This window comes from Butyrivibrio sp. TB (genome assembly GCF_900110805.1).
GTDB lineage: Bacteria > Bacillota > Clostridia > Lachnospirales > Lachnospiraceae > Butyrivibrio > Butyrivibrio fibrisolvens_C.
Genome location: NZ_FOER01000032.1, coordinates 1 through 46938, shown reverse-complemented (window position 1 = coordinate 46938; position 46938 = coordinate 1). Strand labels below are relative to the sequence as shown.

Annotated in this window: 45 protein-coding genes; 27 read left to right on the top strand and 18 right to left on the bottom strand. The window is 36.9% G+C overall.

Annotated elements, in window-relative coordinates:
- From BMX21_RS17130 to BMX21_RS17075, 13 genes are all read left to right on the top strand, one after another.
- Positions 1 to 1014 (top strand): C40 family peptidase (locus tag BMX21_RS17130; RefSeq protein ID WP_143057284.1); only part of this gene is annotated, 1014 nt, incomplete at its 5' end.
- Positions 1015 to 1023: 9 nt separating this feature from the next.
- Positions 1024 to 1293, top strand: a complete 270-nt coding sequence (locus BMX21_RS17125) for a hypothetical protein (RefSeq protein ID WP_092046229.1) — start codon at positions 1024 to 1026, stop codon at positions 1291 to 1293.
- Positions 1290 to 2768 carry a CD1107 family mobile element protein gene (locus BMX21_RS17120; protein WP_092046226.1) on the top strand — a complete coding sequence of 493 codons (1479 nt, stop codon included), beginning with the start codon at positions 1290 to 1292 and terminating at the stop codon, positions 2766 to 2768. Before BMX21_RS17125 ends, BMX21_RS17120 begins: the two co-directional genes overlap by 4 nt.
- 230 nt (positions 2769 to 2998) lie before the next feature.
- Complete coding sequence (locus tag BMX21_RS17115; protein ID WP_092046223.1) at positions 2999 to 3211, top strand: Maff2 family mobile element protein; 213 nt, start codon at positions 2999 to 3001, stop codon at positions 3209 to 3211.
- 64 nt (positions 3212 to 3275) lie between these two features.
- On the top strand, positions 3276 to 3836 hold the full coding sequence (locus BMX21_RS17110) for a DUF3801 domain-containing protein (RefSeq protein ID WP_092046220.1): 561 nt from the start codon (positions 3276 to 3278) through the stop codon (positions 3834 to 3836).
- A gap of 9 nt (positions 3837 to 3845) precedes the next feature.
- Positions 3846 to 5855 (top strand): VirD4-like conjugal transfer protein, CD1115 family, encoded by a 2010-nt coding sequence (locus BMX21_RS17105; protein ID WP_242952953.1) that lies wholly within the window; start codon positions 3846 to 3848, stop codon positions 5853 to 5855.
- A 33-nt stretch (positions 5856 to 5888) separates the two neighbouring features.
- Positions 5889 to 6020: a hypothetical protein gene (locus tag BMX21_RS19880; RefSeq protein ID WP_278305260.1), complete on the top strand. Its 132-nt coding sequence runs from the start codon at positions 5889 to 5891 to the stop codon at positions 6018 to 6020.
- A gap of 28 nt (positions 6021 to 6048) precedes the next feature.
- Positions 6049 to 7140 carry a DUF5688 family protein gene (locus tag BMX21_RS17100; RefSeq protein WP_092046218.1) on the top strand — a complete coding sequence of 364 codons (1092 nt, stop codon included), beginning with the start codon at positions 6049 to 6051 and terminating at the stop codon, positions 7138 to 7140.
- 96 nt (positions 7141 to 7236) lie between these two features.
- The gene (locus tag BMX21_RS17095; protein WP_092046216.1) at positions 7237 to 8025 is read left to right on the top strand and encodes an AAA family ATPase; all 789 of its coding nucleotides are present in this window, start codon (positions 7237 to 7239) and stop codon (positions 8023 to 8025) included.
- 11 nt (positions 8026 to 8036) lie between these two features.
- Positions 8037 to 8393 (top strand): hypothetical protein, encoded by a 357-nt coding sequence (locus BMX21_RS17090; RefSeq protein ID WP_092046214.1) that lies wholly within the window; start codon positions 8037 to 8039, stop codon positions 8391 to 8393.
- 17 nt (positions 8394 to 8410) lie between these two features.
- Positions 8411 to 10522, top strand: a complete 2112-nt coding sequence (locus tag BMX21_RS17085) for a DNA topoisomerase (RefSeq protein ID WP_092046212.1) — start codon at positions 8411 to 8413, stop codon at positions 10520 to 10522.
- 90 nt (positions 10523 to 10612) lie between these two features.
- Positions 10613 to 11080 carry a hypothetical protein gene (locus tag BMX21_RS17080; RefSeq protein ID WP_092046210.1) on the top strand — a complete coding sequence of 156 codons (468 nt, stop codon included), beginning with the start codon at positions 10613 to 10615 and terminating at the stop codon, positions 11078 to 11080.
- Positions 11081 to 11086: 6 nt separating this feature from the next.
- Positions 11087 to 11605 (top strand): hypothetical protein, encoded by a 519-nt coding sequence (locus BMX21_RS17075; protein ID WP_092046208.1) that lies wholly within the window; start codon positions 11087 to 11089, stop codon positions 11603 to 11605.
- Positions 11606 to 11609: 4 nt separating this feature from the next.
- Here the strand turns inward: BMX21_RS17075 and BMX21_RS17070 are convergent, their stop codons facing one another.
- The gene (locus tag BMX21_RS17070; RefSeq protein WP_092046206.1) at positions 11610 to 11822 is read right to left on the bottom strand and encodes a hypothetical protein; all 213 of its coding nucleotides are present in this window, start codon (positions 11820 to 11822) and stop codon (positions 11610 to 11612) included.
- Positions 11823 to 12029: 207 nt separating this feature from the next.
- On the opposite strand from BMX21_RS17070, the gene BMX21_RS17065 reads away from it, so the two are divergent.
- Entirely contained in the window at positions 12030 to 12452 is a 423-nt protein-coding gene (locus BMX21_RS17065) for a hypothetical protein (protein WP_092046204.1), read from the top strand.
- A 548-nt stretch (positions 12453 to 13000) separates the two neighbouring features.
- On the opposite strand, the gene nrdD is transcribed toward BMX21_RS17065, so the two are convergent.
- Positions 13001 to 14674 (bottom strand): anaerobic ribonucleoside-triphosphate reductase, encoded by a 1674-nt coding sequence (gene nrdD, locus BMX21_RS17055; RefSeq protein WP_092046199.1) that lies wholly within the window; start codon positions 14672 to 14674, stop codon positions 13001 to 13003.
- Positions 14671 to 15180: a 4Fe-4S cluster-binding domain-containing protein gene (locus tag BMX21_RS17050; protein WP_092046196.1), complete on the bottom strand. Its 510-nt coding sequence runs from the start codon at positions 15178 to 15180 to the stop codon at positions 14671 to 14673. Before BMX21_RS17050 ends, nrdD begins: the two co-directional genes overlap by 4 nt.
- Positions 15181 to 15702: 522 nt before the next feature.
- On the opposite strand from BMX21_RS17050, the gene BMX21_RS17045 reads away from it, so the two are divergent.
- Entirely contained in the window at positions 15703 to 16026 is a 324-nt protein-coding gene (locus BMX21_RS17045; protein ID WP_092046194.1) for a hypothetical protein, read from the top strand.
- A gap of 106 nt (positions 16027 to 16132) precedes the next feature.
- The gene (locus tag BMX21_RS17040) at positions 16133 to 16354 is read left to right on the top strand and encodes a hypothetical protein (RefSeq protein ID WP_092046192.1); all 222 of its coding nucleotides are present in this window, start codon (positions 16133 to 16135) and stop codon (positions 16352 to 16354) included.
- Positions 16355 to 16553: 199 nt separating this feature from the next.
- Here BMX21_RS17040 and BMX21_RS17035 read toward each other — a convergent pair whose 3' ends face one another.
- Positions 16554 to 17456, bottom strand: coding sequence for a recombinase family protein (locus BMX21_RS17035; RefSeq protein ID WP_092046190.1), 903 nt, complete (start codon positions 17454 to 17456; stop codon positions 16554 to 16556).
- A 385-nt stretch (positions 17457 to 17841) separates the two neighbouring features.
- Here BMX21_RS17035 and BMX21_RS17030 point away from each other — a divergent pair, with 385 nt between their 5' ends.
- The gene (locus BMX21_RS17030; RefSeq protein WP_022754706.1) at positions 17842 to 18045 is read left to right on the top strand and encodes a hypothetical protein; all 204 of its coding nucleotides are present in this window, start codon (positions 17842 to 17844) and stop codon (positions 18043 to 18045) included.
- Positions 18046 to 18071: 26 nt separating this feature from the next.
- The gene (locus BMX21_RS17025; RefSeq protein ID WP_092046188.1) at positions 18072 to 19457 is read left to right on the top strand and encodes a hypothetical protein; all 1386 of its coding nucleotides are present in this window, start codon (positions 18072 to 18074) and stop codon (positions 19455 to 19457) included.
- A gap of 213 nt (positions 19458 to 19670) precedes the next feature.
- Here BMX21_RS17025 and BMX21_RS17020 read toward each other — a convergent pair whose 3' ends face one another.
- The 14 genes from BMX21_RS17020 to BMX21_RS16955 form a co-directional block, all read right to left on the bottom strand.
- Positions 19671 to 21005 carry a DUF4236 domain-containing protein gene (locus tag BMX21_RS17020; protein ID WP_022754708.1) on the bottom strand — a complete coding sequence of 445 codons (1335 nt, stop codon included), beginning with the start codon at positions 21003 to 21005 and terminating at the stop codon, positions 19671 to 19673.
- A 20-nt stretch (positions 21006 to 21025) separates the two neighbouring features.
- Positions 21026 to 22084 carry a TFIIB-type zinc ribbon-containing protein gene (locus BMX21_RS17015; protein WP_092046186.1) on the bottom strand — a complete coding sequence of 353 codons (1059 nt, stop codon included), beginning with the start codon at positions 22082 to 22084 and terminating at the stop codon, positions 21026 to 21028.
- Between the two features lie 116 nt (positions 22085 to 22200).
- Positions 22201 to 23385 (bottom strand): SAP domain-containing protein, encoded by a 1185-nt coding sequence (locus BMX21_RS17010; RefSeq protein ID WP_092046184.1) that lies wholly within the window; start codon positions 23383 to 23385, stop codon positions 22201 to 22203.
- 21 nt (positions 23386 to 23406) lie between these two features.
- On the bottom strand, positions 23407 to 23865 hold the full coding sequence (locus BMX21_RS17005) for a very short patch repair endonuclease (RefSeq protein ID WP_092046182.1): 459 nt from the start codon (positions 23863 to 23865) through the stop codon (positions 23407 to 23409).
- Between the two features lie 22 nt (positions 23866 to 23887).
- On the bottom strand, positions 23888 to 25399 hold the full coding sequence (locus tag BMX21_RS17000) for an LlaJI family restriction endonuclease (protein WP_092046180.1): 1512 nt from the start codon (positions 25397 to 25399) through the stop codon (positions 23888 to 23890).
- Positions 25396 to 27522, bottom strand: coding sequence for an McrB family protein (locus BMX21_RS16995; protein ID WP_092046178.1), 2127 nt, complete (start codon positions 27520 to 27522; stop codon positions 25396 to 25398). The genes BMX21_RS17000 and BMX21_RS16995 overlap by 4 nt, the downstream gene beginning before the upstream one ends.
- A 15-nt stretch (positions 27523 to 27537) precedes the next feature.
- The gene (locus tag BMX21_RS16990) at positions 27538 to 28950 is read right to left on the bottom strand and encodes a DNA cytosine methyltransferase (protein ID WP_092046176.1); all 1413 of its coding nucleotides are present in this window, start codon (positions 28948 to 28950) and stop codon (positions 27538 to 27540) included.
- Between the two features lie 5 nt (positions 28951 to 28955).
- Positions 28956 to 29888 carry a DNA cytosine methyltransferase gene (locus BMX21_RS16985; protein WP_092046174.1) on the bottom strand — a complete coding sequence of 311 codons (933 nt, stop codon included), beginning with the start codon at positions 29886 to 29888 and terminating at the stop codon, positions 28956 to 28958.
- Between the two features lie 17 nt (positions 29889 to 29905).
- A complete protein-coding gene (locus tag BMX21_RS16980; protein ID WP_092046172.1) occupies positions 29906 to 30112 on the bottom strand; it encodes a helix-turn-helix domain-containing protein in 207 nt (68 codons plus the stop codon).
- A gap of 466 nt (positions 30113 to 30578) precedes the next feature.
- A complete protein-coding gene (locus BMX21_RS16975) occupies positions 30579 to 31751 on the bottom strand; it encodes a replication initiation protein (RefSeq protein ID WP_092046169.1) in 1173 nt (390 codons plus the stop codon).
- A gap of 879 nt (positions 31752 to 32630) precedes the next feature.
- The gene (locus tag BMX21_RS16970; RefSeq protein WP_092046166.1) at positions 32631 to 34154 is read right to left on the bottom strand and encodes a relaxase/mobilization nuclease domain-containing protein; all 1524 of its coding nucleotides are present in this window, start codon (positions 34152 to 34154) and stop codon (positions 32631 to 32633) included.
- Positions 34141 to 34593 (bottom strand): plasmid mobilization protein, encoded by a 453-nt coding sequence (locus BMX21_RS16965; RefSeq protein ID WP_177174095.1) that lies wholly within the window; start codon positions 34591 to 34593, stop codon positions 34141 to 34143. The genes BMX21_RS16970 and BMX21_RS16965 overlap by 14 nt, the downstream gene beginning before the upstream one ends.
- Positions 34594 to 34930: 337 nt before the next feature.
- Positions 34931 to 35170 carry a hypothetical protein gene (locus tag BMX21_RS16960; protein ID WP_092046161.1) on the bottom strand — a complete coding sequence of 80 codons (240 nt, stop codon included), beginning with the start codon at positions 35168 to 35170 and terminating at the stop codon, positions 34931 to 34933.
- 179 nt (positions 35171 to 35349) lie between these two features.
- Positions 35350 to 35739: a helix-turn-helix domain-containing protein gene (locus BMX21_RS16955; RefSeq protein ID WP_177174094.1), complete on the bottom strand. Its 390-nt coding sequence runs from the start codon at positions 35737 to 35739 to the stop codon at positions 35350 to 35352.
- Positions 35740 to 36770: 1031 nt separating this feature from the next.
- Between BMX21_RS16955 and BMX21_RS16950 the strand changes: the two genes are divergently transcribed.
- The 9 genes from BMX21_RS16950 to BMX21_RS16910 all read left to right on the top strand — a co-directional run.
- A complete protein-coding gene (locus tag BMX21_RS16950; RefSeq protein ID WP_092046156.1) occupies positions 36771 to 37559 on the top strand; it encodes a ParA family protein in 789 nt (262 codons plus the stop codon).
- A complete protein-coding gene (locus tag BMX21_RS16945) occupies positions 37552 to 38484 on the top strand; it encodes a ParB/RepB/Spo0J family partition protein (protein ID WP_177174093.1) in 933 nt (310 codons plus the stop codon). The genes BMX21_RS16950 and BMX21_RS16945 overlap by 8 nt, the downstream gene beginning before the upstream one ends.
- A gap of 74 nt (positions 38485 to 38558) precedes the next feature.
- Positions 38559 to 39593 carry a DUF6017 domain-containing protein gene (locus BMX21_RS16940; protein ID WP_092046152.1) on the top strand — a complete coding sequence of 345 codons (1035 nt, stop codon included), beginning with the start codon at positions 38559 to 38561 and terminating at the stop codon, positions 39591 to 39593.
- Positions 39594 to 39937: 344 nt separating this feature from the next.
- Positions 39938 to 40390 (top strand): single-stranded DNA-binding protein, encoded by a 453-nt coding sequence (locus BMX21_RS16935; RefSeq protein WP_092046149.1) that lies wholly within the window; start codon positions 39938 to 39940, stop codon positions 40388 to 40390.
- Positions 40391 to 40640: 250 nt separating this feature from the next.
- A complete protein-coding gene (locus tag BMX21_RS16930) occupies positions 40641 to 41525 on the top strand; it encodes a hypothetical protein (RefSeq protein ID WP_092046147.1) in 885 nt (294 codons plus the stop codon).
- A 55-nt stretch (positions 41526 to 41580) separates the two neighbouring features.
- On the top strand, positions 41581 to 42498 hold the full coding sequence (locus BMX21_RS16925) for a VirB6/TrbL-like conjugal transfer protein, CD1112 family (protein WP_143057283.1): 918 nt from the start codon (positions 41581 to 41583) through the stop codon (positions 42496 to 42498).
- A 43-nt stretch (positions 42499 to 42541) separates the two neighbouring features.
- Complete coding sequence (locus BMX21_RS16920) at positions 42542 to 42961, top strand: PrgI family protein (protein ID WP_092046138.1); 420 nt, start codon at positions 42542 to 42544, stop codon at positions 42959 to 42961.
- Positions 42894 to 45731: a VirB4-like conjugal transfer ATPase, CD1110 family gene (locus BMX21_RS16915; protein ID WP_092046136.1), complete on the top strand. Its 2838-nt coding sequence runs from the start codon at positions 42894 to 42896 to the stop codon at positions 45729 to 45731. The genes BMX21_RS16920 and BMX21_RS16915 overlap by 68 nt, the downstream gene beginning before the upstream one ends.
- 47 nt (positions 45732 to 45778) lie before the next feature.
- A partial coding sequence (locus tag BMX21_RS16910; RefSeq protein ID WP_143057281.1) for a hypothetical protein occupies positions 45779 to 46938 on the top strand: 1160 nt, incomplete at its 3' end.

The following is a 46938-nucleotide window of genomic DNA, read 5'->3' as shown; positions in this document are numbered from 1 at the left end:
ACGCTTCTTCTTAGCAATAAGGTTGTCGTAGAAGAAGAGAAGGCAGATAAAAAAGCCATAAATGATACGGAGATTAATCACCCAACAGCATCAGATGGTGGCGGATTTAATGAGTACCAGTACAGCCTTGATGGAGAATTAAAGACCAAGGATGCTCTGACTGCGAAGATAAAGCATGACGGAAATCTGATAGCATCTTACCTTACTGCAAAATATGGAGATTATGAGCTGACAGATGCCATAAAGACAGAGCTTAAAAATATCTATGAGGAAGCGTTTACATTAAGCCAATACGAGACAATAGAGCAGAGGACCAGTACATACTACGATTCAGAAGCAAAGATTACTTACTACTGGAATGGAAGTAGTTGGCAGTCCACGGCATGTACATATCGCTATGCAATATTTCACACAGACCTTAATACAAAGCCCTTGGATGACGTTTTAAAGGCCCATTTAGCCACAGAAGAACAGAAAAGGTTCTATGACCTGTATAAAAGCACATCGGGCCAAAAAGACTATCTTTTCGGTGGAAATGAAGCTAGAGATGACATCTACAAATACCAGTATGAACCGGAAGAGTATGTAGCTATCTATGGAGAAGCGGATTTATCCTTTTCTGATGCAGAAGCGCAGCTAATCTATGATGTGGCTTCAACACAGTTGGGAAGGGCATATCACTGGGGAGGTTCTACCGTAGCAAGCGGATTTGACTGCAGTGGATTTGTTTATTGGGTCATGAATACATCAGGAGTTGCAACTTTTCCCAGGACTTCTGCAAATGTAATGCTGAAAACATTCTGTGATCCTGTTACTGCAGGAGAGGCAAAACCAGGAGATCTTATATTTTTCCAGGGTACATATGACACAATAGGAGCTTCTCATGTGGGAATCTACCTTGGAAATAATCAGATGATCCACTGTGGAGATCCAATCAAAATCACAAATATTACAACAAATTACTGGACATCACATTTTTACACGTTTGCCAGAATCAAAGACACTTACAGATAAGGAGGGGTTATGAGCGAAGAAGAAAAGATTCTAAGCATGATGAGTGAAATAGACGACCTTGACAAAAAAATAGAGGAAGTCAGCAAAAAGAAAGATGTGTTGCAAAAGAAGCTTAGTAAGGCAAAGGAAGCATATGACAAGAAGAACAGTCAGTTAAGGGACCTTCAGATAAAGAAGGATGCTGCTACAGCAGGTATTTTATTAAAAGCAGCAAAAGAAAGGGATATGTCCCTAGATGATGTTCTGGGACTAATCAAGAAGGAGGAGACAGTCAAATGAAAAAAGCAGTATCAAAAGCAGTTCTGTTAGCTGTAACAATTGCATTATGTGGCGTGTTTTCTTTTGGCAGCCATATCACAGTACATGCAAATGTTCCACCAGAGGCAGACACAGAAGGAAGTTCAACCCTTCCAGAATCACCCTCGGATAATGCTGATAATAATGGAACAGCCAAAGGAAACGGGACAGGAGATCCGCTTACTCCTGATGGAAATGGAACAGAAGTAGACAGTGTAGATGACAATGGCAAGTATTTCTATACCTTTGTTACTGATGCCGGCAATTATTTCTACGTGGTTGTAGATGAGACCAGAGAAGATAAAAACGTATATGTTCTGTCTACAGTAGATGAAGAAGATCTTTTATCCCTGTGTGAGAAAGAAGGAGACGAAGCTGATGTACAGGGAGCTACAAGAGAGACAGCACAAACGACAACAGATTCTTCTACAGATCTATTTGGAACACCGGGAGGTACAACTCCGGGGGATGGGGCAGATACCGATGGTGATGGTGTGCCAGACCAGTGGGACACAGATGGAGACGGTATAACAGATGCCTGGGATACTGATGGCGATGGGAAGGCTGATTCTTTTGATACCGATGGTGATGGAGAGCCTGACAAGACGCTGTTAGGACCGGGAGTTGTAGGATACGACACTAATGGCGATGGAATAATTGATGCCTGGGATACTGACGGAGACGGAATCATAGATGCATACGATAAAGATGGCGATGGTATTCCGGATTCATTTGGGGCAGAAGCCAGTCAGACAGCTTCTACTCCGGCTGAAGTAAAAGGTGTGCAGAGAGAAGAGGAAGGCGGTATTTTTTCTGATGTCTTTAAAGGTATAAAAAATAATCTCATTGTAATACTCGTCTTCATAGCTGTACTCGGTGCAGGCTTTTATATCAAATTTTACAAGCCGCGATACGGATCCATAGGAAGCGGTGGAACCATGGATTTTGAAGATGATCCTGACTATCAGGACGAGGATGAAGGATTTGAAGACTGGGGCAATGAAAATGAGGAAGACAGCTACACGGAGGAAGAGGAGATAGCAGGAGCAGATGGTGAGAATGTTCCGGATGACTCTGATAAAGAACCGGCCAATGAAGACGAGGAAGATGATAATTCCTCAGAAGAGGTAGAAGGCTCTGAAGACAATGCAACTGAAGAAAACGGTAGTAATGGTACTGAAAAAACAAGGAGCATTGACGAAAAGAAGGAAGAAGCTGAAAGAATTGCTGCGGAGCTAAAAAAAGAACTGCAGGGGCAGAAAAAAGCTTCTGAAGCAGAAATTATCAGAAAGGATGAAAAGATAAAGACGCTGGAGAGTAAAGTAGCTGATTATGAGGAAACAGTTACAAGAACAAATGGAATACTTACTGGTTCTGCTGTACCTGATGAAGAAGAGGACGAGGAAGATCCTGACAGCGACTCCATATATGAGGAGAGAGCATCTCCTGAAATCTGATAGATGATGAAAAAGGTAATACATAGCACATGCTAAACGAGTTATTAAAGGAGGATGAATATGCGCACATTAGTAGTAATTGCTGTAATAGCCATTGTATGTGTGGTGAAATGGAAGTTCTTTAGAGGTGGAAAGGATCCTTTTAACAAGGGATGAATCATGGTACAAACTTTTGCTCATTATGAGCAGAAGCTAAAAAATAGCAAAAACCAAATAGGAGGAATAAAAAAATGAGTAGCGTGTTCACAGAAGGAATCAAACAGCTTACAACAATCGTTGAGGTAATTGGTGGAGGAGTAGCAGCATGGGGATGCATGAACCTGCTTGAAGGCTATGGTGGAGATAACCCGGGAAGTAAGAGCCAGGGAATTAAGCAGGTAATCGCGGGAGGTGGAATCTACCTCATAGGTGCAAAGGTTATTTCGGCAATTAAGTTTGCTTAAGAATTGGCGGTTTCATAATACGTCCATGAGAGTTCATCTCTCATGGATGTAATTGGAGGAAGATATGGGAAATATTGGAGTACAGGAAGCAATGCAGGGAGACCTAGCAAAACTTGCAGAAACAGCGGTAGAAGCACCTTTCAAAATTGCCCAGATTCTTATTAGTATCAACAAGGATCTTGCAGAGGGTGATAGAAACCGCACAATCTCAAAGATGCAGAAATTTAAGCTTAATCAGCTTAAAGAAGATATGGAAGGTGGAAATGTATCACTAAAGAGCTTGAACCGCTCTAAGGATGATATTTCAAAGCTTTCAGATATGGATAAGACCTGCTACAAGATTCTAAAAAAGAATTTGGAAGAGACCGGTATTAAATATCATGTTGACTCATTTAAGGATGCAAATGGAAAGACGACATTTTCAGTAATGTTTGAAGACAGAAATGCTCCTAAAGTGCAGCAAGCTGTTGAAAAAAGCCTAAAACAGATGCAGAATCCCAAATTCATGAAAAAGATGCAGGAAAAGCCATCTGTTCTTAATCAGCTGAAAAAAGCAAAAGAAAAGGCTGCTGAGATCAACAGGAATAATCCTGAAAAGCATAAGCATCAGGAGCAGACTAGATAGGAGGTGCATATGCTGGAAGAGCTAAATACTACCAGAAACAAGATATATCTGGGAGTTCTCATGGTCATATGGTATCTGGCGGATAAGGGCTCATGGCTCTATCACCAGATGAATCCTAATGTAGACAGCCTTACAAGATTTCTTGGCGTTTTCAGCTATTATTCCAGGGCTTTTAAGAATCCGTTTCCGTCATTTTCTTTGGATGATATAAAAACAGGGTTTATAGCTGCATTTATTGCAGTACTTATCTATCTTGCTAAAAACTCAGACAAAAAAATGTACAGAAAAGGTGAAGAATATGGCTCTGCGAGATGGGGCACAAAGAAGGATATACAGCCATATTTTGATCATGAAAATGAGGACAATAATATTCTCCTTACCCAAACAGAAAAACTTCGCTTAAATGGGCGTTTTCCTCTGCCAAAATATGAACGTAACAAAAATGTTCTTATAGTCGGAGGTTCAGGTTCAGGTAAGACAAGGTTTTATATAAAACCACAGCTTATGCAAATGCATTCAAGTTATGTCGTAACTGATCCCAAAGGAACCATCATTCTTGAATGTGGAAAAATGTTACAGCGAGGTCCTGTCAAGTATGCGCCTGTAGAAACTGGTCAGTATGTGACAAAGAAAAACGGGAAACCCAAGCTTGATAAATTTGGAAATAAGATACCTATCTACAAGAAAGATGCGAAGGGGAAAGTAGTCCTTGCACCAGTCATGAAAGATGGAAAGTATGTCCATGAGCCATATGATATTAAGGTCTTTAATACCATCAATTTTGACAAATCAATGCATTATAACCCTTTCGCATATCTGAGGAAAGAAAAGGACATCATGACTCTTGTTACTACCCTTGTTGAAAATACAAAGGGTGAAGGAGATAAGTCAGGTGAGGATTTCTGGGTCAAAGCGGAAAAGCTGCTCTATATGGCTTATATTGGTTATCTTTTCTATGAGGCACCACCTGAGGAACAGAATTTTGAAACACTTTTGGAACTTATAAATGCATCGGAATGTAGGGAAGATGATGAGAACTATAAAAATGCTGTTGATCTGCTATTTGAAGATCTTGAAAAGCAGAATCCAAAGCACTTTGCTGTAAGGATGTACAAGAAATATAAATTAGCCGCCGGGAAGACAGCTAAGTCCATTCTTATTTCATGCGGAGCCCGTCTTGGAGCATTTGATATCGAGGAAATCAGAGAAATCACAAGATATGATGAACTGGCACTTGATACACTTGGAGATCACAAGTCAGCACTGTTTGTAATCATCTCAGATACAGATGATACGTTCAATTTCCTTGTGAGCATCATGTACACACAGTTATTTAACACTCTATGTCAGAAGGCTGATGATGTATATGGTGGAAGACTTCCCGTTCATGTAAGGTGTCTCTGTGACGAATTTGCCAACATTGGTCTTATTCCCAAATTCGAAAAGCTTATCGCAACAATAAGATCAAGAGAAATATCTGCAAGTATAGTCTTACAGGCAAAATCCCAATTAAAAAGCTTATATAAAGACAATTCCGGAACGATCATAGGTAACTGTGATTCAAGGATTTTCCTGGGAGGATCTGAAGAAGAGACGTTAAAGAGCCTGTCGGAAGAACTTGGAAAACAGACCATCGATATGAGAACAACATCTCTTACAAAAGGTTCACAGCAGTCGTCCGGTGTAAATGATCAGAAGGTTGGTCGTGAATTAAAGACCAGAGATGAGTTATCAGTACTTGATGGTGGACAGTGCATCCTGCAGGTAAGGGGCGTTAGACCGTTCCTTTCGCAAAAATATGACATTACAAAGCATAAGAGGTACAAGCTCTTGAAGGATGCAGATCCAAGAAATGATTTTGATATAAAGAAGTTCCTCATCAAAAAGCGCAAAGAGCATAGCCTTGATGTAGAAAAGATCCTTAGGAAGAATCCAGACATAAAAGTAAAAACATATGCATCATATGAAGTCTCACCAACAGGAAAGCCTAAAAAGCACCTTACAAAGAAGGTTGCATAGGGAATAAAAAACAAATCAGTAGGAGGAGAAAAGATGAACGAGAAAAATGTACTTAGGTTCAATGTGGTAACAGACATGGAGAAAGAGCGCATAAACAAGCGTATAGCTGCATATGCGCAGGCTGTCTGTGACAAGGTAAAGAAAGAACAGGAAAAGAAAAACTAATACCAACGTAAAGGAGGAGTAAATACTCATGAATGAAGAATTTGAGAAGTTTTGTAACGAGATAAAGGAACGTATTTTTGAGAATAGTGCAGATCGTGACAACCTTGAAATAGACCTTCATCATGTTCAGAAGGTCAATCAGCAGGATCTTGTAAATCTCACAGTAAAGCCAAAGGATAGTAATATTGCTCCATCCATACAGCTTAATGCAGCATTTGAGGCATTTAAAGATGGAAGTTCAATAGAGAATATCATAAACTCCCTCGAAAATACCATTTCATCCCATGCAGTCACAGAAAACCTTGATGTGTCCTACATGACTAAGTTTGACAGTTGTAAGGACCAGGTATTTCCTAAACTTATCAACAAAGATATGAATAAGGAACTCCTTCAGAATGTTCCTCATTATGACTATGGAGATCTTGCGGTACTGTTCTACGTGAAAGTTGAGGATCCGCAGATTGGTGAAGGCTCAGTAACTGTAAATAATCAGATATTTGAGCAGTGGGGAGTAGGTGATAAGGCCATCATGGATGCAGCCATGGATAATCTTAAGGCAAATACCCAGTGCAAGGACCTTTTTGGGTTTATTCAGGAACTCAACCCCGGGCTTGCAGAAGGCCTTGATACGGATGTTCCGCCGGATAAGTCCCCTATCATCATATCTACTGATTCCCAGACATTTGGAGCTGCCGCGATCCTTAATGAGGACATCATGAAGGCACTGTGTGAAAGAGTAGGAGGCGATATTGTAATCCTTCCAAGCAGTATCCATGAGTGCCTTGTACTTGGGGATGATAATACCCCTGATCAGGAAATTGCCCTTAATGACATGGTTAAGTCGGTAAATGAGACTACCGTTGCACAGGAAGATCTTCTTTCTGATCACATCTATCACTTTAATGGTGAAGAGCTCATGATGAGAGAACTTCCAAAGTATGCAGACATTGAAGATGTCAGAAATACGGTATTTACCAACATGGATCTTGTTAGCGCCCAGACAGGAGAAATATATCGTCAAGGGAAAGAGCAGGCGCCAAAGGAACAGGATAAAAGCAAAGAAGTAGTAAATATTGAGGATAAAAAGACAGCGCCAAAACGCGATGATCTTGCAATCTGATGATATAAACACTCATCGGTATGTGAAATGGAGAGCAAGGCAGAATAAAGCTGCCTTGCAGCTCCACTTATAAGCCACATTTTATGAGGAAAAGTCATGGAAAATACTTTTATTGAAGACAATGAAAACCTATTTTTACAGATAACACCAAAAAGGAAGCTGGATTCCGTATATTTAAGTGATTCGGTATACAGACCTTGTTTTGAACTTTTAGATGAAATAGAACATAGAGACGTGCTCAGGGAAAACGGGATAGAGCCACGAAATAAGTTACTTATGTTGGGAACTCCCGGTAATGGAAAGACAACACTTGCGGAAGCTCTTGCAGGAGAGCTTGATTATCCGCTTTATATAGTCAGATATGACAATATTATGAGTGATGATATTGGAAAATCAGCAGATAAACTTGGAAAAGTATTTGATGCTGTTAAAGATTTAAGATGTGCACTCTTTTTTGATGAATTTGACACCATTGGAAAATCTAGAAATGACCAGCATGATAACTCAGAGTTTAAACGACTTGTATCATCACTTTTGGTTCAGATAGACCATCTGCCAACAGATGTGCTTGTAATGGCAGCTACAAACTTAGAATCAGCCCTTGATAATGCGGCATGGCGCAGATTTCAGATAAAAGTGGTACTGGAAAGACCACAGAGAGAAGATCTAACCAGATGGTTTACCGATTATGAAAAACGACATGGATTCTCTTTCGGGGTAGATCCTGAGGAACTTGGAGAGTCCGTATATGGAAAATCATATTCGGACGCAGAAGAATTAGCCAGATCCATATACCGCCAGATGATAATACATCCGGAAGAAGAAGCAGAAGAGATAACAAGGAGACAGATGAGGTTTCATAAACACCAGAAGAGTATTTTTTAAGGGGGATAAGAATGCAGATAGTAAAGGCTCTTTCCGAAACACAGTTCTATGGTTCAAGTCTTGGAATTACCATTTTTACTTATGTTTTTATACTGGCAGGTGGGATTTTATGTTATGCAGTTATTCATCAGAGAAGACCACTGGCAGTACTCAGCTATAACATCACTATAACTAATCTTCTTTTCTTTATGCTTTTTTATGACCTTGATATGTATAGAAAGCTTCCTTTTATGGATGGAATTGTTGCCAAAGAAGTATTTGGAAGTGGGGTAATCACTGGGCTAATCAATGCTATATGTTTTGCCACAATTATCTTTCTTCTGAAGGTTATAAAAAGACTTCGTAGAGACTACAGATATTTACTTTGATTTTGGAGGAAATTATCATGAGCAGGTTAATCATCGCAGAAAAGCCGAGTCTTGGACGTACAATAGCAGAAGCACTTGGCGTTAATGATAAAAAAGATGGGTATATGGAAGGAAACGGATACATTGTTTCATGGTGTTTTGGGCATCTGTGGACATTAAAAGATCTGGAGATGTACCTTGATCCATCATTTAAGCATGGAGATAAGGCAAAGTGGACATTGGATAACCTCCCGTTTTATCCTGATAACTGGAATTTTCAGTATTTCATTTCTGATCCTGGAAATAGGAAACAGGACAAGATTTTATATCAGCTAATGACCAGAACAGATGTTGATACTATCTACTCTGCTGGAGATGCTGACAGAGAAGGGGAAGTGATAATACGAAATGAACTTGTTCAGCATAAGATAACTGGAAAAAGGATCCTGAGATTATGGCTCCCGGCTCTTACACCAGAGGCTATAAGGGATGCAGTGAAAGAAGCGAAAGATGACAGAGAATATGACGGCTATGACAAGGCTGGTCGGACCAGAGCATATGTTGACTGGCTATTTGGAATAAATCTTTCGAGGTATGCTACTTTAAAAACAGGAGTTAAGCTCAATATTGGAAGATGTATGTGTCCAATCATCGAAAAGATAGTAAAACGTGATGATGAAATAGTAAAGTTTGTTCCGCAGAAATATATAGCTGTAGAGTCCGAAAATGAAGATTCACCATTCATTCTTAAAAGCAGGCAGAAATTTGAACTTGATGATATAGTGCTGGCCAAGGAAATCTGTGATAAATATAACGCCGCTAAAGCTGTAGTAACTGAAATAACTAACAAGATATCCAAGGTTAAGGCTCCAAGACTGTTTTCACAAAGTGACCTACAATCATATATTTGTAAGAAAAATAAGAAAATGTCTCCGCAGAACGTACTCGATATTGTCCAGTCATTGTATGAAAAAGGATATGTGACATATCCAAGGACATCTTCCAATTTTCTCGCAGAATCAGAGAGTGAAAAAACAGGCGTTATTATAAAAACGCTGATAGAGCAAGGCAATACCGGACTGGTCAACAAAACAGGTAATAAGAATATATATGATGATTCTAAAGTTGAATCGCACAGCGCACTTACTCCAACGGAAAAAATACCAACTGCTCTTTCATCATCGGAGTCAGAAGTATATGAAGCAATAAAGAACAGATTCTGCGCTGTCTTCTGTGAAGAAGATTATCTGATAAATAAGACCATTATTGAAATAACATGTGCAGGTGAAGTATTCACAGTACAGGGAAATATTATGGTACAGCCGGGATGGACAGTATTTGAGGCACCATCAAAAAAAGAAAAAATCCTTCCATCAGTAAACAAAGGAGACATAATCACTGTAAGCTTTGCTCCAGTAGAGAAGGAAACTACTCCTCCAAAAAGATATACTGTAGAATCTCTAAATGCCTGGATGAAGGCTCCGATGCGATCAGAAGAGAGCCTTAACAAGAAAGTATATTCTGATGATGAATGGAAGGATATCTTAGCAGATGCCACCATATGCACAGAGGCAACAAGAGCTGCAACGCTTGATAAGTGCATAAAAGAGAAATACATAACGTTAAAAGATGGTACATACAGTGCTCTTGAAAAAGGGCACTTGCTTGTAGATGTCATGGGACAGCTCAAAATTGATCTATCACCAGCAAAAACAGTGGAATTGCAAAGACAGATGCATGAAGTTCAGCAATGCAAGCTTTTGCCTGTAGATATTCTTGAAGAGACAAAAGGAATCATAAACGAAGTCTTTGACCATAATCCTGATGTAAATAGCCGGTATTCAGTATCAGAAAAGGAGAGCCCAAGCATTGGGACCTGTCCAAGGTGTGGGGCTCCAGTTTATGAAGGAAAGAGTAATTACTATTGTAGCAAAGGTAAAGAGTGTGGTTTTGCTCTGTGGAAGACAAGTAAACTGCTAGAATCAATGAAAGTCAGTATTACTCCAGCAAGAGCTCAGAAAATCCTTGCGAATAGAAGAGTATTTGTAAAAGGCTTATATAGCAAGAAAAAGGATGCAAAATTTGATGCATTTATAACTTATGAGGATACAGGAAAGTTTATTAATTATAAATTAGACTTTTCCAAATAGTTCCGGTTATTACAGCAATACAGGATATAAGTACGATAAATAACAATCGTAACCTATAACTACAAGTGACTAAAAAAGGAAGGTGCGGTTATGAGTAAAGATGAATCAGGGATTGTCCGTAGTCAGTATAGTAATTTTCTTGGTACAGATACCATAATTCATGAGAATACAGAAAAATCTGTTAAAAAGCATGATATGCAGGCAGAGACAATTAGGAAGAAGCTACAGGCAGATGCAGATGTGTTAAAGAGCAGAGATTACACTTACCATGCAGAGCAGGATGCTGAGGCAGGTTACGATATGATTGATGGGATAATAAATACCCCTTCAAATATAGATATGGTAGATGGCTTGGTGGATTCAGATGAGGAAATAAGGATCCTGGAGTCAAGTAAAGAGTCTCATTCTCCCAATCATCCAATGAATTCCTCAAATAAGAGGCCTTCTGTTCTGGAGGCACTTGAGAAAAAGAAGGAAATAGTTAAACAGATGGAACAGGAGAGGCAGCTTAGAGAACAAGAAAGAGAGACCTCAAAAGATCCCGGATATGCGAGGTAAAATGCTATGGCTAAATATACATGTGGAAGTTTCGGTATACGATTTGAGGGAATTGGCGGGAGCTGGAGAGTAATAGAGAAACATGAAAAGGGCTTTCTTTTATGGGAATCTGAGACATATGGTAGCAGGGCAAAAAAAATCTTCACTGATCAGGAAGGAAATATCCTTATTAACGGGGTAAATAGTTTTAACGACTTTGCAGTAAGATCCAAAATATCAGAATATGAAAGGATTCGTGACAGTATAGCCTGTAAGCAGATCATAAAAGAGCTGGCTCTTAAGAATGAGAAAAGGACAGGTGACAATACTAGAACCAGTAGTGCTTCAGAAACAATGGAATCAACTAAGGATCCAAGCTCAGGAGAAAAGAAAAATCCCGTTTCTTCAAATGAACAGACATCTAAACAGCAGCGCCCAGCGCCAAAAAAAGCAGCAGGGAAGAACGTTCATGCAAGAGAGTCTGTGCTTAATAAGCTTCATGAATATCAGTCATATGTGGAAGCCACAAGTAAAAAGGCACAGTAATAGGCTACTTTTCAGTAGACTCACTATCATCAGAGTCTTTCTTTTTAAGGATTTCAGCCTCAATGAGCTTATTTACATATGCATTTATGGATTCTACACCATGTTCATGAAGCAGTTCGATAGTTCCTTTAGGAAAACGTATGGAGATGGTATCAAACTTATCCTCATACTTCTTCATAGCTTTTTTCTGTGCATTAGATGTTTCTTTTTTTGACATGTATTATCCCTTCATTCATAGGATTACTAGAATCTATTTATATGATAATACAAATTTATTATCTATGGTTCATATAAATGTGTACAATATATGAACCATAGATTTGTTCATTTTCGACATAGTGAAGGAATATAGCCAATGATATAATGAAGCCGTAATAATAATCTATGGTTCATATATCTACTTATAAGTTGGGCGGTGAATAATATGTATGAAATGTGTGCAGAAACAGGCGGATTATTAGTAAATATCATTATTCTTATTCTTTTCTATAAGTTTTTGTGGCCTCTGATGTCAAGATGCATTTCTGTGATAGATAGTGCGCTGATAACATTACTTTTGGGATTTGCCATTAAAGACAAACTATTTCACGGTAAACTTCATCCAGTTTTTATAATACTCATATTTGCAGGATTATTTGTAGGATGTATGTGGCTATTCCATACAAAAATAGGTTTTATCCTTTCAGCCCTGTTCATGTCATATATATGGACAGACCTTATTGTAGGAGAGATCAGCAGACACTGGGAATCCTATGATTTGATATGGGGTATATTTATTGGAGTATGCAGCTTCCTTATCATGCTGTATTTCCATTGGAAAGACTATTCAAGTCTTGCAGATGCTTAATATAATTTGATGTTTTATATTGATATTTTGATGCCTAGTCTGTAAATGACTGGGCATTTTTTATGCACTGAGGCCATATATGTCAATAAATTTAAAGAACAGAGAGCCTTTTCTCATTTCTTCTTCCTTAGATATAACTTTACGTCCCCTCATCTGATATTCATCATGACTGACGATATAAAGGACTACATCATACAACGTTCCTATTCCTGTCTGGTAGTGGAAATCATCTTCTATGTGGCGCTTGTGGTAGAGATCATATCCCACACCATCATAATTTAACCTTCCTGCAGTGCTCAGTGTTTTTTGACTGCAGGATCAAATTTCCGTACGTATCTTCACTGATAACGTTGGTTTTGAACTCTAAAAGAAATCGTATATAGCAATAAAAGAGGGAAGGAGTTCATATATGTAAGTGTTAAACTATTATCCATTTGCGGAAAACTACTTGCCGTTTACAACATACCAGTTGAACTTATACTTCTCTCTTCTATTTTCTCTCATAAGACAGTAAGCTGACTCTTACCTATCAACTTCTTGAAACAGCATTAAAAGTGTGATCTTCTACGTTGCACTTCAGCTTTTTTCCCATCTGCAAATGTTTTTTCTTCAGCAAGATACCCTGATACTCTTCTATACCTATCTATTTTTTTTGACGAGCATTTGGGGCAAATGTCTGTCAGGCGTCCCCTATATCCACAACAAGAACAAATATCTAAAGGGAAATTTATTCCAATATACCCGCAATCCTCCTTATATGCTTTTTCAATGGCCATCTGCACAGCTAATACATTATGATAAGGCATCTCGGAAAATTCCATATATGTTATGGCACCACCATTGCAAAGCGCATGAAATGGTCCCTCAATTTCGCATTTTTTCCAGTAAGGAATACTCAATTCAACAGGAACATGGAATGAGTTGGAATAAAATCCCTTTTGACATTCTATATGCCCTTCTCCCATATGTGTCTGATCATATTTTGCAAAGCGACCAGTGGTTCCTTCAGCAGCAGTTGCCAATACTGAGAAGTTAAGCCCTGTTTCTTTTGTTAATTTGTCTGTGTATTCTCGGATATGCTTAACAATCTCTAAGCCTTCTTCATAGTGTTTTTCAATATCTTCGATCCCATTTATTCCATCATTTATAATTCCCACTGCGTCCCAAAGCCCAATAAAGCCTATAGCCAATGTGCCATTTCTTAACATATCCGTATTATCTAATGTATCCAAAAACTTACAGTGTCCAAGGTAATATTTTTTTTCCGCAAGCCACTGTAATGTTGCACTTTCCGCAAGCGTAGTATAACGATGTAAGAGCAACTCTTTTGCTGAATCCAGAAGCTCATCTAATTCAAGATAGAAACTTGTTAGGTTTTTATGTGATTTGTAAGCAATCTGAGGTAGATTAATTGTAAGACTTGCAATATTACCTCTATTAAGCGCACCATCTTTATCACCACTAACATTCGATGCTACTCTAGTTCGGCACCCCATAATCCCTAAACTTTTCGCGTCAAAAGTCTTGTTATAACTTGAATCCGTATTAAAATATGTAGGTATCATGTGCTTAGCAGTCACCCTATATGCTTTCTGTAGCAAATCATAATTACAATCATCTATTACCATATTCACACCTTTCTTGAGTTTAAAAACTAAATTTGGGAATATAAAAGGTTTTCTCTCGGCGTCTCCCTCTATAAAAGCATCAAGAATTGCACTCGAGACTTTTCTACCCTTTTCACTTGTGGATAGTCCTATATTTAGGGTAACATAAGGAGCTTCGCAACCTTTACGCGAAAGAGAATTTAGGTCATTAAAAAACTCGTTAAGTAAAACAACCATCTCTTCTCGTGTTTCTTCCCCCACAAAATGAGAAGCATCTTCATCAAAGTTTATGAATCCAATACCACCGGACTGCCTATTTGTTAGGTCTACGATACCTCGAAAAAGCTGCCTTAGCATATGTGCAAATCCAATGTTTTTTCCACCAACCATATCACTAATGGAAAGACCAAGACAGTTGTAAGTGCTTTTATAAAATTCCAGGTCGTGGATGTGATAAGAACAATTTTCATGTAGCTGTGCAAGCTTCAATGGAATTGTTGCAGTCAAAACATTAGTCTTGATAATATTTTGACCGCAAGAATAAACCATTTGCATAGCATTTTTTTTCATATTCGCATTCTCGATTTTTTGTATATGTATATTTTGATTATTCAAAATCTTTCGTCCTCCTTAATTAATGCAATTTCTGAAGTAACTTTGCCCTTGCTAATCTGATACATTTTTTGATTAGTTGAGCCGTAATACTGTAATTCACTATTATGGAGCTGTTCAATATAATTCCCCACTTTTAGGTAATCAATATTTTCCAATACCCAGCTTGGAATTCCTTCCAATTGTTCGCCTGTATACAAACAAATATTAAATTTCCTTTTTTTTAACTCCAACAAAAGTACTTTCAATCCTTCAGGCTGTTCCAAAGGTTCTCCCCCTGATATTGTTATCATCCGCGTTTGGCAAAAAATATCGATTGTTTCAACCAGCTTCTCCAGTTCATAAAATGAGCCGCCATGCAAATCATGTGTGCAAGCATTTTGACATCCCGGACAGTTTCTGCTACATCCTTGCAAAAACAGAACACTGCGTATTCCAGGCCCATCATCGCAACTCATATCTAGCCAACCTGCCACGTTAATCCATATAGAAGCATCTTTTTTTTTCATTTTATTTACACCTTTCTTTTACAATCATTACTCTATGCAAGATTCAGGCGCTGAATGTGGAAAAATAAAGAATATAGACAAGATCATCAGAAAGAAAGATTACCGAGACATAAAAAAACAAGCCACATATATGCACCAAAATAAAGCATTAAGCAATGCTTTTTTGGATAACATTACGAGCTTGTCTCAGCCTTACGGCCTCTGAATAAGATAATTTTTGTTATTTAGATATTGATAATATTTAATTCGAGTCCCTACCCAGTTTGTTATCAGTTATTAAATTACTATTCAATCTACACCATAAGCTTTCTTTTGTCAATTTTTTTGTGTAAAACACAAATGCATAAACGTATAATGATTGGTAAAGGATCTTATTTTTCTTTTCAAAATTCTATTTACAAAAATTTTTTATTCTGTTATATTATCTTTTGCATCCCAAATATGAAACAATCAGCGGGGCAGCTCATTCAGTCTGAATGTGCTAAATTCCATTATGTATATTTAATATCGGAGTATTTTACTATGTTTGATGAGTTTGAAGATTTTCTGCTTTCTTGCGGATATTTTAATATTATTGAATCGAATTATGATAGTGTTGAAGTAATGAGTATAGAGACAAAGCACTATTGGATTATGAAGAAATTTAATAAAGAAGGGTATCCTGGACTCGTTTTATACCATAGCCATGATGGCAAATCATATCATGTCCATTTTTGTTATAAAGATCAGGAGATTGCACCAGCAATTTCAGAGATCATGAGCCATGATAGATATCAAAAGAAAAAGCTGAAGCTTAGGAATAAGATTACTAAGGTTTCTAATGGAGAATTGCTAAGGGCCATTTGATTAGACCGTAGGTAATCATAATATAGCACATGAGCTATCCGGATTATCTCCCTACATTTCTATTATTATTTTCCTTAAGGCAGCATAGGATGCAGGAGAAAGCTCTATGTGTAGATATTGTGACAATCATGATGATTATTATGAGGGAAGTTTAGTAAAAGCCAGAATTAGTCTTGGCTTTGGTGGAGAAGAAGATATCTGGTTACTGGTTGATCCAGACACTAAGAAGCTTGGAATTGTAGTGCTCAACCAGAAAACAGCGGAGCAGATAGATTATTTTAGAGATATTTATTTTTGTCCTATGTGTGGAAGACGTCTGAAAAAGTAACTTATAAATTAGTTTTACCTATGCTGTCTCGGGAGGTACGTTTTTGAGAAAATTCAAAACAAAGAAAAATCATCGTTTATATCATCATCGAAAACATTTCCCAACATATAGCCGAAAGTAAGATGTAATGCCCCTCTGACCTTTCGATGCCTTTAAAGCCACCACTGCCCTATGTAAAAGACCTGTGGTGGCTCTTGTATTAACTGTTCTCTTCTGATGCTTTCAGCTCACTTTTGTATTTATAATAGGTATTTCTGCTGAGTCCGGTAAGCTTGATGCACTCAATATCAGAAAGTGTCCCATTAAAAGTCTTACTGTGCTTCATGATTATGTCCTTTGCAGGAGCTTCTTTTTTAACTGTAAGCTTATTACCTCTGCGCTGCCCTATCTGCTTACCATTAAGCCTGGCAGTCTGGATTCCCTCCTTAGTACGTTGGTGCAGGTCCTGTACTTCTTTTTCTGCCTGATCAAAGGCAATTCGTATCTGCTTCTCTGCCAACTTCCGGAAATAATTATTTAGTCCTTTGAAGATCTCATCCTCATCCGTTCCCTGTAGCTCAATCTTATCCTTCATATTTTCAGCATAAACTTCGGTGTTAATGTAAGGCTCTTTCAGAAAAACCAGCTGTATTCTTTTTTCATACAGTTCAAAGTAGGTTTCTACGCCTTCATCGGCGTTTCTGCTCATTCTGGACACAGAATCAAATACGATGATATCTCCAGGCGCTATATTCTTCATAAGCTTTTTCCATTCAGGTCGGTCCATCTTGGTACCGGTAAATGCTTCCTGAACTATATAAGCATTTGGATATGCCGCCTTGATGTTTCGGATCTGGCGGTCAATAGACTGCTGCGGTGTCGAAATACGACAATATCCGTAGGTCTTTAAAAGCGTCTTGAGCGCATCACTTACATGCTTATTTCTGAGCGTAGCTACCTCTATCTTTTTTCCCTTTTTTAAGATAAAGATATCATAGCTATATGTCTCATCATCATTTGTACCTAAAATGTTCTCGTTGCAGCGGATGCTTGTCTCATACTTCCTACATTCTGGAAATAATACCTCTGCAGCTTTTTTTACTTCTTCATCGCTATATTTCATGTTGGAATCCTCTTAAATTTAACGTTCGTTAGATTTAATACACTAATTATACATCAAAATTGTTTTTATATGCAATAAGTTTGGTACAAATATATCATACGTTAAATTTGGTACATATAAACGTCACCGGCAAATTTGTTACTATGTAATGGTTTTGCATTCCACAAATATTATATTGGTTGTAGAACCATTAATATATTGACATGTGTTATACAACCATGATAGTATGATTATATAAATCAATAGGAAGGAGGTTCTGATATGGGAACAGCTATTTTTTCAATACTTGGCCATGCAGCTATCGACATACTTGTTGTCATTTTTTCAAAGAAATAAATGATATAGTTACTATAAATTTGGAATCCAATCTATCGGAAGGAGAATAATGAATAACTTAATTACAATTAAAAATTTTGACCCTACATCATTAATAAAGACACCAAATGATCACGCAGAAATATATATGACACCTAAGCGTAAGCGTGTTGTTGCAAAGATTGATACTGATAATCTGAACGCAACATTTCAACAGTACATGAAAAACGATGGAACACCAGGTAAGAAAACAGTTATATTAAAAGAAATCTAAATCCATAATGGGGGATAACATACATAATGAGTGACATTGATAATATGATTGAAAGCCTTCAAGAGGTTTTTTTTGCTGATGAGCAACAGAAAGAATACTCCTCGACAGATATTATGGAGATGACCGGGGCAACTAGACAAACCCTTAGAATGGCAATCAATAATGAGTTAATTATACCGACCTATGTCGAACATGGAAAAAAAGAGTATATGGTTTTTACATATAAAGATGTGCTTACTATGTATGTTGTCGTATCCCTAATGGATTTAGGGATTAAGATAGAAGATAATCGTAAAGATCATCCGGATACTGTGACAGAAATATTTAAGAAAGCTGATGGTAATTTAGTTACCGTTATAAAGCTTTCCGAAGAAAAAATTAATAATAGAATATCGCAGATGTTTTCTCGAATTAGTGCCTTATCTATGCTTTTGAATTTTGATTTTAGAAGATTAGGCGGAGATAGAACACTTGAATTATTTCAGGAAGCATTTCAAGCTGGATATAATCTTTCATCTATAAATCAGTGGATGCCAGCTCAGTTTGAAATGCTAATAAAGAAAATTATAGATAGAATTAAAGATGATACCGATTTCAACGCGAATAATTATGTTGGTTATATGCAAGAAGTAATCATGCAAGAGCTTGGTGAGGGAAAATCTAGCGACAATGCTGTTTACAAAAGTTTATATGAATTATTATGTTTAACTAACGAAAAACGTATTCGAGAAAAATTGGAAAGAAAAACGAGTACCGCAACGGTGGAAATGTTTATTGCCACAATTGAAAAAGGCATAGAATTAGAAAAAGCTAACTCTGAAACAATGCTAGAATTCTTTGAGGAAATGCTTGATAATACTGTCTCTTCAATGCAGCCATTTTTAGACAATATTTCTGAAAAAATGAATTGTGAAGAAATAGAAAATGCTGCTAAAGCAATTATAGACATAATAGATTCAAAACAATCTATAGATGAAACAGGACAAGAAACAAAGAACAGTAGTCTATTATTTTATATGCAAGTTTATTCACAATTTTTATCGGCTATCAATCTTGAGGGAGAACTAGCTAGGAGAATTGACAATTATGGCGGAGAACATACAACAGAAAAAATAATGGAGATAGCAAAAAAAGTATTTGTAAATTGTTTTACTCCAATATTGACAGAATTGTCTAATTTATTCGACTCTGATGCATCAGAATACGAAATAATTCAAAAGCTAATAGATTATTTTACGAGCCTATACTTGTCTGCGTTTGATAATTATGAGGAATCTGTTGCCGTTGCTGATATTATTCTCAAAGCGGTAGAAAAAGAAGTAATTACCGATTCTGCTGCTAAGGATTTTTGGGAATATGCTAAAGTCAAAATATATAGCACTATCAAAGAAAAATACGGGCTTGCAGACTAATTTTTTAACTCTGCCATGGAAATTTATCATACCCAAAGGCGATTATAAAAGATGCATTTCGGGTTTTTTGGTGGCGACCAGATATAAACCACTATCTGTTGAAATTAATTTAAATCAGAAATAATTTTCCCTTGATAACTGATAATCTAATAATTATGAGCGGCTTGCAGAAGTAAGCCGCTCAGCTTATACTACTATGTCCTAATACCTAAATCATGCCTCTGAATAAGGTTCTATTTTTTTCATGAGCATAGTATTTGTTATGTTGCATCTGTTCTCAAAACGCATACAAAAATTGATAGGATTGACGTTCTGAAGAAAGCTGTTTTCAAATATATTTCTCTGGAATTTTATGGAGTACACGTACTCATCATTTACTTCTCCCGTCTTATTTCTACGTTGAGTATACCCCGATATAACTATACTATGTACAGCTGGACTAACATTGAATATATTTGCAGAAATGAAGATTGCCAACCCAAATACAAGATTCACATACTCCTTCTTCAATGTAGCTTGTGTTTTCTTTTTTTCCTTAAGATTTCCACTTGCCAATCTTACAACTTCATCTTCAGGCAAGTCTTCTATCTCTGGCAAATCAACATCCAAGTACATAGTATGGTTACTCTGATTCCAATCATAATCGACACGGATTTCTACAGGTAACTCACATGAAGAAATCCACGACTCTACAGCTTCACTTACTACTAAATCCTCGCCGCTAATCAGATCATTCATATATTGCTTACTTGAATTGAACTCTGCATTATATTTATCATTTTCTGCTATTTCATTTTCAGCTTCAGCTGTATCAAAACTTTCTTTTCCCTGTGTCCAAGCCAGAATAGCTTGGTTAAGGCGTTCATGAAGATTTGTTTCAATGTATTCTTTTCGCATCTTTCCGACAGAAAAAATGTTTCCGTGAACAACTTCTTTTGCTTCAACTTTCAGTTGCTCTTTGACAGTATTTTCTGTAGGATATGGAACTTCATATTGTTTCCTGGTATAAACTGGCGGTTTCAAGCTATTTAGGATCTGAATATATTGCTCTTCTTTATCCACTTGAGGAGAAAGCTTATATATTTCAATAAATTTATCATTCTCAGCTTTTGCCTCATTATAGACTTCCTCAAGTTTCTGCTGCCGTTGCACCTCAAGATTCTGTACCATATTCTTATAGGAGTCAGTCACTTTGATTTTTCTTATCACTGACTGATCTGTAATAGGCAGTCCTCTTGTATCCTGTATTTCAACCTTTCCATCTGAACTCATCTTCAGTTGGACTTGCCCAGGAAGAGTAATTCCAGAAGAACGACTGGTTTTATGCGAACTTCCTCGATGAGATGAAGCTTTTGATTTGTGATGACCTGTCAGCTTAGTGCTATATGATAGCCCAGTTCCAGGTATTCCAAATGTAGCTCTTGTACCTTTACCTCCAACATTCAATGAATGTCCTCTTCCACCCAGCGACAAACTAGCCCCAGATTTAGAAAAGTTAACTTTGACACCCTTACATATCTTAACTGACTTTCTAAAACGTAGTCCCATATGCTAACTCCTTCCAGTTATTAGTCAATAAAAAAGTCGTAATACTCCTGTTTTTCTTTGATGTCATAAGCAAATCCAGTATTTTCAATATACCCGGACCCAGAACTAACCAAGTATTCCATTTTATCTTCATTATACGGGTGCATTATTTTTTGAAGTTCCTCATCTACTTGAGCATCTGTTACTTTATCCCCATGAAGGACTTTCCAGCAACTCTTAAACAGACTCTCGAACGATTCTTTTGAGGAAGCCAAAACATAAATTCTATTCACGCTACCATTAACCGTGTTTCCATCAGCCCAATTTGCTGTATCAATTAAGTCTGCCGATGAATCGTCACTAAAAACCAAGTGATATGCTATTGCTCCTTCATATGCTTGCAATCTAAACTCGGTGCGATAATAACCACCAGATGTATCATGTATATCAATTTCTTCTTGCGAAACAATTTGAATATCGCTGACCTCATTGAATGAACTGATGAAATCATCTAAATCTTGATAAGGATTAACCTCTTCTTCTTTCTCTGTTGCTTGACTTTCTGCAGCAACTTCTTTATTTGTTTCTGTGGCAGCTTCTTCCTTTGCATCTGCAGCAGCTTCTTTGTTTATTTCTGTGATATCTTCCACAGAGTTCACATTCTCAACAGCTTCATTGTTAGAAACTTCTTCATTTGTTTCACTACCCCTACCACTAAAACCAATAACCAGATAAACAATCCAAGCTGCAGCTATTATTGCTATCTTAATTGGCATTTTCATTTTTTTGCTTCTAATAATCAATATAGTAAGTGGCACTGGAAACATTAAAATCCATCCCAACACCCACAGCCACGTTCTTTTCTTTTTGGGCTGAATTTCTACATCAACGCTATTACTGGTATTTCTTTCAGCCTGCGCACGCTGTCGTCCTTTTTCAAACTCGTATCCAGTCTGTTCAGCGTTATCATAACGAATGTGCTTTACCTCATCATCAACTATTATATTATTTCCACAATAGCTACATGTAAGATTTTTCTTATCAGCATCAACTTGAAGCGATGCACCACAATTTGGACAAACCATATTAACCAGTTTCATTTTGTTAATCCCTCCCTACCATGCTCATTACAATTACTACCATAATGGACACATCACGTATTTAATTTAAAGTATACTTTTCACTTGTAGCCTTAATATGATAAATCTTTTCCTCTTTATGTATCAGTTTTCTTTTTTATTTGTTCCTGCGCCATTTTCTTTCGTTCAAATAGCTCTTCCCTATGTCTGTTGCTTTGAGGAACATTCACTAATCCTACATTTATAACAGAAAGTTCTTCTTCATATAAGCCATATTTATGCAAAAGAATAGCTGTCTCACGATAAAGTGCAGGAGCATCAAATTTTTTTCCTATTGCAACATAGAACTTAACGAGTGCTTCCTTATCTTTACCAATAGCCTTCAGATCCATACCTTGTGACTCTTCATCAAAACCATTTCCAGGTAACTTTATACTTCTGGCAATCTCATCCTTCTTTAATTCAATATATTTCCTGATCTCGTCTCTCTGTTGAAGAGCATCGGTTTTATTATGTGTTGACTTGGTTTTGCTATCCTGTACAGCATTTGCCATATCAACGCCAAACCTCGTCTTTTCTATTTCACCTACAACTATCCGCCAGTTTTTCGCATCACCATTAGGAAACAGCTTGTTTATATCCCAAACTGTAAAAGTCTGACCAAACCTACCATCTTCTGTAGTTAGATGACTGTGCTTGTGCATGTATGGGACATAGCCATTTTCATACAACTCAACTTTCCCAAGGTCAGTTAATTCATATTTAGGAATGTACTCTGGAATTATTATCTTTTCATCTGGTATTTCTTTCTGAATACGGTCAATAAGTTCTGCCTTTTTCCCTGTAGTTGATAAACCAGCTTTTGTAAGAATCTGCTTCAATTCCTCTACCTTCAATCCACTAAGACTTCCTACTTTAGGTGCCCATTGAACAAATCCTCTATCTTTCAATGACTCCAATGCATGACCCACATCTCGAATTCCATATTTAAACCACCAAAATCCTGGATATCCACCTTCGGGTTTGGGATACTTTCCTTGATTACAATATTCCAACAACATAATTTCTGCGACATAAAGTCCCCTTGCTGATGGATACGATAAACGCTTTCTCTCGTCAAATGTAATCACCTTGACTGCCATATTGGTTCCCGGATAAGAATAGTATGTATAGTAATTATCTGGTTTGTAATACTTTTTTTCATCTTGCGATATTGATCCAGAATCCACAAATGAATCCGGTGAATTACGAACTATACCAGTTTTCTGGCATGTCATCATACCATCCGACACTTTTATTTTAAACAGATCAAATAGCCCCATGTTACTCTCTCTCTCTATTATTTAATCTATTCTGTCTTTTAGATCATAATCATTCATCCTAATATCAAAGATAGTTTCTTCAAGAACTTTTACACACTCATTGATACTCTTCTTAATATCATTCCCCCAAAATCTTATAACTGTCCATCCTTCATACAAAAGCTTTTTGTTAATTTCATCATCTCGTTCACGATTTCTTGAAATCTTACTAATCCAGAATTCACTATTATTACTTTTCTCAAGTCTTGATCTTAAAATTTCCCAGTCTTTTCCATGAAAAAACTCGCCATCACAAAAAATAGCAATTTTATACTTAGTGATAACGATATCCGGATGTCCTGGAAGCTTGTCATAATTCTTTCTATAGCGATATCCTCGTCTCCACAATTCTCTACGTAGAATAATCTCTATCTTAGTATCCTTGCCCTTAATGTGCTTCATGTTTTTTCTTCGTTGTTCAGGAGTTAAAACATCTGCCATAATACCCTCACACCAAACAAAATTATAATTCAAGCAGTCCTATATCCATTTTTTGATTTGCAAGATACATCTCTGCAACTTTATCACCGGGAAGTAGTCTAATCTGTATATTTTCCAAGCCAATCTGCTCCAGTATTGGCATTCTTACCTTACCATATTTGATTATTTCATTTTCCTCTGTTGGCATAAGGAAACAGTTTCTTACCCTAGTAAATCCAAACACATCTAAAAATTCTTTATATGCTAAATGATACAGGTACTGCTTTGTAACATCCCCAACTCCAGGATTACCCTTAATCACATCATTTCCATGTCGTTTTTCCAACGTGATGTTATAGTACTTTGCATCAAAAATGATAAACTGCTTTTCCCCATCTTTTTCATAAAATGTAATGAGATCCGGAATGAGTGTCTCTTGCGCTGGAACGCTTATTCCTTTTTCATCATTTTCCCAAATTGGTTTACCAATAACCTCAATCAACTTACCATCAACCATATAATCAACTTTGGGCATTGGTAGAGTAGGGAGATTTTTTTTAGTCAGCTGTAACTGACGCAAAGTCTTATTCAGTTTATTATCAAAAATCTCTGCACACATTTTTTCCCAGACCGCATGATATGCAGTTGTACCATACATACTGAATCCTGTATTATCATCAAACAATTTCTTATCCTGGGATATATACGCATATATAGTTTTTAAAAGAATCTGTTTCCGAGTATTGTACTGAACATTCAGCTCTTTGAAGATTTTTTCCAGAATATATTCCTTATCGCCAAAATCGTCCATTTCAGCATCAGATATTTCTGCTGTCTCCAGACCAAAAAGTTCTGTCAGTTCCGCTTCCTTAAGCTGCTTTGAACATTCAGTTATGACATATTCGTGCAAACGCTTGAAATAATCCATGTCATCATCAACTGTCTTCCTTGTATACAGTTCCATGTAATATGGCTTGTTCTCAGAGAGCAATGCAAAGCTTTCATCTATAGTTTTTCCCCATAGAATGTCACCTTCTCCATTTACTTCAATAATTTCTTCACTGTTTGTATATACTCCATACTCAAAATAATCTTTAAGCAGAAAGAGTATAACGGCAAGAAGATTAAAGCTTTTATTATCTCCATCCCCATTATATATGTTTATTATCTGTTCTTCTGAATTACTGTACCGTTCCAGAACCTTTACTATACGGCGCATTTTATCTATTTTTTCTTCTTCAGAATACTTTGATAGCAGATATTTGGGATATACCTTTATTACTCTTCTTCCACATGTGATTACACCAACGTACACAAAGACATACAAGCAAACACCGCTCTGTTCAGTACCATCCGTTATCTCAATATCTTCATCAGCAATATCAGACATTTCCTGTTGCACATCAGTATTTCTTACACTTTTGAGCACACCAAAAGTCTTAAGCGTACGGATAAATCTTTCCAGCGCTTCTTCACTGTCAAAATCGAATCTCTTTTTCAATTCATCCTTTGTATATCGTCTCTGTTCCCTGACGAATCTGGAAATCATCCTCATTCAGCATCATCCCTTTTTTGTTCATAATAGCTGCTTATGAAATTCGCACCAAATATATTCATGCCAATCTCATCAAATGCATCGCAGACTGATGAATATTTGCTACTATCACATCCATCAAAGAATTTTCTCTTGCTCTGCTTAACAGCATCTTCATAAAGGTACATTATTACTTTGCTCTTAAATGCATCCATGAATTTCTCAGGATCCTTGATCATTCCGTTTTCATCAGAAGCCAATACCTTCTTTGATAGGAAAAATGGCCCCATAAGTTTATCTTCGTTGATGTTAAAGTCTTTAGACATTTTATTATTAATTGCCTTGCGAAGTCTGTTCCAAACAACAGGCTCATCATATTTGGCAATACTAACTTTGCCTATATTCTCTATATCTTTTTCCTTCTCATCAATTCCAAGATATTCAAAATTCCATCTTCTCTTGAAAGCTGTATCCATAGGATAAACTCCCTGATCAGCGCTATTCATGGTTGCCCAAATAAACATATTGTCCGGAATTCTTATCTTGTCAAAATCAACTGATTGACCTTCAAATTCTTTTTCCAAATATCTTCTTATGTCTTCTGTAGTTTGTATTTCATATTCGCTAACGCCGTCAGAATCCCTGTCAAGAAGCTGGAATACATCACCAAATACTGCTGCAACTTTCGCTCTATTTATTTCTTCGATAAGAAGTAAAAATGGTTTAGGATTATCAGATAACCCGCTTCGAATTGCTTTTACAAATACTCTCATAAAAGGGCCTGGGACAAAGGAGTACTTTATAGACTCACCATCAGCAGCCATGATTGGCTTATATGCTCCGACAAACTGGGAATAGGTATAGTCAGGGTGAAAAGTAACTCGTTCATAATTGTCGTCATCCGTACCAAGAAGCTTATCCTTATCTTCATTTAACAAAAAACTCTTTCCTGTTCCAGGCGCCCCAAACACTATTCTATTTCTATCTTCTATCGAAGCATGTACATTTGTTTTATACTTTGGTTTCATCCTCTCACCTTCTACAAACAATTCATCCTTCTTATAAGTGCCTCGTAATAATTCATAAACTGCTGATTTATAATCATTGATAGAAAATATTGACATAGCAGTCATCAGTGATTTGTGGAAGTTTTCTGAGATATCTTTTCTGCTAATATTTGTCTTTAACCACTTAACTTTTCTGTTGTTAGTATAATCAGGATCCTGTTCGTCCCGAGAAACTTCCTCATAATAGTAATCTGATTCGATTCTACCTATATGAAAGACGGAGCTCTCTGCATAAATAATATAATCTCCGACCTTTACATCATTAAGGAATCTCCAAAGCTGTCCAACATCCTGCCCCTTTCCTCGAGCATTTTTCGAATAATGTTTATCGAACTCTGCAGCAAGTCCTTCTCTTGTTTTTATGCCAGACATATCTCCCATGTCTGACCATCCAATACATACATGCGGATTATCCTCAGAAAGAGCATCATTTTTATCGGTGATATGAATCCCAAACAGGTTATGTTTAAAAATATCCTCGTCATCATTTTCAGGAGTATATTCGACTTCAATCAGATCACGATAAGGACGATTATCATACAGTTCAAAGTAATCTTTCATATATGCATCAGTAAATTCGCCTTCTTCATCCTTACAGCTCATAAAGGTCGTATTAAAATACTTATCTTGATCTACACGCTTGCAACAAGGCTCCCATCCTCCAGCAATTCCTTTTCCTTTAGGGTACTTTGTCATTCTGAGGCTGGCTGTTATTGAATTGAAATCCACCTTTGTTTCAATAGATGCCATCCACTCCATCTCTTGCGGAACCAATCCAATTCCTTCTCCATAGACAAGGACTAACCAGAAAATCTTTTTTTCCTTATTTTTTGCTTTCTCAAATGCCGCAATAAGGCGATCAATATACTTAGAATTGCTTTGATTGATATCCCTGATTACACAGTCATCTCCCGAACTATGATACGTTGCATTATTACTTGAGAAAAAATACCATAGCAAATCTCCATTAGGATCACCTTTTTTTCTCACCTCATACATGCCCCTAATGTTATCGTCTTCTCTTACATCATAGAATTTGCTAATGACATCTGATACTTTCAAACCTAGGTTAGCCATCCTTAGTCATGCCCCCTATATATATTTTTTGATACAGCTTGCGATTGCCCTTCCTAACAATGGTGGTACAGAATTACCTATCTGCATATATGTCTTTGTATACGCACCTCTAAAATAATAATCATCCGGATACGATTGTATCCTTGCAGCTTCTCTAGGAGTTAGTCCTCTAGCCTGCGTAGGATGAATATACATATTACAGTCAAATTTCATATGTGCTGTAATCGTCTTACTAACTTTATTCTCCTCAAGTTTAAAATACTTGTCCTTAAAAATTCCATTCCGCCTTTTATATGGCATTATGTCTGCAATTTTAGGATCATCGGATTTATCCCCTTGGTACATCCTTCCAAAGATTTCAATATCACGATCATTGTTATAACGAGCTTTATGATTTAAAGTGATTCCGCACTCTCTTCCTTGATTTATGTAATTAACATATTCATTAACATCTGTCGTTTGATTTTTCTCAATCTTATAACCGGACTCCTTAGTATCAAGTTCCGTTGCATTTTTTATTCTTAATGCTTTTAACGGTCTAAGCCCATATAAGGCATCCCCAAGAACATGATCCGGAATACTGTTCGATAATGCAAAAATGTCATCAAAAATCTTTCCATTATCAACGCCCATCCTATTTCCGATATAAATCAATCTTTCACGATTCTGAGGTACTCCAAAGTCTTTTGCATTAAGCACATGATATTCAACTTCATATCCAATGCTATTAAAATCCTCTTTTACTTGGCTTGCAACTGATAACATGCCCTTAACATTCTCCATAACAAAGAACTTGGGCTGTACACGCTTAACTATCTCGACATAGCTTTTATATAAATGATTTCTGGGATCGTCGATTAGTCTCTGCCTATTTGCCATGCTAAATCCTTGACATGGTGGTCCACCAACAACTATATCCACATTTTTCCCTTGCAGCAGTTCTTCTAAATGATCAGTTACTAACCTGATGTCACCAAGCACTATATGGTCTCTGGGTGTCTCAGGGTGGTTATGCGCATATGTATCAACGCAGCACTCCTCTATATCATTTGCCAGGGCTGTAACGAAGCCTTCCTGTGAGAACCCCAGAGAAAGGCCTCCTGCTCCACAGAACAAATCGACCATCTGCAAAGCATCTAAATCAGCTGCATGTCTCACCATCTTGATAAAGGTATTGCAATACTTCTTTACAACACACTTTTCACACTCATTCACACATTGACAATACTTCTCGAGTCTAAGAAATGCCCGTTTCAATTCATCATCTGATTCAATATTGTCTAGTATATAAGCTGCTCTTTCGTCTAAATACTTTTCTCCAGTCTCTATAGTAAACTTTTTCAAAGTGTTTTCATAACTGTCAGCACTATTCTCTAATCCACTATTTATAAATGAAACAATCTCAGTAACATCGTTCTGAAAATTCATAATATTTATGCCCACTCTCCCACATTTTCAAGACTTGTCCTAACCGACTCCGCAACTGCCTTTGAAACATTAACTGTAACAGCATTTCCAAATTGCTTATATGCCTGGCAATCCGAAACAGGAATCACAAACGAATCATCGAAGCCTTGAAGACGTGCACATTCTCTTGGAGTAAGCCTTCTCACCTTTCCTCTCTGCGTTACATAATTGTCCTGACATGCCCTGTGCATTTTTGCCATAGTTGCACACAAAGGTCTTGCTACTTTTAAATCTATCTCTGACTTTGCATGATAGCCTCCTGTCCCATTGGACAGAATAGTTGGTAGTATCTTCTCTGAAAGGAAATACTTAGGATCCACATCTTGTTCCAAAACATCCTGTAAGGTTTTAGTAAGAACTTCCTTCTCCGGGAAAGAAAACTCAACATCTTCATTGGCAAAGCAAACTATATATGTCCTGTTTCTTGTTTGCGGTACACCGTGATCAGCAGAATTTAAAATCTCATCATAGACTTTATATCCTAGATCCTCTTCCAAAATTCTCTTTATAGTAGAAAATGTTCTTCCATGATCATGCGTACGTAACGCTTTTACATTTTCAAGAACAATAACTTTGGGTTTATGACCTTTATCAATCTTATCTTTTATAACCTCTGCGATTCTAAAGAATAAAGTTCCACGAGCATCTTCAAATCCTCGCTGTTCTCCCATCATGCTGAAAGGTTGACAAGGGAATCCCCCGATTATTACGTCGCAATCTGGTATTTCATCTAAGGCTATGGCGTTGATATCCCCGAGAACAATAGTATTGTCATAATTTGCTTTGTATGTTTCTACCGCATATTTATCAAAATCATTTGCCCATATAACTTCATACCCAGCATCAGAAAAACCTTTATCCAATCCCCCAATTCCGCTAAAAAAAGATACTACTTTCATGAGCTTACTCTCCTATCTTATTTTTCTTCAATCATTTCACAAATATCTGAAATATCACACTCTAAAGCTGTGCATATTTTTCTTAGTATTTCTGTATTTACATTTTCATTCTTGGAAAGTTTTGCTATTGATGTAGAACTGATATCTGCTTTTGCAGCCAAATCTTTCTTCAACATATCCTTATCAATCAATAGCTTCCATAATTTTTTATAACTTATTTGCATTTTGGTCTCCTCCGAACCTTTATCATAAATGCACATCAACCATTAATAAGAATATCATATTATATTCAATTAGTCATACAACAATTACGCGTTCGCTAAATTCAATTACTTCCTGACAGATTTTAATAGTGTCCTGTCAGATTTTTGAACTTGCATCGCAAGCAACATCTCCCCCAACCACCCACTACTATTATGCCGCTTAAACCTGTCCAATAAAAAGGGCTCAACCCATGAGTTGGTTGGTTACTATCCCCCTTGCGCATTCAATATTTATTGGATGAAAAAAACAGTGCACATGCACTATTTCTTAATCTTCTTTAACCAACTAAAAAGCCCTATGTCAAGCATCCTCTTACTTGTCATAAAGCTTATTGTCTCAAATTCAAAATCATGTACAGCTTTTATTCAATCTTTCCGTGCCAATGAAGTCATATTTCATATCTGTACTCACACATGATAACTATAATTAATTATCAATTAATAACTTTTCTAATTCTTCATAATCATATTCATTCTGCTGGAAATCATTGAACTTATTAGCACCTTTCCCCTGTTTTCCTACTGGAGCAGAATAGTCTTTCTTTATTGCATCAATCATCCATCCTACGATATTCCCGATTTTCCTAGCACTCTTGGAATTCTCATACTGCTTTTTAACTTTATCATAGTCATATCCCGCAGCTTCAAGTATTGATATGATGTCTTTTGTGGAGATTTTTTCATCCATAAGGTCTTTTACTTGATCTATAAGTTCATACTTCTCATCATCAGTTATTTTTTTCTCCACAACTTCATTAGTGACATCTACCTTTTCCTCCACATCTTTACGTTTGATGCGGAAAATAATGCCAGATGTTTTACCACCTCTACCGGTTCTTTTGGTCTCATATGATAGATCAAGTTCGGTCTTCTGCGTGATTTCCTTGGTAGCTACATCCATAACATTCTTCTTGAAATCGCGCCATTCGTCATAGCTTTTTTCAGTAGCAACTTCTACAGCTTTATCATAGTCCGGCTTTTGTTTACCATTAAGGATTTCCTGAACTTTTTTCTCAGAAGCATCAACTACGCCAAGCTCTAGCTTTAGTTCTGACAGTCCGATATAGAACTCAAAACCACCATCCATTGTCATCTGACAGCTTCGATTTCCTATAAAGGCCTCAGATTTCAATAATTCATATAGTCTAAAGGAATAAACGGATGTCATATCCATCATTACAGGAAGTGACAACAAGGTGAATTTATTCTGAATCTGAAGAAGCTTCTCTTTAAGCTTTTTATTAAAAGTAATGGTACAGACACCATCTTTATATTCAGCATCTGTAACTATAGTCATATAGTGGAATTCTTTTTTCTCATCATCTTCTATACCAATAGATCTTCCGATAAGACTAGCAGCAACAGGCTTAAGATGGGAATATATACTGTTGCCCTTCCCAAAGATTTCTTTTAGCTGTGAAGCTGGCATGACTGCTACTATATCCCCATTTTTATCTGTGGCAGCATTTTGCAAACTATAAAGAGCCGCTGCTAAAAGCTTGTTTTCATATATGGTAGACTTATACTTAGCACCAATAATGATATTGGATTTCTTATAGTTCATACCCTTGATATCTCTAGGTGCATTTTTTACTGCCATATATCAATTCCTCCACGTTTTATATCATTTACCCCACAACTTCTAAACATAATTATTTTAACACCGATTTATCAGATTCTCCACAGGTATTTATCAATTTCTCCAAGCTTTTTATTTAATGCACCACAACTTTATAAATTAGTCTTTTTATATTTCAAAATCTCCACATCTTTTATTAATTCCTCCACATGTTGACTAGGTTAGTCCATTATTATTTTCTCCACTTCTTTCTAGAAATCTTGTATATTACATACTGCTCATCCCCTGTATTTATCAGCTTTTTTAATATAATTTATCTTTTACTCCACAACTTCAAATATACTATCTTGTCTTATCTATATTTCTACTGCTTTTTATCAAAAACTCCACGTCTTGACCAGTTTAGTTAATCTATTTCACCACAACTTTTCATATGTATAATATAAAAACTTGCTTTTTATGCTATCATTGAATATAGAAAGAAGATTCTAATAAAAAAGAAGCTCCTATATGTATTTAGCAGCTTCTTAATGTTTACAGATATAGCCTGGCTGATGTGTTTTCTATCAAAAACTCCACATCTTCAAAATGCTTTATTAATATCTCCACAAGTAGTTATTTTTTTCTCCACATGTATTTATCAAATGCTCCACAACTACGCGCTTCCAAGCAGTTATTAATACCTCTACAACTTGTTATTAATTACTCCCCTTCTTATTATCAATATCTCCACAAGTCTTTATCTTTAACTCCACAACTTCTACCCGAATTTGGCTTATTTAAAGGCTTTTCCAAGGTGTTAAATAAATTAAAAGAAATTGTTGTATTTATATATAAATAAACATCAACTCCTTTTGGTGGTGTATAAAATATATATTTATATATCAAATAATACTACTATCAACGACTTATTTCATGTATGTGTTTATCATTAAGTTGTTCTTCCTGTAAATTTTTTTGATTAAGAAGTGTATTGTAGTTATCCATTAGAGTCTGGAGCTCATCAAGTGATTGTTTACTCTGTGCAGCTGCAGATTCTATTTTTTCCAGTTCTGTCATCAGAATATTTTTTTCTGATTTCAGGGCATCAAGTCTTGGCATTGATTTAAGGCCATATTTTTCCATATCTTCCTTGAGAGAATCATTCGCTTTTTTATAATTTGTCAGCTCTGCAGCAAATTTTGTTTCATAGGCTTCTTTCTGATCAGCAGGTGTCTGTTTCCAGGCATTATAATATCTTTTATTTACGAGAAAGCTTCCGGTATTATGGATCATGCGATTAGTATAGTTGAGCTTTTCCCATATTTCTTCTTTCTTACTTTGGAGCTGTGTGTATTCTTTTTCACCCAAAGATATCTTTTCACGGAGCTCATCTGTACCGGAAAGACCATTCTTAACAAAGAAGTTCATGGTATCTGCTGCGCTTATAGCATTTTGGACATCTATTTTCTTTTTAAGTCTGCCGTAGTAGTTATCTGTAGATCTGATAGCCTCAATACTTCCAAGCTTGCTTAAAATGTATTCCTTCTCATAACTGGTTCCAAATTGTCTTGCTCTTATGGTCCTTTTTAAATCTGCAGTTTTATAGCCCCATCTACCTCTTGATTCTGTAATAGTTATGCCTGCTTCTTCAAGAATTTTTCTAAATTCTTGTTCATCACTTGCCTGATGAATTGCTTTTTTTATTGTTTTACGGATTTTATCTTTTTCTGTTTGAAATTCGGTCTTAGATGGCACAAGTCCATCCTTTTCAAGAGCTGCATTTTCTGTATTGATTTTCTCCTGTTCCCGCTGAGTTTTCCGATATTCTCTTTCTGTCATTTTTTCTTCTGGCGGATTTATGAGATCTATCTGATTAAGATTTTCTCTTTTACATATTTCCATAATCTCAGCTTTCATTGCATTCATGGATAGCTTTGATGCACGTATTTTGGCACCGGCAATACATTCACTTTCTCGTTCTATGAAGTCTGGCTTATTTATAGCTTCTTTCCTTACAGAATTGACTACTATATGTACATGCATATTTCCGGATTTGTTATGTCCGTCTGGATGAGTGCATATAAGAGCCTGACAACCGACAAAGAACTTATTTGCGATTTCCATGCCAATAGCCTGAACTTTTTCAAGGGTGAGACCAAGCTCTTTATCTTTAGGATCAAAGCTTATGATGTAATGATGGAGTTTAATTTCACTCTCTTTTTGATTTTTATGATTCTGAGAATTCCAGTTTTCACATTCTTCCTGAAATGTTGATGGTGATAGGACCCCTATTGCATCAATCAAGTATTCATCCCTTAGCACCATATGCTTATTTTCATCCAGAATAGGCTGGTTTGTTTTTTCATCATATTGATAGGTCAGGTATCTTAATGGAAATGCATAACTCTTACCTTTTATTGCCAGATGTTTAATTGTTGCCATCTTTTCTTTCTCCTGCGGTTTTGTCAAATTGGTAATATCGTGAATATTTTGAAACTGCGGTTTTCCATCTGGAATTGTTTTCTGACTGGATTCTGTTTAATAAATCTATCTGACCATGGATTTCTGCAAACATCGATTTTAACTCTTCCCGGAACATGGAAGGATTAACAAAACCGGAGTTTAGGACTTTGCTGATTTGGTTGATATTGCCACCTATCTTGTCGAGCTGATATCTGATTTTTGTTAATGCGCTGGATTCATCATCTATCAAAATTCTCATTGTGACTTTGCGCTGAAATACGGACCAACGGATAAAATCAGATACGGACATATCGAAATCATGTGAAAGTTCTTGAAGATGATTCCATTCTTTTTCTGATAAACGAATTTCATATCTTCTTGTTCTTTTTGTGATTAGGTTACTATCATTTTTTTTCATTTTGGTCATTTACCCCCACTTAATGAACTGATGATTGAACAGGCAATGTTCATTGATATTTCATCGCTTACCGTAGGTAAGCTAATTGCGGGTTTGGGGAGCGTAATCCCCATATGTTTTTGCGAGAGTTAAGGGAGTGGCAAATTCCCTTGCAAGATGCCTGTACGTACACAGGCGAATCTTGCTCTTGTCTTTTGATGTTGCTAGGCAGCCATTTTGCGACTGCCTAAAGCTATTTTTAACCATGATAGATGGGATACAAAATAATAGTTGCAACATCATCGCACCAGACAGGTGCGAAAGAGATCTGTAAACAATGAATCTGCAAATGATTCCACTAATACTTAAAGCTAAGTTCCGGCATTGTAAATGAACTCGATGGAAAAAGTTCACGTTTAGCAGAAATAGCCATATTAGCCATGATCCTTTTGTTATCTGGAGTGGCATAGAGATAACAATCAACTAAACTGGCCAAACCGATAAGCTGTTCGTCATTACAGTTTGCAAATTTCTCTTTCCTGCTATTAATGAAAAATCTAATAGCTTCCCGTTTTGTACTTTCTTCCATACTTTTCATTTTTACGCTTCCCTCCTATAAAGTAGTTTTTTCATCCCCTCATACAGATTTCCCCTAAACAAAAAATGCGCACTTCCTCTTCTGAGGGAGTACGCATTCTCCGTATTGATTGCATTTTATATTATTTTTCTTGAATTGTCATCTATTTTTTTGATAATAATCAGATTATAATTTAACAATTATTGCTCTTTTTCTTTCTCAATCATAATCTGTTCACCTTGCTCTGTCTGAACAACATAACACTCTTCTATTGCTTTGGCTATAAGTTGCTTATATGGGTATTGCAAGGAATTAAACTTATTTAAAAGATCTGGGGAGATATCGCTTTTACTTTTTACATTTTTATCATAGAATCTTTTCTCAAAATCACTTTGAGTGTCATCTTGTAGCCATTCAGGATCAATGTTATAAAGTAGCTTTAAAAGAAGCACAATATATCCTGGAATAGGAACTCTTTCCGTTTCCAAGTTTGAAATTGTTGCTTTACTGACACCTAAACTTTCTCCAAATTCTGTCTGCGTCTTTTTGCTTAGCTGCCTGATTATTTTGATTTTCTCACTTGAGTTCATCAGTTTTGTCCTCATTTTCTTATGCTTAATATAAGCATCACTTATTTACATGATTAATTTTATAGGAAAAAAATTAAATAGTAAAGAAATGCGATTTTGCTTTTTTTCATACGCTAAAGTTGCAAAATTAGACTATACTATTCTGTCTATTAATCCATACAGAAAACTCAGGCGTAATGCTACTATATGAAAAATGGGATTTATCAGCATTTCAGAAAACTAAGATTTTTCCAAAATTATTAGCACTTTTTATTACTAATTTGTATTTTAGACATAATAAATGTATACAACAATAAAATGCAAATAAAATCTTTATAATCGTAAAATAAAATAATGCTTGAAATAATCACAATAATGTTTTATATTAGAATTGCAAGTTGTAAAATACATCTTTAGCTGTTTAAGAGAATACCTGTTTTTTTACTACATCTTTTCAACATTGAAAGAAGTATCATAAAAAGTCAAAAATTCATAAATAGCTTTTGGGAAAACTTGTAAAACTATAAGAAGTAAAAAAGTACTACCTGCACATTGATAACTTCATACCCAGGTGTAATTTTTTATTATACCGGGCGTTATAGCAGGCCTCATTTGAGGTAAGCGTTGTCGCGACAACGGAAAGTGCGAAGATTTCTTTTAAGACCAATTTATATTTTTTTTACAATTTAATATCTTTTTGATGTACAATTTAATATGATATGGCAAAGATACGCATGCTCCCGATTTTATCGGGAGCCATTTGCCATGTATGGATATCTCACCGCATGGTGCTGTCGTCAGATAAGGGATTAGCCTCCATTAGCTGGCTAGGGGGTTCGAGTCCTCCGGTGGGCTTCAGATCGTAGAAATCTTTTCTTACGGTTTGCCTTTTTCCTGGCAGGTCATGAGACAGCCTGCCATATGATATTTAAACCAGTTCATGGTTTTTATATAAAAAAAATCCCATAAACATAACAGACTGGGTGAAAAGAGACGGTAATGTACTGTCTTGTCTGTTTGTTGAAGATTCTGGGAAATAAAAGGAGGCTAAAATGGCAAAAGTAATCGCAATTACAAATCAGAAAGGCGGAGTTGGAAAGACTACAACAACTGTAGATCTTGGAGCTGCTCTTTCAAGAGAAAAGAAAAAAGTTTTACTCGTGGATTTTGATCCACAGGGAAATCTCACATCAGGGCTTGGAATAGAAAGAAAACGACCTCTGACAGTTCTTCATATGTTACAGAATGAAGTTGCTGAGGTTGAATATGATGTCCATGATACAATCGCCAAACATGAGACTGATGAGGTAAATCTGGATATTCTTCCTGCAAACAAACTTCTTGTTACAGCAGAAACGCTTTTTCAGAGTGTTGAGGAAGATAAGGAACTTGTCCTTAAGAAAGTACTCTCACAGGTTAAGGATGAATATGATTATATACTCATAGATTGTCCTCCATCACTTAGCATGCTTACAATAAACGCTCTTGGAGCTGCTGACAGTGTTCTTATTCCTGTTCAGCCTACTAAATATTCGCTTGATGGTCTTGCAGATCTTGTAAAACTTGTGATGGTAGCTCAAAAGTCATATAACAAGGATCTTGATTTTGAAGGTATTGTTTATACTCTTGATACACCTACTCAGGTAGAAACAAGGAATATAAAGCAGGATGTTGAGAATGCATATGGAGCAAATATAAGGATCCATGATGTGACCATTCCAAGACTTAAGGATATATCAAGTTCTCCTTCTTACGGAGTATCCGTTTTTGATCTGGCACCTACTAGCAATGGAGCACTTGCCTATGCTAAACTTGCAAGGGAGGTACTTGAAAATGGCTAAAAAGGGGTTGAAAAGACAGACAACAGAATCTTTTGCAGATCTGCAGAATGATGTTCTTGGACAGTATGTTGCAAGTGGCGCGATAGATGCAAAAGATATAAATGCTGTACAGGATATTTCAGTTGATAAATTCGTAGAGTTCAAGGATCATCCTTTTTATGTAATTGATAATGAGGAAATGGCAGAACTCGTAGCAAGTATAAAAGATAATGGAGTGCTTGTACCGGTAATTGCAAGACCTCGTGATGGCAAATTTGAGCTGATTGCAGGTCACAGACGCTGTCATGCAGCCAAAAAGGCCGGGATAGAAAAGATACCAGCTATTGTAAAAGATTATTCGGATGATGAAGCTACTCTGGCGATGGTTGATTCCAACATTCAGAGAGAGAATATTCTCCCCAGCGAAAAAGCATGGGCTTATAGAATGAAAAAGGAAACACTCTCACATCAAGGAAGAAAAGCGACGGATCCCGATGAAGTAGGCACAGATACAAGAGATAAGATATCTGACACAGACAGTGGTGCTACAGTTGACCGCTATATACGTCTTACTTATCTGAATAAGGATCTTCTTAAACTTGTTGATGAAAAGAAGCTCTCTCTTCTATCCGGAGTTTCAATTTCTTACATGACTAAGAATCAGCAGAAGATTGTTAAAAAAACTATGGATGATGAGAGTTTATCTCCGTCAGCTCCGCAGGCAGAACAGATGCTGAAACTTGCAAAATCTATAAAGGATGATACAAAGTTTGAGCTTGAAATTCTTAAATTGTTTCGTAAAAAGCATGTTAATAGATCTTATAAGATGACAAGTAAGGAAGTATCAAGGTATTTCCCAGATGACTTCGATGATGAAAAGATAAAAAGTACTATAGAAGAACTCTTAACAAAATGGAGTAAGGAAAAAGGATATTACAAAAAGTAATTGAATAACTGATGATGAAGAAGCTTTGCCACTATTGGTAGAGCTTCTTTTTTTCGTAAAAGGGGAAAAGAAAAATGTCTCAGATAACAGTACAAAATGAAGCAGAGGAACAGTCTTTTGTATTCCACTGCAATACTTTTACTACAGTAACTAATCATTGCCTTGAGGACTGCACACTTTCTCTTGAAGCAAGGGGACTTTTGGTCACAATGTTTTCACTAAAGGATGATTGGCAATATTCAGTTGCAGGGCTTTCAATGATACTTCCACACTGCAGAGATAAGATAAATAGGGTTGTTAATGAACTTGAAGAGCATGGTTACGTTAAACGAGAGCGATATAGGAGTAAAGACGGAAGGTTTCAGTTTAAATATCACATCTATGATGAGTCTCAGATCTATCATGATGATAACTCTGGAAAAAGACCTCAAAAGACAGGTAAGAAACCACGTACCAAGATTCAGTACGCGGATGAAAGTAGCATGAACACTGAATGTCTTCCACATACCGAAAAACAGTATACGGAAAATCCGGATACGGTAAATCCCGATACGGAAAATCAGGCACAATTAAAAACTAATAAGCAAGAGACTGATATAAATATATTTAAATCAATCAATCAGCGCAGTGATGAGAAAAGCACCTCTGACCCTCACACTGATCCTATTGATGTGATAGATATGATGGACAGAAAAAACGAAATAAGAGAGAAATTGAGTGAAAAACTCGAATATGACAGGCTTTTAGAAAGCTATCCTGAAAAAAAGAAGCTTATAGATGCTATTTTCAGAACCATGACAGATACTCTTGCTCATAGAGAAATTCCGGCTATCAAGATCTCGGGATGTACCTACTGCTATAACGAGATTGAAGAAGCTTTTGATCAGCTTGGATATGAACATATTGAATATATCATAAAGTGCATAGACCAGAGCGGAAAAGCTATAAAGAGTCCTACCAAGTATATTCTACAGTGCTTGTTGCAAGCTAATACAATGGATATATATGAGATATCGAGGAAACAAAATTCTAAAGGCAACAGTTTCAACCAGTTCATGCAGAATGAATACGATTATGATGCGTTAGAAGCTATGCTTTTGGAAAATTAGAAGCATTTGTTTACGTCTTCTGCTCATTATGAGTAGAAGCTAAAATATATGTTTTTGAGTAGTAATACCATCCCCTACCAAAGATCCGGTTGAACTACTCTTCTATTTGCGGATATGGTCCCACAATAAGGGACAACTATACCTTTTGTTGGTGTAATGCAGGGCTATTTTTATGCCCTGGATGACATATAAATTCTTCTACTCATAATGAGAAGAAGTGAGATAAAACTCATCTGAAGGGAGGGATGCGAAGTGATAGATCCACATCTATATTTAAAAGTTTGGGATTTACTTGTATCAGTTTTTAACTGGTTTATTGGATTGTTTTAATGCGGAGGTAAGAAATGAATTCAGTAGAAATTATTGGAAATCTTGTAAAGAAGCCAGTTTACAAGGAATATGAATCTGAGGATAAGACAGTTCGAATTGCCAAATATACCATAGCGGCACAGAGAAATGGAAAAAGGGAAGAGGCGGATTTTATATCATGTACCGCATTCGGAAATGATGCAGTTTATGCATCAAAGTATATGGATAAGGGAGATCTTATAGCAGTTGAGGGCAATCTTCACTCCTCTTCTTACATGGATAAGGATGGGAATGCGAGATATGGATTATGCGTATATGTGAGCCATAATCAGAATTATACTTCAAGAAAGAATAAGGAGTTGATTCAGACTGCCGAAGCAAATGAGAGAAAAATCAATGATGCCATCGACTCTCTGAACAGCTCTTGTAATGACAATATACCTGAGTATGAATTTGATAGCTCCATGGAAGGAGTACCTTTTGAATAACATACAAATCTAACAGAAAGAAAAAACTTCTACTCATTATGAGCAGAAGTTGAGCAGTACCACCATCCCCTACCAAAGTTCCGGTTGGTACTGCTCTCCCATTTACGGACAAATAATACCCTTACGGGCTAACTATGTCCTTTTGTCCTGCATATACAGGGCTTCTATATTCTATCACAGATTACCGATTTTGAAAAAGGAAGCCCTCTTTTGTCAGGAGCGAAAAACTTATGCAAAAGAAGGAGAAACAATGTTACTTAGAAGAAAAAAGGTGGCTGCTACTCTTCTGCTGATTTTCTCAATAGCTATTATGAGTGGCTGCTCATCTTCAAATGGAAAAACTATTGAAGGCAGATATTATTGCCCTAAAAAAGATTCCAATGCATACGTATTGGAATTTGCCAGAGACGGGACAGTGGATACGTACTACAGCGGTAAGGGAACTTACAGCATAGGAAAAGACGGAGCTTTCAAAATCGATATCAGTGTCATACACGGAACCGGTACATATAATACGGACGGATCAATTGATTTCAACACAACAGACAGAATTTCATACCATTACATTCCAGAGTCACAAAGACCCGAGGAAGAGCCAAGTACTGAGGAGACATTCAATGCAACTTTGATGCTTGATCGTATGCCTTATGAATATAACAAAGATGCTGAAAAGGCTTCCGAACTGCAAACAGATGATGATGGTTCGGCATATTACCATCTTTCCAATGATGGCAGCACAATTACCGGAACAGTGGGCGTAGATAAGAATTTCACAGCCACTTATGGATACCCTTCTACTCCGGAAGAAGCAATAGCTGAGGTTATGGAAAAGGGGATAAATGGAAGCAATAAATTTTTTGAGAATGACAACTACTATCTCACTCTCATGCTTTCAGGATACACAGATAAGAACTGCACAGTGTATTATGCCTATCTTATTCCAAAAGAAGGTAAGGCATCAGATCCCAACACATATTACGCAGCACTTTATTTCTATAACAATGATCTGCATACAAGTCTTGAAGAGTTTACAGGAATAAAGAATGGAATCAACTTTGTGGCAGGCAGTGATATTTTTGGATATACATTCCAGGATGTAATGACTTCGCTGTCTACATTAAAGAATCAGATGTAAGAGCGTCACTTCTACTCATTATGAGCAGAAGTGAACACTATAAAGAGCCAATTTTATGTCTAACACCGAATTGGCAAGGAAGGAGGTGGGATTATTGAGCTGGGTTACGGATGCCATAAACGATGGTATCAGCAATATATTAGGCGGTGCTGCTGCATCAATGCTTTCTGAACTTATTGAAAATAGTAATGCAGTCGTTAGCAATACCAGCGCAAAACTTGGAATGACACCGGACTCCGGAATCATGAATCTTATGAAAAACATAAATGAGAACGTTGCCATGCCAATAGCCGCTGTCATGCTGACATACATCATGACTTATGAACTCATAACAATGATCACTGAAAAAAATCATGGTAACGAGGTGGGAACATGGGTGCTGTTTAAATGGATATTCAAAACTGCGGTGCTAGTAATGCTGTGTAAACACAGCTGGGAGATAGCCAATGCATTTTTTGAAACCGGAGGATGGATAGCGACCAAGGCGAATACAGTCATTGGGTCAAAGATAGTCAATCCATCTGTATCAGCACCCACAGAAAACGAGATAAAGGAGTGGCTGGTAGCCACGTATGATGTGGGTCAGCTTCTAAAGATAATGCTGATTGCCTTTATAGACTGGCTGATAACGCTTATTTCAGGTGTTTTGTGCCAAGTAGTAATCATCGTAAGACTTTTTGAAATTGCTATTTATGTATCCTGTGCTTCAATCCCTGCAGCATCTTTTGGAAACAGAGACTGGAAGTCAATTGGAGAGAATTATACCAAGGGGCTTGCCGGAATAGGCATGCAGTCATTCTTCATAATGGTAGCTCTTGGAATGTATGCAGTAATGGTTGGATCCACAGTAGTAATCTCTTCAGGTTCAAATGTTATCAAAGGGCTTGAAAATCTTATCCTTTATGGAATTGCAATGACCATAGTTATCTGGAACAGTAAGAAGATTGCCTTTGCAATCATAGATGCACATTAAAAACTTCTACTCACTATGAGCAGAAGTATGAGAGGAGGACCGTATGGGATTCGTAAGGGTTCCAAGGGATATCAAGCGCGTCAAACCTAAATTTGTAGGACCGTTAAACAAGAGGCAGACATACACGATGTCGATTGGTATTGGGCTTGGATTATGTGGATATTTCATTTCAAAGCCAACAATAGGTGCTTCGAATGCAATATTTGTTCTTATTGCACTTATGCTTCCAATCGTATTCTGCGGGCTTTTTGAAAAGGACAACAGATACGTTGAAGACATATTAAAAGACTATATAAACGTCAAATTTAAGAGACCGGGAGTCAGAGTATTTAAAACACAGAATATGTACAGATATATGCACAAAAAAATCTATGAAAAGGAGGTTCTTGAAGTAGATGTTCTTGAAGAAAAAAAATCATGGCTCGGAGAAAGAAAAAAAGAGCTTGAAAGAGTCGGGAAATAAGCTTTTTAAAAGAGCAAAGAATCAGCTCGAAAATGACAAGGCTGAGAAGAAACTTGCAGAAGAGAGACGTGCAAAAGAATTAGCAGGAAAAAAGAATGAAGAAGCAGATGAGCTGTTTGATAAAAGGGCAAGGGATAGTAAAAAGACCTTTTCTGATATGGCAGCTGAGAGCAGAACATTAAACGATGTGAAAGCTTCAGCAAGAAATGCTCAGGATTCTTTAGAAAAAACAACTCTTAAAGCTGCAAGGGGATATCTGAAAAAGCATGCTCCTGTAAATGCAAGATACAGGATCAAGGACAGAGCAAATTATGGAAATATCCTTTCTGCAGAGCAGAAGACAAAGATAGTCAGAGAGCGGAAGAAAGCACTAAAGAAGGAAAAATACCAGGGCGTACAGGAGACCATTCCTTTTGAACTGATGGAAGAAGATGGTACCTGCAGGATAAATGATCATTACTGGTGCAAAATGATATCTTTTACAGATATCAATTATGATCTGGCATCTGATGATGAAAGAGATGAACTTTTTGAAGGATGGTGTGATTTTTATAACTATTTTGAACCCGAAGTTCACTTGCAGATATTCTGCGCAACGATGAGAGCAGACAGGGTTGCACAGATGGCAGCAATTCATGTAAAAGACCGTGCAGATAATATGCAGGAGATCAGAACAGAGTTTAATGAACTTCTTAGTAATCTGATGAATAAAGGCAATAACGGCTATATTCGTCCAAAGTTCATTGTAGTAGGCCTTGAAGGAAAGAATGTAAGAGCAGTAAAACCCAAGTTTTCAAGAATAGAAGAAGAGATAAAGGAACTTCTTGAGGGAATAGGAGTAAAGACACATGCACTTACAGGCTATGAGTGGCTTAGCGTACTCAGATCACTGCTTAATCCTGATGATTTCTCACAGTTTCTGTTTAACTTTGACCTGACGGTAAGAACCGGACTTACAGCAAAAGATTATATAAGCCCTTCGTCAATGGATTTTAGGAATGGGTATTTCTTCAAACTTGGAAGCCATTATGCAAGAAGTATGTTCCTCCAGATTCAGACTGAAAAGCTGGACGAGAAGCTGATGAACAGAATCTTGTCAGTAGATCATACGGTCATGGTATCGATATTTGCCCAGAGCCTTGACCAGGATAAAGCAGTAAAGCTATTAAAAGGCGCACTATCTGATCTTGAAAAGAACAAAATAGACGAGCAGAAAAAAGCATCCCAGAGCGGGTATGACATGGATATAATGCCAGCTGATCTAAAGAGCATGAGTAAGAACGTGGAAGAGACACTTCAAGACGTACAGTCAGGAGAGGACAGATTTTATAACGTTTCTATAGTTCTCACCTGCATCGAGGAAAATGAAAAAGCTCTTAAGAGTGCTATTGAACAGATAACAGCAATTGCACAGCAGAAAGGCTGCGCAATAAAATGCCTGGACTATCGCCAGGAGAAAGGATTCATGGCAACACTGCCGCTTGGATATCTTCCGGACGACATGAAAGTTGATGTAGAACTAACTACCCGGGCGGTGGCCGGGTTCGTCCCTTTTACGACAGTGGAGCTTTTCCACCAGACAGGCGGTCAGCTGTATGAAGGTATAAATGCGTTGTCAAATAACCCTATTATGGCAGACATGGAAGAGCTCGGGAATCAGAACTCGCTGATATTTGGAATCCCAGGATTTGGTAAGACCATGGAATCAAAGCTAAAGATAATAAACACGATGATATCAACAGATGACCATGTAATAATCCTGGATCCAGAGTCTGAGTACAGAGCATTAGTAGAAGCTCTTGGCGGTCAGATGATTGTGCTTTCACCTACATCTAAGGACCATATAAATCCACTTGACATAAACCTGCGATATGGAGATGACAGGGCGGCTGCGAAGATGAAGATAGACTTTGTTCTTTCGCTTATGGAGCTGATTATAGGTGGAAAATTTGGCCTTGAACCAATTGAAATGTCGATTATCGATGTAGCTTTATCAGCCATATATGAACGTTACTTTGATTCAAGGATGAGACCAGAGGATATGCCGACACTGGAAGATCTGTACAACGAAATCAAGTCACTTGGAAGAGAAGATGCAGATGCTCTGGCCGTGAAGATGGACAGATTTGTCCATGGGTCTAGTAATCTGTTTAATCACAGAACCAATGTTGATCTTAGTAACAGGCTCATATGCTTTGATGTTAGGGATGTGGGACAGCAGCTTAAGCCTTTTGCAATGATGACTGTACAGGACCAGGTATGGAACAAAGTTACTGAACACAGGGATAACGATGAAGAGGACTATAAGATCAAATACTATATGGATGAGTTCCACCTGCAGCTGAATAATCCTCAGACAGCAGCATATACAGTTGAGATATATAAAAGGTTCAGAAAATATGGGGCATATCCAATAGGAATGACGCAGAATCCCTATGATCTGATGATATCAAGTCAGGCAGAGTCAATATTTAAAAATACAGACTATGTAAAGATGTTCAGATTAAAGGGTGATGATAAGAAACTTCTTGCACATGTCTTAACGATAAGTCCTGCTCAGCTTAAATATGTTACTAACACGCCACCTGGAAGAGGACTCCTATATTTTGGAGGAACAATAATACCTTTTTATAACAAGATACCCAAAAACACTCATATTTATGAGCTGTGTACATCTAAAAAGGACGATCTGGTAGAAATTGCCAAAAAGAAGAAAAAGTCCGTTAAAAAGGCAAATATAGAGTCCGCTTCAAAGGAGACAGCATCCTAAAATCACTTCTGCTCATTATGAGTAGAAGTGAAGATGGAGGATAAAAATTGGAAAATGAATACAAGAGTGAGTCTAACAAGAGCAAGGCCATAAAGATGATGAAGCTCTCAGGCGAAGTTGTAGGAAATGTAGCAACTAAAGAGATCTCGGAAGTTGATGGAGCAAAAGTTGGCTCAAACAATAACGGAACAGGCGTAGAAGAGAGTTCCTTAGAGGTAAAGGACAAGCTTCTTGAAAATCTTGAAAAATACGAACGCATAAAAGCTACAGGTCTTTATCTTGCAGACAAGCATGAAAACAACAAAAAAGCATCCAAAAGGATTAAAGCATCTATAAGAGAGACGAAAGAAGCTCTAAACGATACAAAGCTTGGAGAAAAGTTAAAAAAGAGGCAACCTCTGACAGATACTGAAAGGAAAACACTAGATAAGTCAAAAGAAAGAATGAAGCGCTATAACAGTGCTGTCAAGAAAGAAGAGCGCTTTATAGCAAAGACTAAAAATAGCAATGATTTTGAAAAGAATCAAGCTAAGAAGAGGAAAAAACTTGAGCATCTAGAAAGTCTTGAGCAAGCGACAAACTATGGAGATGGTAACGGACAGGGTACTGGGATAGAAGAAAATTTTCAAGATCATGTAGAAGGAACCATCACTTGGGCAAGCAGGAGAACACACGATGCAGTAAAAGACATCGATTATGAGCTTAAGAGCCACCGCGAACACAAAAAAGAAAGTAAGCAGACCTCAAAAAGAGGCAAGGAGGCTCATTCTAAGGAAGAACGCAGATCAAAGCATGAAGACAGAAAATCCAAAAGGCAGGTAAAGCAGTATGAAGAAAAGCAACTGACAAAGGAAGAAAAGCACAGTATTCAAAAAAAGAACCTAAAAAAAAGAAAAAATAAAGTCCTTTTCAAGAATGACAAGCTTTCTGGAACTACAGCAAAGATTAAGGAAGCCATAGGAAGTAAAGGTACTAAAGCAGCGCTTCTTGGAATAGCAGGTCCTATTCTTGCAATTGTTGGAGTTATACTTATCCTTTTTCTGATTCTTGCAGCAATTAGTGGTATGTCAGGCGAGATGCATGAGTATACATCTTACCAGGCCGAAGACGAAACGCTTCTTCTTAGCAATAAGGTTGTCGTAGAAGAAGAGAAGGCAGATAAAAAAGCCATAAATGATACGGAGATTAATCACCCAACAGCATCAGA

Excerpts from the sequence above, each read along its gene's own strand:
- BMX21_RS17125 (WP_092046229.1), top strand. The coding sequence starts at position 1,024 with ATGAGCGAAGAAGAAAAGATTCTAAGCATGATGAGTGAAATAGACGAC.
- BMX21_RS17120 (WP_092046226.1), top strand. The coding sequence starts at position 1,290 with ATGAAAAAAGCAGTATCAAAAGCAGTTCTGTTAGCTGTAACAATTGCA.
- BMX21_RS17115 (WP_092046223.1), top strand. The coding sequence starts at position 2,999 with ATGAGTAGCGTGTTCACAGAAGGAATCAAACAGCTTACAACAATCGTT.
- BMX21_RS17110 (WP_092046220.1), top strand. The coding sequence starts at position 3,276 with ATGGGAAATATTGGAGTACAGGAAGCAATGCAGGGAGACCTAGCAAAA.
- BMX21_RS17105 (WP_242952953.1), top strand. The coding sequence starts at position 3,846 with ATGCTGGAAGAGCTAAATACTACCAGAAACAAGATATATCTGGGAGTT.
- BMX21_RS19880 (WP_278305260.1), top strand. The coding sequence starts at position 5,889 with ATGAACGAGAAAAATGTACTTAGGTTCAATGTGGTAACAGACATGGAG.
- BMX21_RS17100 (WP_092046218.1), top strand. The coding sequence starts at position 6,049 with ATGAATGAAGAATTTGAGAAGTTTTGTAACGAGATAAAGGAACGTATT.
- BMX21_RS17095 (WP_092046216.1), top strand. The coding sequence starts at position 7,237 with ATGGAAAATACTTTTATTGAAGACAATGAAAACCTATTTTTACAGATA.
- BMX21_RS17090 (WP_092046214.1), top strand. The coding sequence starts at position 8,037 with ATGCAGATAGTAAAGGCTCTTTCCGAAACACAGTTCTATGGTTCAAGT.
- BMX21_RS17085 (WP_092046212.1), top strand. The coding sequence starts at position 8,411 with ATGAGCAGGTTAATCATCGCAGAAAAGCCGAGTCTTGGACGTACAATA.
- BMX21_RS17080 (WP_092046210.1), top strand. The coding sequence starts at position 10,613 with ATGAGTAAAGATGAATCAGGGATTGTCCGTAGTCAGTATAGTAATTTT.
- BMX21_RS17075 (WP_092046208.1), top strand. The coding sequence starts at position 11,087 with ATGGCTAAATATACATGTGGAAGTTTCGGTATACGATTTGAGGGAATT.
- BMX21_RS17070 (WP_092046206.1), bottom strand. The coding sequence starts at position 11,822 with ATGTCAAAAAAAGAAACATCTAATGCACAGAAAAAAGCTATGAAGAAG.
- BMX21_RS17065 (WP_092046204.1), top strand. The coding sequence starts at position 12,030 with ATGTATGAAATGTGTGCAGAAACAGGCGGATTATTAGTAAATATCATT.
- BMX21_RS17050 (WP_092046196.1), bottom strand. The coding sequence starts at position 15,180 with ATGAAAAAAAAAGATGCTTCTATATGGATTAACGTGGCAGGTTGGCTA.
- BMX21_RS17045 (WP_092046194.1), top strand. The coding sequence starts at position 15,703 with ATGTTTGATGAGTTTGAAGATTTTCTGCTTTCTTGCGGATATTTTAAT.
- BMX21_RS17040 (WP_092046192.1), top strand. The coding sequence starts at position 16,133 with ATGTGTAGATATTGTGACAATCATGATGATTATTATGAGGGAAGTTTA.
- BMX21_RS17035 (WP_092046190.1), bottom strand. The coding sequence starts at position 17,456 with ATGAAATATAGCGATGAAGAAGTAAAAAAAGCTGCAGAGGTATTATTT.
- BMX21_RS17030 (WP_022754706.1), top strand. The coding sequence starts at position 17,842 with ATGAATAACTTAATTACAATTAAAAATTTTGACCCTACATCATTAATA.
- BMX21_RS17025 (WP_092046188.1), top strand. The coding sequence starts at position 18,072 with ATGAGTGACATTGATAATATGATTGAAAGCCTTCAAGAGGTTTTTTTT.
- BMX21_RS17020 (WP_022754708.1), bottom strand. The coding sequence starts at position 21,005 with ATGGGACTACGTTTTAGAAAGTCAGTTAAGATATGTAAGGGTGTCAAA.
- BMX21_RS17015 (WP_092046186.1), bottom strand. The coding sequence starts at position 22,084 with ATGAAACTGGTTAATATGGTTTGTCCAAATTGTGGTGCATCGCTTCAA.
- BMX21_RS17010 (WP_092046184.1), bottom strand. The coding sequence starts at position 23,385 with ATGGGGCTATTTGATCTGTTTAAAATAAAAGTGTCGGATGGTATGATG.
- BMX21_RS17005 (WP_092046182.1), bottom strand. The coding sequence starts at position 23,865 with ATGGCAGATGTTTTAACTCCTGAACAACGAAGAAAAAACATGAAGCAC.
- BMX21_RS17000 (WP_092046180.1), bottom strand. The coding sequence starts at position 25,399 with ATGAGGATGATTTCCAGATTCGTCAGGGAACAGAGACGATATACAAAG.
- BMX21_RS16995 (WP_092046178.1), bottom strand. The coding sequence starts at position 27,522 with ATGGCTAACCTAGGTTTGAAAGTATCAGATGTCATTAGCAAATTCTAT.
- BMX21_RS16990 (WP_092046176.1), bottom strand. The coding sequence starts at position 28,950 with ATGAATTTTCAGAACGATGTTACTGAGATTGTTTCATTTATAAATAGT.
- BMX21_RS16985 (WP_092046174.1), bottom strand. The coding sequence starts at position 29,888 with ATGAAAGTAGTATCTTTTTTTAGCGGAATTGGGGGATTGGATAAAGGT.
- BMX21_RS16980 (WP_092046172.1), bottom strand. The coding sequence starts at position 30,112 with ATGCAAATAAGTTATAAAAAATTATGGAAGCTATTGATTGATAAGGAT.
- BMX21_RS16975 (WP_092046169.1), bottom strand. The coding sequence starts at position 31,751 with ATGGCAGTAAAAAATGCACCTAGAGATATCAAGGGTATGAACTATAAG.
- BMX21_RS16970 (WP_092046166.1), bottom strand. The coding sequence starts at position 34,154 with ATGGCAACAATTAAACATCTGGCAATAAAAGGTAAGAGTTATGCATTT.
- BMX21_RS16965 (WP_177174095.1), bottom strand. The coding sequence starts at position 34,593 with ATGAAAAAAAATGATAGTAACCTAATCACAAAAAGAACAAGAAGATAT.
- BMX21_RS16960 (WP_092046161.1), bottom strand. The coding sequence starts at position 35,170 with ATGAAAAGTATGGAAGAAAGTACAAAACGGGAAGCTATTAGATTTTTC.
- BMX21_RS16955 (WP_177174094.1), bottom strand. The coding sequence starts at position 35,739 with ATGAACTCAAGTGAGAAAATCAAAATAATCAGGCAGCTAAGCAAAAAG.
- BMX21_RS16950 (WP_092046156.1), top strand. The coding sequence starts at position 36,771 with ATGGCAAAAGTAATCGCAATTACAAATCAGAAAGGCGGAGTTGGAAAG.
- BMX21_RS16945 (WP_177174093.1), top strand. The coding sequence starts at position 37,552 with ATGGCTAAAAAGGGGTTGAAAAGACAGACAACAGAATCTTTTGCAGAT.
- BMX21_RS16940 (WP_092046152.1), top strand. The coding sequence starts at position 38,559 with ATGTCTCAGATAACAGTACAAAATGAAGCAGAGGAACAGTCTTTTGTA.
- BMX21_RS16935 (WP_092046149.1), top strand. The coding sequence starts at position 39,938 with ATGAATTCAGTAGAAATTATTGGAAATCTTGTAAAGAAGCCAGTTTAC.
- BMX21_RS16930 (WP_092046147.1), top strand. The coding sequence starts at position 40,641 with ATGTTACTTAGAAGAAAAAAGGTGGCTGCTACTCTTCTGCTGATTTTC.
- BMX21_RS16925 (WP_143057283.1), top strand. The coding sequence starts at position 41,581 with ATGTCTAACACCGAATTGGCAAGGAAGGAGGTGGGATTATTGAGCTGG.
- BMX21_RS16920 (WP_092046138.1), top strand. The coding sequence starts at position 42,542 with ATGGGATTCGTAAGGGTTCCAAGGGATATCAAGCGCGTCAAACCTAAA.
- BMX21_RS16915 (WP_092046136.1), top strand. The coding sequence starts at position 42,894 with ATGTTCTTGAAGAAAAAAAATCATGGCTCGGAGAAAGAAAAAAAGAGC.